Origin of the sequence: Streptomyces sp. NPDC057302 (assembly GCF_042667685.1) — a bacterium.
Lineage (GTDB): Bacteria > Actinomycetota > Actinomycetes > Streptomycetales > Streptomycetaceae > Streptomyces.
The window spans coordinates 1-55,328 of record NZ_JBHUZJ010000067.1 but is presented as its reverse complement, the minus strand read 5'-3'; the positions used below and the strand labels follow the sequence as shown (position 1 = coordinate 55,328).

The following is a 55,328-nucleotide window of genomic DNA, read 5'->3' as shown; positions in this document are numbered from 1 at the left end:
GGCCTGAGGGGAAACCCTCAGGCCACCCCTACGCCGCCCGCGCTACCGCTCTCCCCGCCGCCGAATCTTGCTCCCGAGCCAGACCAGCGGATCGTACTTCCGGTCAACCGCCCGTTCCTTCAAGGGAATCAGCGCGTTGTCCGTGATCTTGATGCCCTCCGGGCACACCTCCGTACAGCACTTCGTGATGTTGCAGTAGCCCAGCCCGTGCTCGTCCTGGGCGGTCTGCTTGCGGTCGAGGCCGCTCTCCGCCGCCGCGTCCAGCGGGTGCATGTCCAGCTCGGCGACCCGCATCAGGAAGCGCGGACCTGCGAACGCCGTCTTGTTGTCCTCGTGGTCGCGCACCACATGGCACGTGTCCTGGCACAGGAAGCACTCGATGCACTTGCGGAACTCCTGGGAGCGGTCCACGTCCGCCTGCTGCATGCGGTACTCGCCGGGCCCGAGGTCCGCCGGTGGCACGAAGGACGGCACTTCCCGTGCCTTCGTGTAGTTGAAGCCGACGTCCGTCACCAGATCCCGCACCACGGGAAAGGCCCGCAGCGGTGTCACCGTGATGACGTCCTCACGGCTGAACACCGACATCCGCGTCATGCACATCAGCCGTGGCCGGCCGTTGACCTCCGCCGAGCACGAACCGCACTTGCCCGCCTTGCAGTTCCAGCGCACCGCCAGGTCGGGGGCCTGGGTCGCCTGGAGGCGGTGGATGATGTCGAGGACGACCTCGCCCTCGTTGACCTCGACCTTGAAGTCCTCCAGATCGCCGCCCTTGACGTCCCCGCGCCAGATCCGGAACCGCGCGTCGTACGACGTACTGGAAGCACTCGGAGAACTCGGCGTAGTGGTACTCACTCGTAAAGCTCCTCTTCGGCCAGGTACTTGACCAGCTCTTCCTTCTCGAAGAGAGCAAGCAGGTCGGGACGGATGGGCTCGGTGGTGACCCGCACCAGATCGATCTGGCCGCGCACGGGATCAGTTGCCGCCAACCCGCCCGAAGGGTCGGTGAGCTGGCAGAGCAGATTCGCGCGGCGCCATTCGCGGTTCATGCCCGGATGGTCCTCGCGGGTGTGCCCGCCCCGGCTCTCCGTGCGCTCCAGTGCGGCCCGTGCCACGCACTCGCTGACGAGCAGCATGTTGCGCAGGTCCAGCGCGAGGTGCCAGCCGGGGTTGAACTGGCGGTGGCCCTCGACACCGGCCCGCCGCGCCCGCACCCGAAGCTCCGCGAGCTTCTCCAGGGCCTGCTCCATCTCCGCCTCGCGGCGGATGATGCCGACCAGGTCGTTCATCGTCTGCTGGAGTTCCTGGTGCAGGGTGTAAGGGTTCTCCGGCGTCGCCCCGTCCTCGGGGCCCTCCGCGCTGAACGGCCGCAGCGCCTCGGCCGCCGCCGTGTCCACCTGGACCTCGTCCACCAGAGGCCTGGCCCGGCCCTCGGAGAGCCCCTCGGCCCCGGACAGCCCCGGCCCCGCCCCCGCGAACCCAGCCGCGTGCCGAGCCGCATGGAGCCCCGCCCGCCGCCCGAAGACGAGCAGGTCCGAGAGCGAGTTGCCGCCGAGCCGGTTCGAGCCGTGCATGCCGCCGGCGACCTCGCCCGCCGCGTACAGCCCCGGAACGCGCTGCGCCGCCGCGGTGTCCGACTCGACCGCGATGCCGCCCATCACGTAGTGGCAGGTCGGCCCGACCTCCATCGCCTCGGCCGTGATGTCGACGTCCGCGAGCTCCTTGAACTGGTGGTACATGGACGGCAGTCGGCGCCGGATGACCTCGGCCGGCATGCGTGTCGACACGTCGAGGAAGACCCCGCCGTGCGGCGAACCGCGGCCCGCCTTCACCTCGGAGTTGATGGCGCGCGCCACTTCGTCGCGGGGCAGCAGCTCCGGAGGCCGCCGGTTGTGGTCCGGATCCTCGTACCAGCGGTCGCCCTCGTCCTCCGACTGGGCGTACTTCTCCTTGAAGACGTCCGGTACGTAGTCGAACATGAACCGCTTGCCTTCGGAGTTGCGCAGTACTCCGCCGTCGCCGCGCACCGACTCGGTGACCAGGATGCCCTTCACCGAAGGCGGCCAGACCATCCCCGTCGGGTGGAACTGCACGAACTCCATGTTGAGCAGCGGCGCCCCGGCGAGCAGCGCGAGCGCGTGGCCGTCGCCCGTGTACTCCCACGAATTCGACGTCACCTTGAAGGACTTGCCGATGCCACCGGTCGCGAGGACCACGCTCGGGGCTTCGAGCACGAAGAAGCGGCCCGACTCGCGGTCGTAGCAGAACGTGCCGCTGACCCGCTCGCCGTCCTTCAGCACGCGGGTGACCGTGCACTCCTGGAAGACCTTCAGACGCGCTTCGTAGTCACCGAATTCACGTTCGTCCTCCTGCTGGAGGGAGACGATCTTCTGCTGGAGCGTACGGATCAGTTCGAGTCCGGTCCGGTCGCCGACATGCGCCAGGCGCGGATACTCGTGCCCCCCGAAGTTGCGCTGGGAGATGCGGCCGTCTGCGGTGCGGTCGAACAGCGCTCCCCAGGTCTCCAACTCCCAGACCCGGTCGGGCGCCTCGCGCGCGTGCAGCTCGGCCATCCGCCACTGGTTGAGGAACTTGCCGCCGCGCAGGGTGTCGCGGAAGTGGACCTGCCAGTTGTCGCCGGAGTTCACGTTGCCCATGGAGGCCGCGATGCCGCCCTCGGCCATCACCGTATGGGCCTTGCCGAACAGGGACTTGCAGATCACGGCGGTACGCGCGCCCTGCTCACGTGCCTCGATCGCGGCCCGCAGGCCCGCTCCTCCGGCCCCCACCACGACAACGTCCCACTGCTGTCGCTCCACTTGAGACATCAGAAGAACCTCGGATCGTCGAAGGCGCCGGACGCGATCAGATACACGTAGAAGTCGGCGAGCGCCACACTCACCAGGGAGGCCCAGGCGAGCAGCATGTGCCGTGCGTTGAGCTTTCCGACCCACTGCCACATGCGGTACCGCACGGGATGCTTGGAGAAGTGCTTGAGCTTGCCGCCGACGATGTGCCGGCAGGAGTGGCAGGAGAGTGTGTACGCCCAGATCAGCGTGATGTTGACCAGGAAGATGAGCGTGCCGAGGCCCATGTGGCCCCACTCGTAGTGCTCGTCGCGGAACGAGAGCACGGTGTCGTACGTGAGGATGCCCGCCACCGGAACCGCCGCGTAGAAGAAGTAGCGGTGGATGTTCTGCAGGATGAGCGGGAAACGGGTCTCTCCGGAGTACTTCTTGTGCGGCTCGGCCACCGCGCAGGCGGGCGGTGAGGCCCAGAAGCCGCGGTAGTAGGCCTTGCGGTAGTAGTAGCAGGTCATGCGGAAGCCGAGCGGGAAGATCAGGATCAGCAGGGCGGGGGACAGGCCCCACCAGCTGCCGAAGATCTCCCAGTTGGGGCCCGAGCGCATCGGCTCGCAGTTCTCGGCGAGGCACGGCGAGTAGAACGGTGAGACGTAGGGCGCCGCGTAGTAGTCCGAGTTCGCGAAGGCACGCCACGTCGAGTAGACGATGAAGGCGAAGAGGCCGGCGGCGGTCGCGGCGGGCGCCAGCCACCAGCGGTCGGTCCGCAGATGGGCAGCGCTGATCGAGGCGCGCGTCGCCGCTCGTACGCCGCCGGGATCCTGACCGCTTTTCAGATGGGGTTCCGTGCCAGTGGCCAACGAGGCTCCACTCCTTTGTCCTCAGATTTGTCCTCGGATCGGCGGCCCGCTGAGGTGCGGCCCGCCGATGTGCGGTCCTCGGATCGGCGGTCCGCGCGTCGGCGGTGGTGCTCAGGGCGGGTGCGGCGCCTCAAGGGGCATGCCGGTCGCTCGCGCCGAGGCCCTCGTCGTCCGAGTCCGTCCACAGGGAGCTGTCGTACGGCGTATCGGGGATGGTGATCAGGTCGGGCCGCTTCGGCGGGGCCGCGGTGGTGCTCGGGGCCGCGGCGCGCAGCAGCGCGACGCTCTCGCGCAGATGGTCGGCGTCGGTGCGGACGCGGCGCACGTCGATTCCGGTAAGACCACCCTGGGAACCCTCGCCGATCTGCTGCTCCAGCTTGCCGACGGTGCGGACCAGGTCGTCGACGCAACGCTGAACAGCCGTCAGATCGTCCTGCAGAGCCATGACTTGCCCTCACTTCAGGGGTGCGGCGGCAACGTTCATGCGCCTGCGAGTGTCGCGCGTCACATCCCGGCTTGTGAAGGGATCTGCCGGGATTCCCGGCTCGTACGCGCTGAAATGCGCCGGGGTGCACGCCGCCGCCCGGTTGCGCTTCGGAGCGCTCGCCGATGCCTTCGTCACGCTGGGTCATGCCCGGTCGGGCTCGGTCGGGCTCGGGTCGGGCTCGGTCGGGCTCGGTCGGGCCTGGTTGGGCCGCACGAGTGGGATCTGGCGCCCCCACGCCGTGTCGCTCCCGTGAGCCGCGCCCCGTCCCCTTCAGTGGGTCGATAGATGTGATCAGCTCCATATACCGCCAAACGTGATCAAACCCGGCCCCGGTCCTGGTAGCGGGCGGCCGGGCGAGCCCCGGAGGTACCCGCCATGTCCCCAGACCGCGCCAGACTGAGATCTGCCGTGTTCCTCGCCACGGGCGTGCTAGCTCTGCCCGCCCTCGCCGCCTGCAGCTCTCAGGACGAGGCAGGCTCCCCGACCGCAGGCCAGGACGTCGCGCCCGCGGCCCGGGACCTCGTCGCCGACGGCGGGACCATGAACTGGGCCGTCGACGCGCTGCCGGAGACCCTGAACTCCTTCCAGTCGGACGCCGACGCGGGCACGTCACGGGTGGCGGGGGCGGTCCTGCCGTCGATGTTCCGCCTCGACGCGCACGGCAGGGCGCAGCAGAACACCGACTTCCTGGAGTCCGCGAAGGTCGTCGAGCACGAGCCCAAGCAGGTCGTGCTCTACAAGCTCAACCAGCAGGCGGTGTGGAGCGACGGCCGCGAGATCGGGGCCGACGACTTCGCGGCGCAGCAGCGCGCCCTGTCCGGCAAGGACAGCGCGTACTGGACGGCACGCAACGCGGGCTACGACCGCATCGAGAAGGTCGAGCGCGGCGAGAACAACCTGGAGGTGCGCGTCACCTTCAACAAGCCGTACGCGGACTGGCGCTCGCTCTTCTCGCCGCTGTACCCCAAGGAGGTCATGGGCACGCCCGACTCCTTCAACGACGGCGCCCGGCGCAAGCTCAAGGTCAGCGCGGGCCCCTTCGCGGTGCAGGACTTCGACAGCAAGGCCGACGAGGTCACGCTGGTCCGCAACCCGCGCTGGTGGGGCAGGCCCGCCAAGCTCTCCAAGCTCGTCCTGCACGAGGTGCCGCGCGACGAGCGGGCCGCCGCGCTCGCGGCGGGGAAGGTCGACCTCGCCGAGATCGACGCCCCTGAGGCGCGGCGCATCAGCAGCGCGGGCCGTGACCGGGGCGCCCAGGGTCCGCTCAGCCACGGTCCCGAGGCGCAGCTGACCCCGGCCAAGGCGCTGCGTTCCTGGGCGATCGCCAACGGCTCCGACGAGGAGGCGGCCGACAGCGAGCAGCAGGCCCGCGAGAAGACCCACAAGGCGATCAAGAAGTACGCGACCGAACAGACGGGCCTGCGGGGCTACACCGTCCGCAAGTCCCTCGAACCGGCCTACACCCAGCTCGCCCTCAACGGCACCGAGGGCCCCTTGGCCGACGACCGGGTGCGGCGCGCGGTGGCCCGCGCCCTCGACCGCGACGAGCTCGCCAAGGCGGTCCTTTCGCCGCTGGGCCTGCCCGCCGAGCCGGTCGGCAGCCACCTGGCCCTCGCCGGGCAGCAGGCGTACGCGGACAACAGCGGGGCCCTGGGCGACCAGGACACCACCGAGGCGCGGGCGCTGCTCGCCGACGCGGGGTGGACGCCGGGCGGTCCGCTGAAGGAGCCCAAGGGGAAGACGGCCGGGAGCGAGGCCGGCGCCAAGAAGGCGAAGGCGGACTCCGACTCCGACGCCGACTCCGACTCCGATTCGGACGCGGGGGAGGACTCGGGCGACGACGGCTCGTACACCGTCGGAGAGGACGACCAGAAGGCTTCAGGCGACCAGAAGCCGGGCGGCAGCGGCACCTCGGTGCTCGCCCCCGCTCCCGCGGCGGCCTACCAGCAGGCGGCGCTGACCCGCCAGGCCGCGTCCTTCACGGCGCACCGCGAGGCGGACAAGGAGAAGAAGAAGGGCCCCGACGGGCACGCCAAGAAGCACGCGGAGAAGCGCGCCGAGAAGCCCGCCGAAAAGCACTCCGACAAGCAGGCGGCCAAGGGCGGTGCGCCCGGCGCGTACGCCCCCAAGGGCACCGCCGCGCCCGCCACCCCCGCCGCGGGCGGCCCGATGGCGAAGGACGGCAAGCCGCTCACCCTCCGCTTCGTCCTGCCGTCCGGCGAGGGCTCGGAGTCGCTGCGGACGGTGGCCGACCGGATCTCGCGGATGCTGGAGAAGATCGGCGTCCGTACGGAGACGGCGAAGGTCGCCGACGACAGCTACTTCAAGGACCACATCGCGTCCGGCCAGTACGACCTCGCCCTCTACTCCTGGCCCGCGTCGGCCTTCCCGGCCACGGACGCGCGCCCGATCTTCGCCAAGCCGGTGCCGGCCGCGGACGGGTCGCTGAACGTCGAGCAGAACTACACGCGGGTCGGTACGGATCACATCGACCAGCTGTTCGACCAGGCGATGGGGGAGCTTGACGAGGACGAGAGCCGCGCCCTGGTCAAGAAGGCCGACGCCCGCATCTGGGCGGAGGCCGGTTCCATCCCCCTCTATCAGCGCCCCCAGCTGATGGCGGCCCGCACGAACCTTGCGAACGCGGGTGCTTTTGGTTTCCAGTCCCCGAACTTCGAGGACATGGGCTTCCTGAAGCCGGGCGCCAAGCCCTCGGGCAATCCGGCGGCGAAGTAGCTCCGTCGCAGGTCACGCTCAGATTCCGCTCAACTCCCTTGCCCGTCGGTACCCCCGGCGGGCAAGGTCGTTCCCACCCACTGACCCGTACATATGTCCCCGCGCACGCCCCGCACCCGCCCCGAAACCGCCCCCACCCCCTCCCCAGGCCCGCCCGAGCGGCCCGGAAGGGCCGTTTCGAAGCCCCCGAAGCGTCGAAGTTCCCCCATAACCCCAGGTCAGACCGGTCGCGAGGGCCCCGCGGAGGTTACCTCCGCGTATGGGCCGTAGACTGGGGTGAGGCCGTGGCGTGTTGTTTGCCCGGCAGGGCACGCGTACCGGACCGTACGCGCCGCCGTCCACTCTTCCCGGGAGAAGCGCAGCTCGTATGCCCACGCGCCATGACATTCGTAATGTTGCCATCGTCGCCCACGTCGACCACGGCAAGACCACCCTGGTCGACGCCATGCTCAAGCAGGCCGGCTCCTTCGCCGCGCACGCAGCCGAGTCCCTCGACGACCGCATGATGGACTCGAACGACCTGGAGCGTGAGAAGGGCATCACAATCCTGGCCAAGAACACGGCCGTCAAGTACCACCCCAAGGATGGCGGAGACGTCATCACCATCAACATCATCGACACCCCCGGCCACGCCGACTTCGGTGGTGAGGTCGAGCGCGGCCTGTCGATGGTGGACGCGGTAGTCCTCCTCGTGGACGCCTCTGAGGGCCCGCTGCCCCAGACCCGCTTCGTGCTCCGCAAGGCCCTCTCCGCCAAGATGCCGGTCATCCTGTGCATCAACAAGACGGACCGCCCGGACTCCCGGATCGCGGAGGTCGTCGACGAGACGTACGACCTCTTCCTGGACCTGGACGCGGACGAGGACCAGATCGAGTTCCCGATCGTCTACGCCTGCGCCCGTGACGGCGTCGCCTCGCTGACCAAGCCGGAGGACGGCACCGTCCCGGCCGACAGCGACAGCCTGGAGCCGTTCTTCTCCGCGATCCTGGAGACCGTCCCGGCTCCGGAGTACGACGAGGAGGCTCCGCTCCAGGCTCACGTCACGAACCTGGACGCCGACAACTTCCTCGGCCGTATCGCCCTCTGCCGTGTCGAGCAGGGCGAGCTGCGCAAGGGCCAGACCGTCACGTGGATCAAGCGCGACGGTTCGCAGTCCAACGTCCGCATCACCGAGCTGATGATGACCGAGGCGCTCACGCGCAAGCCGGCCGAGAAGGCCGGTCCCGGTGACATCTGTGCCATCGCCGGTATCCCGGAGATCATGATCGGCGAGACCCTCGCCGACCCCGAGAACCCGATCGCGCTCCCGCTGATCACGGTCGACGAGCCCGCGATCTCCATGACCATCGGCACCAACACCTCGCCGCTCGTCGGCAAGGGCGGCAAGGGCCACAAGGTCACCGCCCGCCAGGTGAAGGACCGTCTGGACAAGGAGCTCATCGGTAACGTCTCGCTCCGTGTCCTGGACACCGAGCGTCCCGACGCCTGGGAGGTCCAGGGCCGTGGTGAGCTCGCGCTCGCCATCCTGGTCGAGCAGATGCGCCGCGAGGGCTTCGAGCTCACCGTCGGCAAGCCCGAGGTCGTCACCAAGCAGGTCGACGGCAAGACGTACGAGCCGATCGAGCGCATGACGATCGACTCGCCCGAGGAGCACCTCGGCGCCATCACGCAGCTGATGGCGACCCGCAAGGGCCGCATGGAGACGATGACCAACCACGGCTCCGGCTGGATCCGCATGGAGTGGATCGTTCCGTCGCGTGGCCTCATCGGCTTCCGTACGGAGTTCCTGACCCAGACCCGCGGCACCGGCATCGCGCACTCGATCTTCGAGGGTCACGAGCCGTGGTTCGGCGACCTGCGCACCCGTCACAACGGCTCCCTGGTGGCCGACCGCGCGGGCACGGTCACGCCGTTCGCGATGGTCAACCTCCAGGAGCGCGGTGTCATCTTCACCGAGGCCACCACCGAGGTGTACGAGGGCATGATCGTCGGTGAGAACTCGCGCGCCGACGACATGGACGTGAACATCACCAAGGAGAAGAAGCTCACCAACATGCGTGCGGCTTCCGCGGACACGACCGAGAACGTCGTGCCCGCCCGCAAGCTGTCGCTCGAGCAGTCCCTGGAGTTCTGCCGCGACGACGAGTGCATCGAGGTGACCCCGGAGACCGTGCGTATCCGCAAGGTCGTCCTGGACGCCAAGCAGCGCGGCCGCTCGGCCTCGCGCGCCAAGCACGGCTAAGGCCGGAGCAAAGCCCGGCTAAATCTTTCCGCCGGGCCCGCACGGCACAACTGCCGCCGACGCTCCGCGTATTCGGCATCTGAGGCCGGTTTCCGCCCCCTTTCGAGGGAGAGGCGGAAACCGGCCTCCCGTGCGTCTGCGGGGGATACCCCGTGCGCGGCCCTCAGCGGCACTACGCTGGCCCGGACTTCGGTCGGCGGCAGGATCCCCCCACGTTCCCTCCGTCGCGACTCTCCGCGCATCTACGCGCGTCCGCCCGGCTTCCCCCGAAACCGCCGCGAGCCGCCTTCCGCCCGGACCGCCGCAACCGGTTTTCCAGGACCATCTGTCCGGAATACGGACACCGTTGACCGTTAGATGTGTAACACGTCCGTTTCGCAACCATCTATCTCGGATCGGTTTGTCCGGATTTTGGAAGTTGTACGCACCAGGTGTGATTGAACCGAGACCAAAAGAGTGTGGTCGGGCGGTACCTCATGGCTAATAGTTGACCGCGTATAGCTCGGGTCAATGGGTCACGCGCTGTGGGGAGCGCCGACTCACGAGCACACTGGGGTACTTCGATCTACGCGCCGTCAGGGGTGTCGGCGCGGATTCCTGTACCCCCTCTTGTAGTGAACCAGTGGACTCATGAGGAGGAACCCCATGCGTGGTGCCAAGAGCGCCAAGTGGGTCGCGATAGCGGGTGTCGTGGCGCTGACGGCAACGGCCTGTGGTGGCGGCGACAGCGACAGCAAGAACAGCGGCAAGGTCGACCCCAAGGGGATCGTCAGCTACGCCAACGGCGAGCCGCAGAACGCCCTGCAGCCTTCCAACACCATGGAGGCGTACGGCAGCGTCGTCATCGACTCGCTCTTCACGGGCCTGGTCCACTACGACAAGCAGGGCAACATCACCTACGAGAACGCCGAGTCGGTCACCCCCGACAAGGACTCCAAGGTGTGGACCGTCAAGCTGAAGCCGGGCTGGAAGTTCCACAACGGTGAGGCCGTTACCGCCAAGTCGTACGTGGACGCCTGGAACTGGGCCGCCGACCCGGCGAACGGTCAGCAGAACAGCGCCTGGTACCGCGACATCGTCGGGTACGACAAGGTCCACCCCGAGAAGGGGAAGGCCAAGGCGAAGGCCATGGAGGGCCTGAAGGTCGTCGATGACAACACCTTCACCATCAAGCTGAACTCGGGCATCCCGTACTACGCGTACAAGCTCGTGTACGCGCCCTTCTACCCGCTGCCCTCGGGCGCGCTGAAGGACCCGAAGGGTTACGGCGAGAAGCCGGTCGGCAACGGCCCGTACAAGTTCAAGAGCTGGGACCACAAGAAGTCGATCCAGGTCACCGCTTGGCCGCAGTACAAGGGCTCCAACAAGCCCAAGAACGGCGGCGTGAACTTCAAGGCGTACAACAAGGACACGGCCGCGTACGCCGACCTGAAGTCGGACAACGTCGACTCGATGCCGATCGTGCCGAACAGCGAGATCGCCAACTTCAAGCAGGACTTCGGCGACCGCGCCATCGAGCAGGACTTCTCGGCGATCAACACGGTCAACTTCGCCTTCTACACCAAGCAGTGGAAGGACGTCGACGTCAAGGTCCTCCAGGGCCTCTCGATGGCGATCGACCGTGACACCATCGCGAAGACGGTGTTCAACGGCACCCGTGAGTCCGCCACCGGCTGGGTCGCCAAGGGCGTCAAGGGCTACCAGAACGACGCTTGCGGCGAGTACTGCAAGTTCGACGCCAAGAAGGCCAAGCAGTCCATCAAGGACGGCGGCGGCGTTCCGGGCAACAAGATCCAGATCCAGTACAACGCCGACCAGCCGCACAAGGACTGGGTCGTCGCGGTCTGCAACTCGATCACCAACGCGACCGGCGTCAAGTGCGTCGGTGACCCGGTGACCGACTTCGCGGCGGACACGGAGATCCGTGACCAGAAGAAGGTCAAGTCGATGTACCGCTCCGGCTGGGTGCTCGACTACCCGTTCAACGGCAACTTCCTCGCCGACCTCTACGGCACGAACGTGGACGGCAACAAGGGCGGCTTCTCGGACAAGAAGTTCGACGAGCTGACCAAGAAGGCCGACGCGGCCAAGACGATCGACGAGTCCGCGAAGCTGTACGGCGAGGCTGAGAAGCAGCTCGTCAACACCTTCCCGGGCATCCCGCTCTGGTACAACAAGACGCTCTCCGCGTACTCGAACAACGTGAAGAAGATCGAGTTCGACCAGGCCGGCGACCCGATCCTCACCGAGGTCGAGGTCTTCGAGAAGTAGCAGTCGCCGGAGTTCCGATTCCGTGTAGCGACGCCCGGCGATCCCGGGCGTCGCTGCACGGACGGCTCCGCAATGGACGGAGGCACCACCATGGGGCGTTACGTCGCGAGGCGACTGCTCCAGATGATCCCGGTCTTCATCGGGACAACCCTGCTGATCTTCCTGATGGTCAACGTGCTGCCCGGTGACCCGGTAGCGGCACTCTGGGGAGACAAGCCGCCAGACCCTGCACAGGTGGCGCAGATCAAGCACGACCGCGGGCTCGATCTGCCGCTGTGGCAGCAGTATTTCCACTACATGGGCGGTTTGCTGCAGGGCGATTTCGGCAACACCATCGCCGGTAACCGGCCGATCCTCGACGAGATCACTCAGGCCTTCCCGGTCTCCGCGCGGCTCGCCGCCATGGCCTGGACGTTCGAGCTCGTCGTCGGCATCAGCCTGGGTGTGCTGGCCGGTGTGAAGCGAGGCCGCATCCTCGACAACTCGGTGACGCTCTTCACGCTCCTCGTGATCTCCGTGCCGATCTTCGTGTTCGGCCTGTTCCTCCAGCTGATCTTCGGCAACCAGCTCGGCTGGGTCACGCCGACGGTCCAGGACTCGGAGAACTTCGGCGAGCTGATCCTGCCGGCCCTCGTGCTCGGACTCGTCGGCCTCGCGTACGTGGCGCGGCTGACCCGTACCTCGATCGCCGAGAACCGGCAGGCGGACTACATCCGTACGGCTGTCGCCAAGGGCCTGCCGCGCAAGCGGATCATCAGCAGACACCTGCTGCGCAACTCGCTGATCCCGGTGGTCACCTACCTCGGCACGGACATCGGCACCCTGATGGGTGGCGCGGTCATCACCGAGGGCATCTTCAACGTGACCGGCGTCGGAAACCTGCTCTACCGCGCGTTGTTCCAGCGCGAGGGAGCCGTCATCGTCGGCGTTGTCACCGTCCTGGTGCTCGTGTACCTCCTCGCCAGCCTGCTCGTCGACCTGCTTTACGCGGTCCTGGACCCGAGGATCCGTTATGCCTGACATCACCAAGACCGCCGCCGCCGACGAACAGGCCGTCGTCGTACCCGACGGGCCCACCGTCGCCGAGGCCGGCGAGGCGCCCGGCAAGCCGCGCAGCCTCTGGGGTGACGCGTGGCGCGACCTGCGCCGCAGGCCGCTGTTCCTCATCTCGTCGGCGCTCATCGTGGTGCTGCTGTTCGTGGCGGCCTTCCCCGGCCTGTTCACCAGCGCGAGCCCGAGCTCGGGCGACCTGACGCACCACTTCCTGCAGAAGCCCAACCTCGGTCACGTCTTCCAGGCGGACTGGTTCGGCTACGACCGGCAGGGCCGCAGCATCTACGCCCGCGTGGTCTACGGAGCACGTAACTCGATCATGGTCGGCCTCGGCGTGACCATCCTGGTCACCCTCTTCGGCGGCCTGGTCGGCATGCTCGCGGGCTACTTCGGCGGCTTCTGGGACAGCCTGCTCTCCCGGCTCATCGACGTGTTCTTCGGCATTCCGTTCCTGCTCGGCGCCATGGTCGTGCTGAACGCCTTCACCGAGCGCAACGTCTGGGTGATCACCGGCGCTCTGGCCTTCCTCGGCTGGACCCAGATCGCCCGCGTCATGCGCGGTGCGGTCATCACCACGAAGCACTCGGACTATGTGGTGGCGGCACGCGCGCTCGGAGCGGACACCAAGCGGATCCTGTTCCGGCACATCCTGCCGAACGCCCTCGCTCCGGTGATCGTCATCTCGACCATCGCGCTGGGCACGTACATCGTCGCCGAGTCGACGCTGTCGTACCTGGGCCTCGGCTTCGGCGACGACGCACTCTCGTGGGGCGGCGACATCTCCGACGCCCTCGCGGACATCCGGAACAACCCGCACACACTGATCTTCCCGGCCGGGATGCTCAGCCTCACGGTGCTGGCGTTCATCATGATGGGTGACGCCGTACGCGAAGCCCTCGACCCGAAGCTGCGCTGAGGGAGGCGTAAATGACCAGCATCGACATCAAGGAAGACTCGGTTCCCGCCCCCCGCTCGGGTGAGGAAAAGAGCGGCAGGCTGCTCGACGTCAAGGACCTGCACGTCGAGTTCCGCACCGGCGAGGGTGTGGTCAAGGCGGTCAACGGAGTCAACTACAGCGTGGACGCGGGCGAGACGCTCGCCGTCCTCGGTGAATCCGGCTCCGGCAAGTCCGTGACGGCCCAGGCCATCATGGGCATCCTCGACATGCCGCCCGGCAAGATTCCGCAGGGAGAGATCCTCTTCCGCGGCCAGGACATGCTGAAGATGTCCAACGAGGAGCGCAGGAAGATCCGCGGCCGCAAGATCGCCATGATCTTCCAGGACGCGCTGTCCTCGCTGAACCCCGTGCTCTCGGTGGGCTACCAGCTCGGCGAGATGTTCCGGGTGCACGACGGCGTCAGCCGCAAGGTCGCGAAGGCCAAGGCCATCGAGCTGATGGAGCGGGTGAAGATCCCGGCCGCCAAGGAGCGGGTGAACGACTACCCGCACCAGTTCTCCGGCGGTATGCGCCAGCGCATCATGATCGCGATGGCGCTCGCCCTGGAGCCGGACCTGATCATCGCGGACGAGCCCACCACGGCGCTCGACGTGACGGTCCAGGCGCAGGTCATGGACCTGCTGGCCGACCTTCAGCGCGAGTACAACATGGGTCTGATCCTCATCACCCACGACCTGGGTGTGGTCGCGGACGTCGCCGACAAGATCGCGGTGATGTACGCGGGCCGGATCGTCGAGACGGCCCCGGTCCACGAGCTCTACAAGCGCCCCGCGCACCCGTACACGCGCGGTCTGCTCGAGTCGATTCCCCGGCTCGACCAGAAGGGCCAGGAGCTCTACGCGATCAAGGGCCTGCCGCCCAACCTGCTCCACATCCCGCCGGGTTGCGCCTTCAACCCGCGCTGCCCCAAGGCGCAGGACATCTGCCGTACGGATGTTCCGCCCCTGGTGCAGGTGGCCGAACAGGACGGCGCGGAGCTGCCGGGCCGCGGCAGCGCGTGCCACTTCTGGAAGGAGACGATCCATGGCTGAGCTCAACAAGAATGACGAGCCTCAGGACGCGACCCCGAACGTCTCCGAGGTGGAGACGGTCGACGTGGCCACCGCCGAGGAGGCCGTGGCGGCCATCGAGGCGCCGGTGGAGCGCGGCGAGCCGATCCTCCAGGTCCGCAACCTGGTCAAGCACTTCCCGCTCACGCAGGGAATCCTGATCAAGAAGCAGATCGGCGCGGTCAAGGCGGTCGACGGCATCTCCTTCGACCTCTACCAGGGCGAGACCCTCGGCATCGTGGGCGAGTCCGGCTGTGGCAAGTCCACGGTCGCCAAGCTCCTGATGACCCTGGAGCGCGCCACGGCGGGCGAGGTCTTCTACAAGGGCCAGGACATCACCAAGCTGTCCGGGCGCGCGCTGAAGGCGGTCCGCCGCAACATCCAGATGGTGTTCCAGGACCCGTACACGTCGCTCAACCCGCGTATGACGGTGGGCGACATCATCGGGGAGCCCTTCGAGATCCACCCCGAGGTGGCTCCTAAGGCCTCGCGCCGCCAGAAGGTCCAGGACCTCCTGGACGTGGTGGGCCTGAACCCGGAGTACATCAACCGCTACCCGCACCAGTTCTCGGGCGGCCAGCGCCAGCGCATCGGCATCGCCCGAGGCCTGGCCCTGAACCCCGAGATCATCATCTGCGACGAGCCGGTCTCGGCCCTGGACGTGTCCGTCCAGGCCCAGGTCATCAACCTGATGGCGAAGCTGCAGGACGAGTTCAACCTCTCGTACCTCTTCATCGCGCACGACCTGTCGATCGTCCGGCACATCTCGGACCGCGTGGGCGTGATGTACCTCGGCAAGATGGCGGAGATCGGCTCCGACGAGCAGATCTACGAGCACCCGACGCACCCGTACACGCAGGCGCTGCTCTCGGCCGTCCCGGTGCCGGACCCCGAGGCGCGCGAGGGCCGCGAGCGGATCATCCTCACCGGCGACGTCCCGTCCCCGGCGAACCCGCCCTCGGGCTGCCGCTTCCGCACCCGCTGCTGGAAGGCGGAGGCGAAGTGCGCGGAGGAGACCCCGCTGCTCGCGATCCCGCAGCAGTTCGCGGGCCAGAACACTCCGGCGGCGCACGAGTCGGCGTGCCACTTCGCGGAGGAGAAGGACGTCGTGCACGCGGCGTAAAGCCCGGAAGCCATGATTCTGCCCCGTCGGCCTTGATGGCCGGCGGGGCAGAGTCATTTCCTGCCGGGCCGACTACCGGACCTTGCCCCAGGTTGACTACGCGGCTTCTGTGCCCTTTTGAGAAAGTCTGCGCCCTTCTGGGGAAGAGGGTCGGAAAGTAGTTCGTAACGTCCGCGGCAGCCCGAGCGTGTTCAGGGCAGGAGCGGCGAGCGGGACGGGCGAGCCGTGGGAGCGACGGACGGGACGGGGGACGATGACGAGGCGCTCGACGGAGTTGGGGCACGCCGCGGAGTTCGACGCGTTCTACGCCGCCACCGCCAAGAGGCTGGTCGCCGCGGTCTATGCGATGACCGGTGATCTGGCGGAGGCGGAGGACGCGGTGCAGGAGGCGTATGTGCGGGCCTGGCAGCGGTGGGAGCGGCTGACACGGGAGGGGGATCCGTTGCCGTGGGTGCGGACGGTGGCTTCGCGGCTCGCGATCAGCACGTGGCGCAGGACACGCAACCGGCTGCGGGCGCAGCTGAGGCACGGCGCCGCTGCGGACGTACCCGAGCTGTCCGCCGACCGGGTGGCGTTGGTGGAGGCGCTGCGTGAACTGCCGTCGCAGCACCGGCAGGTGGTGGTGCTGCATCACCTGCTCGATCTCCCCGTGGAACAGGTGGCCCGGGAGACGGGCGCGTCCAACGGGGCGGTCCGCACCCGGCTGAGCCGGGCCCGCAAGGCGCTGGGGGAGCGCCTGACCGACACGACTGCTTTCACCGCGGAAGGAGCGGCCCACCATGGCTGAGGTCGAAGAGCTGCTGGACGACGTCACGGTACGGATGCCGAGCGGGGCGGAGCTGCGGGTGCGAGGGGAGCGGCGGACCATGCGGAGGCGGGCCGCCGGGGGAGCGGCTGCCGCGGCGGTGATGGCGGGGGCGCTCGTGTGGGGCGTGGCTTCCGGGGGAGGGGGCGGCGACGGCAGCGAGGTGCGGCCGGCGGCCACGCCCACGAAGAATCCGTTCATGGTGGGCGGTGTGGTGCGCCTGCTCTCTCCGGAGCTGATGCCGCAGGCCGCGAAATGGCACTGGAAGGGGCACGAGGAGCAGGAGATGCTGGACCTGCCGCTGCCGAAGGTGGGCGGCGACAACAGCTGCCCGGGGTCGAACGCCGCACGGAAGGCGCCGAACCAGGTCCAGTACGGCACGGAGTACTACAGCGACAAGGGCGCCACCAGCAGGCAGCGCGTCACCGAGTACGACAGCGCGTCCGTCGCGGCGGACGAGGTGTCCCTCCTTCGTCGGACGCTGACCGAGTGCGGACTGCGGGAGCACACGGAGGGTCGGACCCCCTACTGGTCCGGCACCACCGAGTCCTCCTCGCGGCTCCGGGTCAGCGTCGAGCGGTGGCGCGGCTGGATCTCCGTGGTGGAGGTGGAGGCGGACGAGCGTGGCTGACGGCGACGCCCTCCCGGGGGGAGGCATCCGAGGGTTTCCCGGACCTACTGGCCCCAGAAAGCCCCCATAAAGATGCGCAGCCCCCCGCATTGCGGTGTATTTGGGCCTAAGTGAGACTCAGGCCTGAAAGGGAGGCTCTCCATGCGTGGAGCCACGCACGCCAAGTGGGCCGCATGTGCGGTGACCGTCGCCCTCGCGGCGACCGCCTGTGGTGGAGGCGGGGACAGCGGCGGTGGCGGCGACGGCTCCGGGATCGTGGGCTCCTCCTGGGGGGATCCGCAGAACCCGCTGGAGCCCGCCAACACCAATGAGGTGCAGGGCGGCAAGGTGCTCGACATGCTCTTCCGGGGTCTCATGCGGTACGACCCGGAGACCGGCGAGGCCAAGAACATGGTCGCCGACAAGATCGACACCAAGGATTCGCAGAACTTCACCGTGAAGATCAAGAGCGGCTGGAAGTTCAGCAATGGCGAGAAGGTCACCGCCAAGTCCTTCGTCGACGCCTGGAATTACGGCGCCCATCTGAAGAACAACCAGAAGAACGCCTACTTCTTCGGCTATATCGAGGGCTACGACAAGGTCCACCCGGAGAAGGGTGACGCCACGGCCGACAAGCTCTCCGGGCTGAAGGTCGTCGACGACACCAGCTTCACCGTCAAGCTCACCCAGAAGTTCTCCACCTGGCCCAAGACCCTCGGCTATCCGGCCTTCGCGCCGCTGCCCAAGGCGTTCTACGACGACCACGACGCATGGCTCGCCAAGCCCGTCGGCAATGGTCCGTACACCATTGAGTCCTACGACAAGGGCTCCAAGATGGCCCTTCGCAAGTGGGACAAGTACAGCGGTGAGGACAAGGCGAAGAACGGCGGTGTGGATCTCAAGGTCTACACCGATAACAACACCGCCTATACGGATCTCATGGCGGGCAACCTCGACCTCGTCGACGACGTTCCCGCGTCGCAGCTCAAGAACGCCAAGAGCGACCTGGGTGACCGCTACATCAACACCCCCGCGGGCATCATTCAGACGCTCGCCTTTCCGTTCTACGACAGCAAGTGGTCCAAGGACGGGATGGAGAAGGTCCGTCAGGGACTCTCCATGGCGATCAACCGTGAGCAGATCACCGAGACCATCTTCCAGAAGACCCGCACCCCGGCCACCGACTGGACGTCCCCGGTGCTCGGCGAGGCCGGCGGCTACAAGTCCGGGCTCTGCGGTGACCCCTGCAAGTACGACGCCGCGAAGGCGAAGAAGCTGGTCGCGGACGGTGGCGGCATTCCCGGCGGCACGCTGAAGATCACGTACAACGCGGACACCGGCTCGCACAAGGAATGGGTCGACGCGGTCTGCAACTCCATCAACAAGGCCCTCGGGAACGACAAGGCCTGTGTCGGAAATCCCGTCGGCACCTTCGCCGACTTCCGCAGCAAGGCCTCCCAGCAGAAGCTGGACGGCGCCTGGCGCGCGGGCTGGCAGATGGATTACCCGCTGATCCAGAACTTCCTGCAGCCGCTGTACTACACGGACGCCCCGTCCAACGACGGAAAGTGGTCCGACAAGAAATTCGACGGGCTCGTCGACAAGGCCAACGCGGAGACCGACACCGGGAAGGCCGTCTCCACCTTCCAGGACGCCGAGAAGGTGCTCGCCGAACAGATGGCGGTCATCCCGCTCTGGTACCAGAACGGCAGCGCCGGCTACTCGGACAAGGTCTCCGACGTGAAGCTGAACCAGTTCAGCGTCCCGGTCTACAACGAGATCAAGGTCAACTGAGGCCCAGGGAGCGGTCGTCCGGCATGAGCGAATGCGCGCCGGACGACCGCTTCCGCTACTTCCGGAGCCCTCATGGGACGTTATGTGATCCGGCGTCTGCTGCAGATGATCCCGGTCTTCTTCGGCGCCACGCTGCTGATCTTCCTGATGGTGAACGTGATGGGCGACCCCATCGCGGGCCTCTGCGGAGACCGAAAGTGCGACCCCGCGACGGCCGCTCAGCTGAAGAAGGAGTTCGGCCTCGACAAGCCCGTGTGGCAGCAATACGCGACCTACATGGGCAATGTATTCACCGGTGACTTCGGTACCGCCTTCAACGGGCAGAAGGTCACCGAGCTGATGTCGACGGCTTTCCCGCTCACGATCCGCCTGACGCTCGTCGCGATCGTCTTCGAGATCGTCATCGGGATTTCCCTCGGCGTGGTGACCGGACTGCGGCGCGGGCGGCCCATCGACACCGTCGTCCTGCTCCTGACGCTCGTCGTCATCGCCATTCCCACCTTCGTCACCGGTCTGCTGCTCCAGCTGCTGCTCGGCGTCGAATGGGGCGTGATGAAACCCTCCGTCTCCTCGGAGGCGCCCCTGGGCGAACTCATCGTGCCGGGGCTCGTGCTCGCCTCGGTCTCCCTGGCGTACGTCACCCGCCTCACCCGGACCTCCATCGCCGAGAACCGCCGCGCCGACTACGTCCGCACGGCCATCGCGAAGGGGCTGCCCAGGCGCCGCGTCATCACCCGGCATCTGCTGCGCAATTCACTCATCCCGGTGGTCACCTTCATCGGCACGGACATCGGCGCGCTGATGGGCGGCGCGATCGTCACCGAGCGGATCTTCAACATCCACGGCGTCGGATTCCAGCTCTACCAGGGGATTCTGCGGCAGAGCACCCAGACCGTCGTCGGCTTCGTGACCGTCCTCGTCCTCGTCTTCCTGGTGGCCAACCTCATCGTCGACCTCCTGTACGCCGTACTCGACCCGAGGATCCGTTATGCCTGAACCCCGAGAGCCAGACGGAGCCATCGCCCCGACCGGTGCGGGCGGCGCGATGGACCTCGCGGCGACCGAGGGGGCGACACTGGAGAAGACGCCCGGCGGGCCCGCCGGGACCGGCCCCTCGGCCCCGGCCCGCAGCCTGTGGTCCGACGCCTGGCGCGAGCTGCGGCGGAACCCGATCTTCATCATCTCGGCCCTCATCATTCTCTTCCTCGTCGTCATCTCCCTCTGGCCGTCCGCGATCGCCTCCGGCAATCCGCTCGACTGCGACCTCGCCAACGCCCAGAAGAGCTCCACCGCCGGCCACCCCTTCGGCTTCGACGGACAGGGCTGCGACGTCTACACCCGGACCGTGTACGGGGCCCGCGCCTCGGTCACCGTCGGCGTCTGCGCCACGCTCGGCGTCGCGATCCTGGGCAGCGTGCTGGGCGGCCTCGCGGGGTTCTTCGGCGGGTTCTGGGACGCGATCCTCTCCCGGATCACCGACGTCTTCTTCGCCATCCCCGTCGTACTCGGCGGCTTGGTGCTCCTGTCGGTCGTCACCAGCAACACCGTCTGGCCGGTGATCGGCTTCATGGTCCTGCTCGGCTGGCCGCAGCTCTCGCGCATCGCCCGCGGATCCGTCATCACCGCCAAGCAGAACGACTACGTCCAGGCGGCGCGGGCCCTCGGCGCCTCCAACTCGCGGATGCTGCTGAGGCACATCGCGCCGAACGCGGTCGCTCCGGTCATCGTGGTCGCCACCATCGCGCTCGGCACGTACATCGCCCTGGAGGCGACCCTCTCGTACCTCGGCGTGGGCCTGAAGCCGCCCACCGTGAGCTGGGGCATCGACATCTCGGCCGCATCCCAGTACATCCGCAACGCCCCGCACATGCTGCTCTGGCCCGCCGGAGCCCTGGCGATCACCGTGCTCGCGTTCATCATGCTCGGCGACGCGGTGCGCGACGCCCTCGACCCCAAGCTGAGGTAGGCGCCCATGGCAACCGTGGCATCCGAGGCATCAGCGGCGCCCACCCCGGAAGCGTCCAAGCTGCTCGAAGTGCGCGATCTGCACGTGGAGTTCCGGACCAGGGACGGCGTGGCCAAGGCCGTCAACGGCGTCGACTACACCGTCAGCGAGGGTGAGACGCTCGCCGTGCTCGGCGAGTCCGGGTCCGGCAAGTCCGTGACCGCGCAGGCCATCATGGGCATCCTCGACATGCCGCCCGGAAAGATCACCGGGGGAGAGATCCTCTTCAAGGGCCAGGACCTCCTGAAGCTCAAGGCGGAGGAGCGCCGCAAGACGCGCGGCACGGGCATGGCGATGATCTTCCAGGACGCCCTGTCGTCGCTGAACCCGGTGCTCAGCGTCGGCCAGCAGCTAGGCGAGATGTACGTCGTCCACCAGGGAATGTCCCGCAAGGACGCCAAGGTCAAGGCGATCGAGCTGATGGACCGGGTGCGCATCCCGGCCGCGAAGGAACGGGTCGGGCAGTACCCGCACCAGTTCAGCGGCGGCATGCGCCAGCGCATCATGATCGCCATGGCGATGGCGCTCGAACCCTCGCTGATCATCGCCGACGAACCGACCACCGCCCTGGACGTGACCGTCCAGGCCCAGGTGATGGACCTGCTCGCCGAGCTCCAGCGCGAGCTGAACATGGGCCTGATCCTCATCACCCACGACCTGGGCGTCGTGGCGGACGTCGCCGACAACATCGCCGTCATGTACGCGGGCCGCATCGTCGAGAAGGCCCCCGTCCACGAGATCTACAAGGCCCCCGCGCACCCGTACACCCGCGGCCTCCTGGAATCCATCCCGCGCCTGGACCAGAAGGGCCAGGAGCTCTACGCGATCAAGGGCCTGCCGCCCAACCTCATGAACATCCCGCCGGGCTGCGCCTTCAACCCCCGCTGCCCGATGGCGCAGGACGTCTGCAGGACCGATGTGCCGCCGCTCGCCGACGTGACGTACGAAGGCCTGGCCGCCGACCGCAAGAGCGCCTGCCACTTCTGGAAGGAGACGCTCCATGCCTCGTGGTGAGCACATCAGCAAGAAGCAGCTCGAGGACGAGGGCGAGACCGCACGGCAGCTGATGCACAAGGCGCGGGCGGAGCAGGAGTTCGCCGCGCACGGCTCGGCCTCGGGCCACGAGCCGATCCTCCAGGTGCGCGGTCTGGTCAAGCACTACCCGCTCACCCAGGGCATCGTCATCCGCAAGCAGGTCGGCGCGGTCAAGGCAGTGGACGGCGTCGACTTCGACCTCGACCAGGGCGAGACGCTCGGCATCGTGGGGGAGTCCGGCTGCGGCAAGTCGACGGTCGCGAAGATGCTGGTGAACCTGGAGCGGCCGACGGCGGGCGAGATCCGCTACAAGGGCGAGGACATCAGCAAGCTGTCGGGACGCGCCCTGAAGGCCGTGCGCCGCAACATCCAGATGGTCTTCCAGGACCCCTACACCTCGCTGAACCCCCGGATGACGGTCGGCGACATCATCGGGGAGCCGTACGAGATCCACCCCGAGGTCGCGCCGAAGGGCTCGCGGCGGCAGAAGGTGCAGGAGCTCCTTGACGTGGTCGGGCTGAATCCCGAGTACATCAACCGCTATCCGCACCAGTTCTCCGGCGGCCAGCGCCAGCGGATCGGGATCGCGCGGGGTCTCGCGCTGCGGCCCGAGATCATCGTGGCGGACGAGCCGGTGTCGGCGCTGGACGTCTCGGTCCAGGCGCAGGTGGTGAACCTCCTGGACCAGCTGCAGAAGGACTTCGACCTGTCGTACGTGTTCATCGCCCACGACCTGTCGATCGTGCGGCACATCTCCGATCGGGTGGGTGTGATGTACCTCGGCCGGATCGTGGAGATCGGCTCCGACGAGGAGATCTACGAGCATCCGACGCATCCGTACACGCAGGCGCTGCTCTCCGCCGTGCCGGTGCCCGATCCCGAGGCGCGGGACCATCGGGAGCGGATCATCCTGAGCGGGGACGTCCCTTCGCCTGCCAATCCGCCGTCGGGCTGCCGCTTTCGTACGCGGTGCTGGAAGGCGCAGGAGCGGTGCGCGCTGGAGGTGCCGGTGCTGGCCGTTCCGGCGGAGTTCCGCGGGGTCACGGGGCCGGCGGCGCATGACTCCGCGTGCCACTTCGCGGAGGAGAAGCAGGTCGTGCCGTAGAAGAGCGTCCGCGAGCAGCCCGCTCCTGCCTTAACAAGAGGGCAATCGGGCCGTCGCGCCGGCGATATACGCCCCCGGCAGGGTGAGGAACGTACGGCCGTGCGGGTGCCGTAGACCGGCCGGGGCAAGCCATGTCGCCCCGGCCGGTCGCCGTACCGCCTAGGCGCGGGCGAGGCCCAGCGAGCGCTTCAGGAAGTCGACCTGGAGCAGCAGCAGATTCTCCGCCACCTGTTCCTGCGGGGTCATGTGCGTGACCCCGGAGAGGGGAAGGACCTCGTGCGGGCGGCCCGCGGCAAGGAGCGCCGAGGAGAGGCGCAGCGCGTGCGCCACCACCACGTTGTCGTCCGCGAGGCCGTGCACGATCATCAGCGGGCGGTGGGGCACCTCAGGGGCCACCAGGCCCTCCTCGGTGACCAGGGAGCTCAGGGCGTACGGAGCCGGGTCCTCGGCGGGGTTCCCCAGGTACCGCTCCGTGTAGTGCGTGTCGTACAGCTGCCAGTCCGTCACCGGCGCCCCCGCCACCCCCGCGTGGAAGACGTCGGGGCGGCGCAGGACCGCGAGCCCGGCGAGGTAACCGCCGTAGGACCAGCCCCGGATGGCGACCCGGTCCAGGTCCAGGGGGAAGGAAGCGGCGAGCCCCTGGAGCGCGTCCACCTGGTCGTCCAGGGTCAGGGTGAAGTCACGCCGGATCGCCTTCTCCCAGGCGGGGGAGCGGCCCGGAGTGCCCCGGCCGTCCGCGACGACCACCGCGAAGCCCTGGTCGGCGAACCACTGGGACGTCAGGTAGGGATTGTGGGCCGCGAGGACCCGCTGGCCGTGCGGCCCGCCGTACGGATCGAGGAGCACGGGCAGGGGGCCCGAACCCTCCTGGTAATCCGTGGGGAGCAGGACGGCGCACGGGATCTTGCGTGCGCCCCCCTCGGTGAGGGTCACGCGCGGCGTGAGCCCCGGATGCTGGGCGTATGAGGCGACGGTCGCCACCTGCTTGCCCTCGCGCAGTACCTGGACGCGGGAGCCCGGCTGGTCGAGGGTGGCCGACACGAGGACCGTGAGGCCGCCCGAGCGGACCGCCGAGTGCACGCCGGGTTCCGGGGAGACCCGCTCGACGCCCAGTTCGTTGACCCGGTAGACGTGCACCTCGCCGGTCTCCGGGACCGCCGCGGCCTCGCCCGCCGACGCCGAGATCAGCACGTCGTCGTCCGCCACGTCGAGCACCGCGCGGACGTGCAACTGGGGTCCGGTGAGCGGGCGTTCGCCCACCGCCAGGACGCGCGCGCCGCCCTCGTCCACGATCCGCACCAGCCTCCCGCTGGGGGACCAGGAGGGGGCGCCGGGGAAGAGTTCGAGCCACTGCGGGTCCTCTTCCGCGTGCACCATGCGGGTCGAGCCGTCGTCCGGGTCGACCGCCAGGTAGAGCTGGCTGAGCTGGTCCCGGGACTGGACCAGGAGCAGCGGCGCCCCGGCCGACGACCAGTGCACCCGCGCCAGGTACGGGTAGCGGGCGCGGTCCCACATCACCTCGGTGCGCGCGCCGTCCAGGTCGACGACGAAGAGCCGTACGTCGGCGTTGGCCGTGCCCGCCGCCGGGTACGCGACCCGCGAGGGCTCCGTCTCCGGGTGCGCGGGATCGGCGATCCACCAGCGCCGCACCGGGGCGTCGTCGGCGCGTGCGACCAGGAGGCGGTCCGATTCGGGGGACCACCAAAAGCCCCGCGAACGCTGCATCTCCTCGGCCGCGATGAACTCCGCGAGGCCGTACGTCACCGTCTCCTTCTCGACGGAGTCCGGCTCCGGCGCCACCAGGGCCCGGTCGCCCTCCCCGTCGGCGCCGGTGACCCGCAGGGCGCCCCCGGCGACGTACGCGATGTGGCGGCCGTCGGGAGAGGGGCGGGGGTCTATCACCGGCGTGGGAGTGGGCAGTTCGCGGGCCGTGCCCGCGCGCAGCTCCGCCGCGAAGAGCCGCCCGGAGAGGGCGAAGGCGGCGAGCTCCACCGCCGCGTCCGTCGCGTAGCCCACGATGCCCGCGCCGCCCTCGCGGCTGCGCTCACGGCGGGCGCGCTCCTCGGCGGAGAGGCGCTCGACCGCGCCCTTCAGGAGAGTCTGCGGATCGGCCGCGACACGCTCGGCCGCGCCGTCCGCCAGGTCCAGGACCCAGAGTTGGCTGGCCCGGTCGGTGCCGGACGACGAGCGCAGGAAGGCCACGCGCGACCCGTCCGGCGCCACCGTGAACGCGCGGGGCGCACCGAGAGTGAAACGTTGCGTGCGGGCGTGCAGGCGAGGGAAGGAGAGCCGCTGCGCCTGACTCTCGGTGTGCCCGGCGGATCCGGGCGTCTCGGTGGTCATCCTCCGAGCCTAGAGGGCATGCGCCCCCTCGTGCTGCCGTGCTCCGAGTCATGCGGCCCCACGGATAGTTATGATCCGTAGCGCTTAGTGGGTATGTACCTGCTGGCGTTCGCACTGGTGCAGGGTCTGGGACTTGGAGGTGAGCCGCCGTGGCACTCTCGATTTCGGCGGTGGTGCTACTGGCGGTCATTGTCTTCCTCCTGGTCAAGAAATCAGGGTTGAAGACGGGCCACATGATCGTCTGCGTGCTGCTCGGGTTCTATCTCGCGAGCTCTTCCATCGCACCGACGATCAATGAGCTGACGACGAACGTGGCGGGGATGATCGGCGACATCAAGTTCTGATCGGTTCGCGGCGCGTTCTGATCGGTGCGCGGGGTGCGCCGGGTGCACAGGGTGCCCGTAGGGGCCTCGTAGGGTGGTCCCATGACGGAACTGCCCGCCCGGCGTCTGCTGCTCGTGCACGCGCACCCCGACGACGAGTCGATCAACAATGGCGCGACGATGGCCAAGTACGTGGCCGACGGCGCCCATGTCACGTTGGTGACCTGCACGCTGGGCGAGGAGGGCGAGGTCATCCCGCCCGGACTCGCCCACCTGGCGGCCGACCGCGAGGACGCGCTCGGCCCGCGGCGCATCGGCGAGCTGGCCGCCGCGATGAAGGAGCTGGGCGTCACCGACCACCGGTTCCTGGGCGCCGCGGGCCGCTACCGCGACTCCGGGATGATGGGCATCGAGCAGAACCACCGGGCGGGCGCCTTCTGGTCCGCCGATCTCGATGCCGCGGCGGCGGACCTCGTCGAGGTGATCCGCGAGGTGCGTCCGCAGGTGCTCGTGACGTACGACCCGGACGGCGGATACGGCCACCCCGATCACATCCAGGCCCACCGGGTCGCGATGCGCGCCGCGGACCTCGCGGCCGAGGGAGCCTTCCGCGCGGATCTCGGCGCACCGCACACCATCGGCAAGATCTACTGGAACCGTGCGCCGCGCTCCGTCGTCGAAGAGCGGTTCCGGTGGATGGAGGGCGCCCTGCGGCACTCGCCGTTCACGACCCCCGGCGTGGTCGCGGACGTGCCCGGTGTGACGGACGACGCACGCATCACGGCGGAGATCGACGGGACCGCCTTCGCGCGGGCCAAGGCCGCGGCGATGCGCGCGCACGCCACACAGATCGAGGTACAGGGTCCGCTCTTCGTCCTGTCGAACGGGCTCGCGCAGCCGATCTTTGACGTGGAGTACTACGAGTTGGTGCGAGGAGAGGCCGGTGCGGTGGACGACGGCGGGCGAGACGACGGCGGGCGAGAGACGGATCTGTTCGCGGGGCTCGAAGACGCTGGGCGCGAAGGGGTGACGGCGCTGTGAGCAATCGTTCGCGTGCGACGTCGTCGTCGGCGTCCGGGTCACGGGCAGGCTCGTCCTCGGCGGCCGCTCCGCCGGGCGGCAGCGCACTCGCCCAGCCGCTCGATTTCGGTCGTATCGCCTCCTACGGGGGCCTCTTCGTCCTCGGCGCGGTCATCGGCGCGGCCGGCGCGCTCGTCCAAGGGGGCTGGTTCCCCGGCGGGTTGCTGCTCGCGCTCCTCGGGGCCGCGGGGCTCTTCCACGGAGGGGTGCGCGCCATCGGCACCAGAGCGGGGGCGGTGGCGCCCGCGGCGGGCTGGCTCGTCGCCGTCATGCTGCTCACGGCCAGTCGGCCCGAGGGGGACTTCCTCTTCGGCGCCGGACTCGGGTCGTACGCCTTCCTGCTGGGCGGAATGGCGGTCGCTGTGATGTGTGCCACCCTCGGTCAGCGACCGCAACCAGGCGGGCCCGCTGCCCGACTTGGCAAGTGACGTACCACTTCAGCCCGTGCCCGGCACGGGTTTGACGGCGGTCACAGGATGAGTGCCGACGGCGGCCAGTATGGTGGTGCGCGCCGCCGAGCCGCCCGAGTGAGGTCGAGACGGGCGGCGGAGCCAACCGGGAGAACCTGCCTTGAGTCGTGAAACTGACAGTTCGTCCTCCGGGCCCCAGGGGCGCGGTGGAGCCGCTTACCCCTCGGGGACGCCGCCGTACGGCTCCCCCGCGCAGGGCGCCGCGTCGGACGGCGCCCCGGACGGCGCGCAGCGGCAGGCCGCCGACGAGCGGCCCGACGAGCCCAAGACCGAGACCACGCTGACCACGCGCATCCGGATCAACATCCCCGGTTCGCGGCCCATCCCGCCGGTCGTCATGCGTACGCCGATGGCGGAGAGCGACGTGAGCGCGCCGCGCCCGCAGGACGCCGGCCGCGCGGCGGACGGGTCCGACGCCGGGGACGGCGCGGGGCGTCCGGGGTCCACGAACGGTGCCGGAGGCCCCAGTTCCGCCGGAATGTCCGCTTCGGGCTCCGCGCCCTCCGGGCCTTCGTCCGCGCCCGCGTCTCCTTCCGCCCCGGCGGAGGAGAAGACGAGCGACTGGTTCGCGCCGCGCAAGGGCGGTGCGGCCACGAACGGCGCGGGCATGAGCGGCGCGGGCACCAGCGGGAACGGCGCGAGCGGGAGCGGCGCGTCCGGACCCGCCGGTTCTGGAGCCGGCGGCTCCGGTACGGGCGCCTTCGACGTGTCCGGTGCCGTGGCGGCGGGCCCGCTCGGTACGGGTGCTCCGCAGGGCGGCGACCCGCAGCGCGGGGACCTGCCGTACTTCTCCGGGGGCCCCGCGGGCGACGGCGGCCGCGGTCCTTCGGGCCCGACCGGCGGCCCGGTGACCGGCGACGGACCGATGGCGCCGCAGCCCCTCAACCCCGCCGACCCGGCGAACCAGGCCAACCCGGCGGGCCGCGCGAACCCGATGGCTTCGCCGAACCAGGGCGGCCCCGGCAGCGCGGGCGGCCCCGGCGGCCAGAGCGGTCCCGTCAACCCGGGCAACCGCCCTAACCCCGGCAATCCCGGCAACCCGGGCAATCGCCCCAACCCAGCCAACCCGGCCAACCCGGCAGCCCGTTCAGGCGCTGGCGCAGGCGCGGGCGCCCCCGTCATGGGTGACGACACCGCCATCCTCACGCCGCAGAAGGCCGGACCGGTCCACGGCGGCCCCGGCTCCATCCCCGGCGGCCCCAGCGCCCCGTCCCCCGGCACCAACGTCTCGGGCGACACGCTGACCAGCGGCATCCCGGTCGTACCGCCCGCCCAGAACTCGCCGTTCGCCACGGGCCCGCAGCACACCGACGGACCCGTGCCGCACACCCCGCCCAAGCTGCCCGAGCCGGTGCAGCCGAACGTGCCCGTCGCCGCGGCCCCGCCCAAGAAGAAGAAGGGGCGCAACAAGCTCGTTCTCGTGGGCGCTCTCGTGGTCGTCGCGGCCTGCGGTGCTTACGGCGCCGGGTTGTTGATGAACCACGCCGACGTGCCGAAGGGCACCACCGTGCTCGGCGTCGACATCGGCGGCGGCACGCGCGACGAAGCCGTCAAGAAACTCGACGCGCAGATCGGTGAACGCGTCGCCAAGCCCCTGAAGCTGTCGGTCGACGGCGAGGCGGTCACGCTCAGGCCGGACCAGTCGGGCCTGACCCTGGACAGCCAGGCCACCGTCCGCGAGGCGGCGGGCAGCGACTACAACCCCGTATCGGTGATCGGATCGCTGTTCGGCGGCGAGCGCGTCGCCGAGCCGGTCATGCCGGTGGACGAGGAGAAGCTCGCGGCCGCCCTGGAGCGCGCCGCGGGCGGCTCCGGCTCGGCCCAGGAGGGCTCGGTCAAGTTCGTGCCCGGCAAGGCCGTCCCCGTGTACGGCAAGGAGGGCAAGGGCATCGACGTCGCCGCGTCGACGAAGGCCGTGTCCGACGGGTACAAGAAGCAGGTCGAGAGCGGCAGCGCGGGCACCGTCGACGTGCCCGTCACGACCCGCAAGCCGACCGTCGCGAACGCCGAGGTCGACAAGTTCATGACGCGCTTCGCGAAGCCCGCCATGTCCGCCAACGTCACCATCAAGGCGGGCAGCGCCTCGATCCCGTTCGGCCCGGCGAAGTCGCTGCCGAAGGTGCTCGAGACGCAGGTGCTCAAGAACGGCACGCTGCAGGTGCACTACAACACCGCCGAGCTCAAGAAGCTCTACGGCAACGTCTTCGACGGCATCCTGATCCAGCGCGGCAACGGCGACAAGACGCCGGTCCAGCCGACGGACGTGGCCGCCGCGATGAACAAGGCGCTCATCGGCAAGACGCCGGCGGAGCGGGTCGGCGTGATCGAGACGAACGCGAGCTAGCGCTTCGCTTGGTAGCGGTGCGGGGACTGCTGCGGGTCGGCCGTGGCCGGGCGCGCAGTTCCCCGCGCCCCTTCGGGCGCGTCCTCCGGCCCTCCGCATGACATCTGTCATCCCGGAGTCGGCACACACGACACTGCCGCCGTCGACCGTCCATTGGCGACGATGGATCACATGACGACGACCGCAGCACCGCCCGTCACCGCGGTGAGCTTCGAGCAGGTGACCAAGAGCTTCGGGGACGTCCGCGCCGTGGACTCCCTCACGCTCGACCTCCACCCCGGCGAGACCGTCGCCCTCCTCGGGCCGAACGGCGCGGGCAAGTCGACGACGCTCGACCTTCTCCTCGGCCTGCGGAACGCGGACAGCGGCACCGTGCGGGTCCTGGGCACCAGTCCGCGCGAGGCGATCACCGCGGGGCGGGTCGGCGCGATGCTGCAGAGCGGCGGCCTGATGAGCGAGGTCACCGTCCGCGAACTGGTGCGGCTCGCCTGCGATCTGCACCCCAGGCCGTACCGCGCGGACGACGTGCTGGCCGCCGCAGGCCTCACCCAGCTCGCGGGCCGCAAGATCGAGAAGCTCTCCGGCGGGCAGGAACAGCGCGTGCGCTTCGCACTCGCGACCGCCGGTGCGAACGACCTGATCGTCCTGGACGAGCCGACCACCGGCATGGACGTCACCGTGCGCCAGGCCTTCTGGGCCACCATGCGCGAGCAGGCCGACCAGGGCCGCACGGTCCTGTTCGCCACGCACTACCTGGAGGAGGCCGACGCGATCGCCGACCGGGTGCTCGTCCTGCACCGCGGCCGTCTCCTGGCGGACGGCACGGCCGCCGAGATCAAGGCGAAGGCGGGGGCGCGCAAGGTCTCCTTCGACCTCCCTGAGCTGGATTCCGGGCTCGACGAGAAGCTCCGGGCCCTGCCGTTCCTCACCGCCGTGGACATCTCCGGCCCCACCGTACGGCTCCAGTCGACGGACGCCGACGCCACCGTGCACGCGCTGTACGGGCTCGGTCTTTACCCCCGCAATCTTGAGGTCGCAGGTCTCGGCCTGGAGCAGGCCTTCGTGGCGATCACCGCAGCCGAGGAGGCCAAGGCATGACGCTGACCAAGCTGGAAATCACCCGCGCCCTGCGCAACAAGAAGTTCCTGTTCTTCTCGGTGATCTATCCGTCGATGCTCTTCCTGATCATCGCGGGCGGCCAGAACAGCACGGACATGGTCGGCGACACGGGGCTCGCGCTCCCCGCCTTCTTCATGGTGTCGATGGCGTCGTTCGGCGCCCTCACCGCCGTCCTCATGGGCAACAGCGAGCGCATCGCCAAGGAGCGCGAGAGCGGCTGGGTCCGCCAGCTGCGCCTGACGAGCCTGCCGGGGCGCGGCTATGTGATCGCGAAGACGGCGAGCGCCGCCGTGGTCAGCCTGCCCTCGATCATCGTGGTGTTCGTGGTCGCCGCCGCCGTCAAGGACGTACGCCTGGACGCCTGGCAGTGGCTGGCCCTGACCGGCGCGATCTGGGCGGGCAGCCTCTGCTTCGCCGCGCTCGGCGTGGCCATCGGCTACCTCGCGACCGGCGACGCCGTCCGCCCCATCACGATGATCGTGTACTTCGGGCTCTCCGTGCTCGGCGGCCTGTGGATGCCCACGGCCACCTTCCCGCAGTGGCTGAGCGAGATCGCGACCTGGCTGCCGACCCATGCGTACGCTGCCCTCGGACAGGCCATCGAACTGGGCGACGCCCCGCACGCGAAGGACATCGCGCTCCTCGTCGGGTACTTCGTCCTCTTCGCGGGCGGCGCTGCGTGGCTGTACCGGAAGGACACATCGAAGGCGTGAACGACACCGACGGCCCCGTGCCCGGCCACCCCCTGAAGAGCTTCGGCCGTCCGGTGGCGGACCGCCGCCAACTGCTCACCAAATCGCTGTGGATCGGCATCTGGCTGGTCTTCCTCGCGAGCCCGGTGCAGGACCTGCTGCGGGCGGGCCACGGCGGCGCGGCCACCGTGTTCGGCTGGGTCGGCCTCGTGGCCTTCGTGTTCTTCTACCTGTCCCTGGTCTTCCGCTACACCTCCAAGGTGTTCGACTGGCGTGTGGTGCACGTGTCGTTCGGGGCGATGCTCGCGCTGGCCGTCGCCCTCTCGTTCGCCTTCGGCACGCCATGGCTCGGACTCTTCGTGTACGTGGCCGTCTCCGCGGGCGCGGTGCTGCCGCTGCGGCACGCGATGTGGGCCATCCCGGCCGTCACCGGCGTGATGATCCTGATCGGCCTGCGCACCGACAGCGTCGCGGACCTGCTCGGCAGCCTCGCCGTCCTGACCGTCCTGGTCGGCTTCGCGATGACGGGGGTGCGGGAGCTGGTCCGTACGACGGTCGAGTTGCGCCAGGCGCGGGCCACCGTCGCCCAACTGGCCGCCAACGAGGAGCGGCTGCGGCTCGCCCGCGATCTGCACGACCTCCTGGGCCACTCGCTCTCCCTGATCACGCTGAAGAGCGAGCTGGCGGGACGGATGCTCCCGGCCCACCCCGACAAGGCCGCCCAGCAGGTCGCGGACATCGAGCAGGTCAGCCGCCAGGCCCTGGTGGACGTGCGCGAGGCGGTCTCCGGCTACCGCAGGCGCACCCTCGCCGGTGAGCTCGCGGGCGCCCGCACGGCGCTCACCGCCGCCGGTGTCGAAGCCGACGTACCGCTGGAGGCGCCCGAGGTGCTGCCCGCCGAGGAGGGCGAGACGGCGCTGGCCTGGGCGCTGCGCGAGGCGGTGACGAACGTCGTGCGGCACAGCGGCGCGCACCGCTGCACGGTGGCGTTCACCTCGCGGCACACCCTGGACGGGCAGGTCGTCGAGCTGTCGGTGGAGGACGACGGCAGGGGCGGTCCCGCGGCGGCCAAGGGCAACGGCCTGACGGGCCTGACCGAGCGCGTGGAGGCGGTGGGCGGGGTCGTCGACGTGGGCCCCGGGGCGCGCGGGGGCTTTCGGCTCACGGTGAGGGTGCCGCTTGAGTCGCGAGAGGCACAGTCGCGAGGGCCGGAGTCACAGGAGCCGGACGGGGGCGGGGGCATCGGCTCCGCTCCGGGATCTTCGGCTCTAGGATCCTCCGCATGAGTACGAACAGTGCGGGCTCCGCCGTCAGGCTGCTGCTCGCCGAGGACCAGTCGATGGTCCGCGAGGCGCTCGCCGCCCTGCTCGGCCTGGAGCCGGACATAGAGGTGGTCGCCCAGGTGGCCCGCGGCGACGAGGTCCTCGCGGCGGCGCGCGAGCACGCGGTGGACGTGGCGCTGCTCGACATCGAGATGCCGGGCATGACGGGCATCGAGGCGGCGGCCGAACTCCACGCCGAGTTCCCGGAGTTGAAGATCGTGGTGCTCACCACCTTCGGCCGCCCCGGCTATCTGCGCAGCGCCATGGAGGCGGGCGCCGACGCCTTCCTGGTCAAGGACGCCCCCGCGGCCCAGCTCGCCGAAGCGGTCCGCAAGGTCCTTGCGGGGGAGCGGGTCATCGACCCCACGCTCGCGGCGGCGGCACTGGCCGGCGGCGCGAACCCGCTGACCGACCGCGAGCGCGAGGTCCTGCGCGCGGCGGCCGACGGAGCCACCAACGCCGAACTGGCCACGGCCCTGCACCTCTCGCCGGGCACGGTCCGCAACTACCTCTCGACGGCGATCCAGAAGCTGGCCGTGCGCAACCGCGCCGAGGCGGTGAAGGTCGCCCGGGACAAGGGCTGGCTCTGAACTGCCGTAACCGGGAGCTCAGTTCAGCATCGCCCGCGCCCCGTGCGCCTCCTGGCGCAGCCGTACCGCCGCTGCCTCGTCGGTGGCGGCAAGGGCGTCGGCGTACGTCTCGATCTCCAGCGCCCCGGCCAGGAAGTCGCCGCGCTGGACCAGGAGCTGGGCTCGTTCGTAGTGCAGCCGGTCGGGGTGCGCGGGAAGCAGCAGGGAGAGTTCGACCGCCCAGAGCGCCACGTCCGAGCGCTCGGGGCGGGTCGCGGCCCACGCGCGGATGTTGTTCAGGACGCGCAGCACGATGTCGAGGGGTCCCGCGGGGCTCAGCATCGACGGCGCGAGCGGGGCGCCCGTGGCACCCGCCACCATCAACTCCGCGTCGGTGTACGACAGTACGTGCCCGCCCGCGAAGGGATTGGCGAGCACCTGCTCGTCACCCGCGCCGAAGCCGACCACGAAGTGACCGGGAAGGGCCACCCCGTGGACGGGCACGCCCGCCCGGCGCGCCACCTCGATCCACACCACGGAGAGCAGGATGGGCAGGCCTCTGCGCCGCCGCAGGACTTCGTGCAGCAGCACGGACTGGAGGCGCTGGTAGTCGCCGGGCCTGCCCTTGAATCCGTAGCGCGTGCCGAGCAGCTCGGCGAGCGCGAGCGCCCAGGACCGGGGGCCGCCGGGCTGGTCGGACCGGTCGGGCTGGTCGGGTGGCTGACCTGCGAGGCGGGCGGTCAGCTGGTCGGCAAGGCGGTCGAGGATGCGCCGCGCCGCACGCATGCCCGCCGCGTCGAGATCCGGGTCCGCCTCCGCGCCGATCAGCAGGCACAGCTGCGCGAGATCGGGCCTCGCGGACCGTGCCTGCTCGGCGAAGAGGTGTCGCCGTTCGGGGGATTGGGGGTGCATAGGTGCTTCGTGCCCTGCCGGGCCGATCGATAGCGCTCCGATCTCACCCCGCCCTTTCGCCCCCGTCGGTCAAGGGTGCATCCGGGCCCCTTTGAGGATCTTGTCGACCGCGTTGCGCGGGCCATGGACGGCGAGCCCCACCAGGTCGAGCTGATCGGTCGGCACGGCCCGCACCGCCGCCCGGTTGTCCCGGTCGTTGCCGGTGGCGAACAGGTCCGACGTGAAAACGGCCCGGGGCAGCGAACGCGACAGCACCCGGCCGTGCGCGGCGGTCAGCGTCTCCTTCGACCCCTCGAAGACCAGGACGGGCTGGCGGAACATCGACAGGTAGGGGGTGCCGTCGGCGTCCTCGTACGGCTCGCCGATCACCTCGGGCGCCGCCGTGCCGAGCCCGCTGACCAGGAACGCGGTCACGTTGAGGCGCTGCCAGGGCTCCAGGTCGTCGCGGAGCAGGACGGTGATCTTCGTGTCGAACCGGACGGGCGCCTCACCCGTGACCCCGGCGCTCTGTGTCCCGGGAATCCCGGTCCCGGGGATCTCCGCCCCGGCGGTCGCGGTCTCGGCGGTTTCGGTCTCAGCGGTGGTTCTCATGCTTCGAGACTGCCGAGTGGTCCGCCCTCGCGTCTTGTACGTTTCTTGCATGGTGGCCCGGCAGGAGATATCCGCATGGCGCCCGCCGGTCGCGGGTGTCGTGGAGGTCTTCCACGCCCATTTCACCGAGCACGCGTACCCCATGCACGTCCACGACGCGTGGACCCTGCTGATCGTGGACGACGGAGCGGTCCGCTACGACCTGGACCGCCACGCGCACGGCACGCCCGGCGACACCGTCTCGCTGCTCCCGCCCCAGGTCCCGCACAACGGCTCGCCCGCCACCCCCGCGGGCTTCCGCAAGCGCGTGCTCTACCTGGACATGACGCAGCTCGACGCAAGCTTCATCGGCCCCGCGGTGGACGGCCCCGACCTGGTCGACCCCGTCCTGCGCAGGCGCGTGGGCCAGCTGCACGCGGCCCTCGCGCGCCGGGGCGACGAGCTGGAGGCGGAGAGCCGCCTCGCCCTGATCGGCGAGCGGCTGCGCGGCCACCTGCGCCCCAAGATCGCCCCCACCGTCTCCGGCGCCACCCTTGGCACCGCATCCGGGGTCACCCCTGGCGTCGCCCAGAACCTCCGCGACCTCCTGGACGAGCGGCTGCTCGACGGGGTGACGCTCGACGAGGCCGCACGCCTGGTCCACGCCCACCCCAGCCATCTCGTACGCGCCTTCAGCGGGGCCTTCGGCATCGCGCCGCACCAGTACGTGATGTCCCGCCGCGTCGACCACGCCCGCCGTCTCCTCCTGGCGGGCCAGCCGCCGGGCGAGGCGGCGGTCGCCGCCGGTTTCTACGACCAGTCGCACCTGACCCGGCACTTCAAGCGGGTGGTGGGCATCGCACCGGGGCGCTACGCCCGCACGTCCGGGGCCGTCAGGTCCGTCAGGTCCGCCGGTTCCGCCGGTTCCGTCAGTTGAGCATGGCGCGCGCGGCCCGCGCCTGGTCCCGCACCCGGTCCGCCGTGGTCGGCTCCACCGTCGTCACCACGTCCGCGTAGGTCTCCAGCTCCGCCGCTCCCGCGAGGAAGTCACCGCGCTGCACGAGGAGTTGGGCCCGTTCGTAGCGCAGTCGCGCCGGGTGCGAGGGCAGCAGCAGGGAGAGCTCGACGGCCCACAACGCGACGTCCGAGCGCTCGGGGCGTGCGGCGGCCCACGCGCGGATGTTGTTCAGGATGCGCAGCACGATGTTCAGCGGATCGGCGGGCGTCAGCATCGAGGGGGACACCGTGCCGCCCGACGACCCGGCGACGAGCAGCTCCGCGTCCGCGCCCGAAAGAATGCGCCCCCCGGCGAACGGATCGGTGAGCACCTGCTCCTCGCGGGCGCCGAAGCCGACGATGAAGTGGCCGGGCAGCGCGACGCCGTAGACGGGCGCCCCCGCCCGGCGTGCCACCTCGATCCACACCACCGAGAGCAGGATCGGCAGCCCCCGGCGGCGCTCGAGCACCTCGTGGAGGAGGGAGGACTCCAGGCGCTGATAGTCGGCGGGCGTTCCCATGAACCCGCTGCGCGCGCCCAGGAGTTCGGCGAGCGCGGCGGCCCACTCCCGTGCCCCGCCCGGCCGGTAGGGGAGCTGCCCGGCGAGCCGGTCCAGCTCGATCTGCGCCGCGTCGATGCCGTCGTCGCCGAGTTCGGGGTCCGCCTCCGCGCTCACCAGGAGGCAGAGCAGGGACAGGTCGGGCCGCTCGGACCTGGCCTCCTCGGAGAACCGCCGCCGGGACGCGGCAGTCCTTGACTCCTCGTGCATGCGTGCCTCGTGCCTTACTTACCGAGCCGACCGGTAGAAGCTACCGAGCCGACGGGTATCGATAGTGGTGGTACGTGTGGTGCGCGGCGAAGCCCAGACCGCCGTACAGCTTCCGCGCACCCTCGTTGTCGTCCTCGACCTGCAGCCAGGCCGCCGAAGCGCCTTCGGCGAGCGCCTGCCGGGACAGTGCGGCCATCACCGCGGTCGCGAGTCCCTGCCTGCGGTGCGCCGGATCCACCTCGACCGCCATGAATCCCGCCCAGCGCCCGTCCACGACGCAGCGGCCGATCGCCGCGGGCCCCGTGTCGCGAGAGGCCCCGGGCACGGAAGCGAACCACACCGAGGGGCCGCCCGCCAGCACCTTGCGCACATGAGGTCCCGGCACCTCGAACCGCTTGTAGCGGCGCAGCCACGCCTCGTCGAAGGAGCGTTCGAGAACCACCTGATCCACGGCTGCGTCGGGCAGTTGCGGATCGCCGAGCGGGGCGAGAGCGCCGACATGCAGCTCCGCGCTCACCTCACGTTCCCAGCCCCGCTCCGCCAGCTCCGCGCAGAGCAACTCCTGGGTGCCTTCGGCCCCCGTCGCGGTCTGGACGTACGCGGGCAGCTCCCGTTCCTCGTACCAACGGCGTACGTACGCGAGGGCCTCGTCCAGCGGTCGTCCCGGATCGCCCGTCGGCAGCACCGAGTTGGCCCGCCGGGTGAATCCGGCGGCAGCCCGCAGCTCCCACTCGCCGAGCGGTTCGCTCTCGACCGGCTGCCAGGCGCGCGCGGTCACCCGGGCCAGCTCCGCGTACGACGCGGCGGGGCCGCGCCTGCGGGCCGGGGCGTCGGGAACGACCTTGCCCGCGACCAGGGCGCTCTCCGCGATGCGGACACGCTCACCGTCGCGACGTGTGATCAGTACCACACCGTCGTTCCACGATGTGAGAACACCCACCGTGTCAGTGAACTTGCCACCCGTCCCAGTCCCTTCGTACAGGCGCCGAACGGAGACCCGTTTACCCACGTCAGCAGGGGTGATGCGGACCTCAAGCCGTCCGCCCGCAGTGAATTCCACAGCTCTGTACGCCCCTCCTGTTCGGATCATGCCCGGGAACGGAGATACTAGGGGCGGGCATCGACGACGCCGCGCTCCCGCGCGCCAGGCGAGCGGAGCCTGAAGACGGCCCGCCAACGCCCGTATCGAGGAGGAACGACAGCGTGACCTACGTCATCGCGCAGCCTTGTGTCGACGTCAAGGACAAGGCGTGCATCGAGGAGTGCCCGGTCGACTGCATTTACGAGGGCTCCCGGTCCTTGTACATCCACCCGGACGAATGCGTCGACTGCGGAGCCTGCGAACCGGTCTGCCCGGTCGAGGCGATCTTCTACGAGGACGACACTCCTGAGGAGTGGAAGGACTACTACAAGGCGAACGTCGAGTTCTTCGACGAGCTCGGATCGCCCGGTGGTGCCAGCAAGCTCGGCCTGATCGAGCGCGACCACGCCTTCATCGCCGCATTGCCGCCGCAGAACCAGTAACGGCTGCTTGAAGCGCCGCCCCGGTCCCGTACGGCACAAGTCGCCGTACGGGACCGAGGCATTTGCCCACCCACGCATTACGGGAGTCAGCACGTGTCCGTAGTCTCCGGTCTCTCCGGCCGCCTTCCCGCCTTCCCCTGGGACAAGCTCGAGCCGTACAAGGCCACGGCGGCCGCCCACCCCGGCGGCATCGTCGACCTGTCGGTGGGCACCCCGGTCGACCCGGTCCCGGAGCTGATCCAGAAAGCGCTGATCGCGGCGGCGGACTCGCCGGGCTACCCGACGGTCTGGGGCACGCCCGAGCTGCGTGACGCGATCACCGGCTGGTGCGAGCGGCGCCTGGGCGCCCGCGACGTCACCCACCGGAACGTACTGCCGGTCGTGGGCTCCAAGGAGCTGGTGGCCTGGCTCCCGACGCAGCTGGGCCTGGGCCCGGGTGACGTCGTCGCCTACCCGCGCCTGGCGTACCCGACGTACGAGGTGGGCGCGCGTCTGGCCCGCGCGGAGTACGTCTCGTACGACGAGCCGACGGACCTGGATCCCCGCAACCTCAAGCTGCTCTGGCTCAACTCGCCCTCGAACCCCACCGGTCGCGTCCTGTCCAAGGACGAGCTGACCCGCACGGTCGCCTGGGCGCGCGAGCACGGCGTGCTCCTCGTGAGCGACGAGTGCTACCTGGAGCTCGGCTGGGAGGCGGAGCCCGTCTCGGTGCTCCACCCGGACGTGTGCGGTGGTTCGTACGAGGGAATCGTCGCCGTCCACTCGCTCTCCAAGCGGTCGAACCTCGCGGGCTACCGCGCGGCGTTCGTCGCCGGCGACGCGGAGGTCCTCGGCGGCCTGCTCCAGATCCGCAAGCACGGCGGCATGATGACGTCCGCGCCGACGCAGGCGGCGGTCGTCGCGGCGCTCGGCGACGACCAGCACGTCCAGGAACAGCGCGACCGCTACCTGGCCCGCCGCACGGCCCTGCGCGAAGCCCTCCTGAAGCACGGCTTCCGCATCGAACACAGCGAGGCGAGCCTCTACCTCTGGGCGACCCGCGACGAATCCTGCTGGGACACGGTCGGCCACCTCGCGGACCGCGGCATCCTCGTGGCCCCCGGCGACTTCTACGGCCCGGCGGGCGACCGCTTCGTACGCGTCGCCCTGACGGCCACGGACGAGCGCGTGTCGGCGGCGGTCGATCGGCTGGCGTGAGCCGCTGACCGAAGGCCTGGCGCGAGGACGAGCGTGACGGCGACGGACGCCATGGCCAGCGCGGCCATGGCGACCGGAGCCGAGGTCAGCTGGGCCACGCCGCCCGCCAGCGCGGCGCCCACGCCCTGCATCGTGAGCATCCCGGACGCGTGCAGGCCAAGGGCGTGCCCGCTCGTCCCGGCAGGCGTCAGGGCCATCAACTGCTCCTGCAGCAGCAGGCTCGCCGAGAACCCGACGGATGCGAGCGTTACCGCCGCAAGGGCGAAGGGCAGACCCGGCCGCAGCGCGAACACCAGGTACGGGACGGCGAGCAGCAGACGCAGGGGCGCGGCGAGGCGCTCCCGCCACCGGGGCGGAAGCAGCCGCCCCGTCAGTACGTCCCCGACGAGCATCCCGAACGCGGCGAAGGCGAAGAGCAGCCCCGCGTGCCCGGGGGCGTACGGCACGAAGAGGGACTCGCAGCCCACGATCAGGCCGTTGGGCACCCAGAGCGCGAGATACACCGTGCGGCGGTGCCCGCAGGACCACAGCAGGGCATTCGTGCGCCAGGTCTCGGCGACCGAGGGGCGGCCCGTGGCACGCGGCTCCCTGCGGCGGAGCCCGCAGCGCGCGACGACCGCTGCCGCGAGGTAGAGCCCGGCGCCCGCGAGCAGCGTGCCGCGCGGCGAGAGCGCGGCGACCAGGATGCCGCCGAGCCCGAAGCCGCAGATCTGCATCGTGCCGCCGGACATGTTCAGCACGGAGCGGCCGAGCAGATAGCCCTCCCTGGAGAGGATCTCGTCGAGCAGCCCGTAGCGCACGCCGCCGCCCAGCGCGGCCAGCGTCCCCAGGAGCAGGAGCAGCGCGAAGGCGGCCCACAGCGGCAGCCCCGGCAGGGCCTGTGCCGCGGTGGCAACGCCGAAGACCAGCGCGAGGCCCGCCGTCGCGGCGCGCGGCGGCAGCCGGTCCGCTGCCGACAGCAGGGCGGTCGCGCCCACGACCTGGGCCAGCGAGGGGCCGAACATGCCGAGGGCGGAGAGCAGCGGCGAACCGGTCCTGTCGTAGATCAGCGTGCCGAGGGCCAGGCCGCTCACCGTCTGGGCGGCCACCTGGAAGGAGGAGGTCAGGAAGAACGGCGTGAACTCCGGGGTGGCGAAGAGCTCGCGGTAGGTGCGCATGGCCGGAGTCTCGGGGCCCCCGGGATGGGGGCGTTAACGTTTCGCACAGCGGCGAAAGGCCGTCGCGGAACGGGGGTGGCGGTGTGGGCTGGTGGCAGGTCAACGCGGACACCCTCGCGGGCAGCCGCTTCGTCGTCTCGCCGCTGGCCGAGACGACCGCGAGCCTCTTCTCCCTGGAGCGGCGGACGGCGACGCATCCGGGGGAGCGGGCCTGGCTCGACGCCCATCTGCCCGCCTACCGCGAGCGGTTGGCCGCCGACCCCGGCCTGGGAGGGCTGGTGCGGGCGGCGCTCGGTGACCGGACCCGCTGGATCGCGGACTTCCTCACCCCGACGCCCACGGGCGAGGGCGACTCCTCCGTCGCCGCGTTCGCCGAAGAGCTGGCGCGGATCCGCGAGACCCCCGACGCGACCGCACGCGCCCACCTGACGGTGTCCTTCGGTGGCCCGCTCCCGGCGGAACTGCTGCGCCCCGGCGGCGTCCCGGACCGGCTGGCCGACCTCCTGGAGTGGGTGTGGACCCGGACGGTGCTGCCGCGCTGGCCCCGCATCCGTACGGTCATCGAGGCGGATGTCATCGCCCGTACCGCCCAGTTGAGCGAGGGCGGCTGGGCCGCGGCTCTGAACGGCATGCGGCCCGGGATGCGCTGGCTGGGGGAGAGCAGGCTCCAGGTCAACGCCCATGACTACCCGCCGCGCGAGATCTCCGGGGCGCTCCTGCTCTTCGTGCCCGTGACGCCGTGGCAGGGCTGGGTCTCGTGGGACGCGGCGGACCGGTACGCGGTGGTGTACCCGTGCTCGGGGGTGCTCGCGGACACGGACAGGACGGCGCCGGTGCCGGAACCGCTCGGCAGGCTGCTCGGCCCCGCGCGGGCGGGCGTCCTGATGCTGCTCGCGGCGCCGAAGAGCACCTCGCAACTGGTCGTGCTGACGGGGCAGGGGCTCGGCTCGGTGGGCCGCCACCTGAGAGTGCTGCTCGACGCGGGGCTCGTGCGCAGGCGGCGAACGGGGCGTTCGGTGCTGTATTTCCGTACGCCGGCGGGGGAGGTCCTCGTCGAGGCGCAGGGGGACGGGTGAGGCGGGGCGGCCCGGTGCGCGAGAAGGGCCCGGAGCCGGTGGTGGCTTCGGGCCCTTCTTGTGGGGTGGGGTGATCAGCCGAGCGGCAGGCTCTTGACCGGCAGCTGGTCGGTGGGGAGGCCGCCCTTGGTGACCGAGTCGGTGGGCAGGCCCTCGCCGACGGCGTCGGTGGGCAGGCCGCCCTTGGTGGCGGTGCCCGCGGTCTCGCCGACCACGTCACCGGCGTTGCCCGCGAGGTCGCCCGCGGCCTTCTGCGCCACGGGGGTCGTGGTCTTTGCGCCCGAGCCGACGACCTTGCCCGCGGTCGGGACGCCCTTCTTCACGGCCTTGCTGCCGGTCTCACCCGCGAGACCGGTGGTGTTCTGAGCGGCGCCGTCGACGGTGTTGCCCAGACCGGCACCGTCCAGGGCGGTCACACCGCCCAGGTCGGGGGTGGCCGGAAGCTCGGCGGCGCTTGCGGAGCCGGCCGCACCGACCACGGGAGCTGCCCCGGCTGCGATGAGCAGCGCGACGCGGGCGATCCGACGGGTCAGGGGGAGGGACATGATGCTCCTTCAGACGGGAGAGAACGTTGGTGTGTCCGGCCGGATGGGGCCCGGCGCTTGGACGCAGTGACTACCGCTCGAAGCCCTCGAAGGTTGCGGTGGGCCAACGTAAAGAGTTGGCAATGCATCGCATAATCAGCTGTGGATAAAAACGGGCAAAGGGATCACTCGATGGGGGCCCGCCGAATCGTCAATGCCCAGTGTTCGCAAGGGGTGTGGCGGGGCGGGGGAGGGGTGCGCGAATGTCTGGGCGGCACTTCGCCCGTGAGTGATCAGCGTGCCCCGATCGGGTGACCCGCCGTACTACTGCCCCATCTACTGCCCCATGACGATGCGGACCGCGTCCGAGCCGGTCGCCCCGCCGGAACGCTGCCCGTCCGTGCCGGTCGCGCCCGCCTTGCCCGGCTTGCGCCATTCCTTCCCGGGATCCCCGGCGCTCCACTCACTGCCGCCGTACGTCACGCGCTCGATGCCCAGCGCGGACGCCTGGGCCACCGCCCAGTGCGCGAGCTCCCAGCCCCGCTGCCCGGCGCCGCCCTCCGCGCTCCCCGCCGTGGCGTTCACCGGCACGGTGAGCGTGCGGCCCCGGCCGCCCCGCGGTGCCACGTCGCGGCCGAAGTCCCGGGCCAGGGCGGCCCGCAGCTTCGCCGGGTCGCCCGGCTCGTCGGCCGTACGGCCCTCGCAGGTGAGGGTGGCGGGGGCGCGGCCGGTCAGCGCCGCGGCCAGCAGCGCGGCGTCCGGCTCGTGCTTCGCGTACGCCTGGGGGTAGCCGCTGCGCTGCACGCGCTGCGCGGCGACGGTCAGGGGAAGCCGTGAATAGCCCGGGACGTCGTTCAGATGGGCGTAGAAGCGCGCCGCCGAGTACGCGGGGTCCATGATCTGTTTCTCGTTGCCCCAGCCCTGTGAGGGCCGCTGCTGGAAGAGGCCGAGCGAGTCCCGGTCGCCGTGGCCGATGTTGCGCAGGCCGGACTCCTGGAGGGCCGTCGCCAGGGCGATCGTGATCGCCCGCTCCGGCATGCCGCGTGACGTGCCCACGGCGGCGACCGTCGCCGCGTTCGCGGCCTGCTCGACCTCGAATTCGTACGACGCCCCGTCGCCGTTGCCCGAGACGACCTGGCAGCGTGGAGCGGCCTTGCCCCCGAAGACGTACACCACATAGCCGACGAGCCCGACGAGGACCGCGACGGCGGCCCCGATACGGAGGAGGCGGCCGCGCCGGACGAGGGTGGGGGGCTCAGGCACGCGACCAAGGTACTGGAGGCCACCGACAAGGCGGCGCGCCGAGGGGCGTTAGGGTCGAAGCCATGGCCCAGACCTCACACGACACGCCGCTCGACCTCACGCTCGACGCCGCCGCGCTCACCGCTCAGCTGGTCGATTTCCCGTCGCCGAGCGGCGCGGAGAAGGCGCTCGCGGACGCGATCGAGACGGCCCTGCGCGGCCTGCCGCACCTCACGGTGGACCGGCACGGCAACAACGTGGTGGCGCGCACGAACCTGGGCCGGGCCGAGCGCGTCATCCTCGCCGGGCACATCGACACGGTCCCGATCGCGGACAACGTGCCCTCCCGCCTCGACGAGGACGGCGTCCTGTGGGGCTGCGGCACCTGCGACATGAAGTCGGGCGTCGCCGTCCAGCTGCGCATCGCGCAGACCGTCACCGAGCCGAACCGCGACCTCACCTTCGTCTTCTACGACAACGAAGAGGTCGCCGCCCACCTGAACGGCCTCGGCCACGTCGCCGAGGCCCACCCCGACTGGCTCGCGGGTGACTTCGCGATCCTCCTGGAGCCGACCGACAACCAGGTCGAGGGCGGCTGCCAGGGCACCCTGCGGGTCTTCCTGAAGACGAAGGGCACGCGGGCGCACTCCGCGCGCGCGTGGATGGGCTCGAACGCCATCCACAAGGCCGCGCCGATCCTGGCGAAGCTCGCCGCGTACGAGCCGCGCACGCCGGTGGTCGACGGCCTCCGGTTCCACGAGGGCCTCAACGCCGTACGTGTCGAGGGCGGCGTCGCCACCAACGTGATCCCCGACGAGTGCACCGTCGTCGTCAACTTCCGGTACGCACCGGACCGCTCCGAGGACGAGGCGCTCGCCTTCGTGCGCGACTACTTCGCCGACTGCGAGATCGACGAGTTCATCGTCGACGACCACACGGGCGCCGCGCGCCCCGGCCTCGACCACCCGGCCGCCGCGGCCTTCATGGCGGCGGTCGGCGGCGAGGCGAAGCCCAAGTTCGGCTGGACCGACGTCTCCCGCTTCAGCGCGCTCGGCGTGCCCGCCGTGAACTACAGCCCGGGCAATCCGCTGCTCGCCCACAAGGTCGACGAGCGCGTGCTGGCCTCGCTGATCCCGGAGGCCGAGAAGCGGCTGAGTGCCTGGCTGACATCCTGATTTCCCGTAAGGGTCCGTCGCCTGTAACGCCCGTAGACCTACGCTGAAGCAGCACGTCGAGCAAGACCGTCAGCGGAAGGGGACGTTCATGGGTAGTCCAGAAGGGCAGGGCCCGCCGGAGGAGCAGCACTTGGGGCCTGTGGTGCGGCGGCGTGAGCAGATCACCCCGGGCACGACGGACCAGCGGCTCCTCGACACCGACGCCGAGGGCGAGTCCGAGTGGGTGCACACCGACCCCTGGCGGGTCATGCGCATCCAGTCGGAGTTCGTGGAAGGCTTCGGAGCGCTCGCCGAACTCCCCAGCGCCATCAGCGTCTTCGGATCGGCGCGCACACCGGTCGGCTCGCCCGAATACGAGGCGGGCATCCGCATCGGCAAGGCGCTGGTCGACGCGGGCTTCGCGGTGATCACCGGGGGCGGCCCCGGGGCCATGGAAGCGGCCAACAAGGGCGCGCGCGAGGCCAAGGGCGTCTCCGTCGGCCTCGGCATCGAGCTGCCGTTCGAGCAGGGCCTGAACGAGCACGTCGACATCGGAGTGAACTTCCGCTACTTCTTCGTACGGAAGACGATGTTCGTGAAGTACGCCCAGGGCTTCGTGGTCCTGCCCGGCGGCCTCGGCACCCTGGACGAGCTCTTCGAGGCCCTCACCCTCGTCCAGACCCGCAAGGTGACCCGCTTCCCGATCGTCCTCTTCGGCTCCGCGTACTGGGGCGGACTCGTCGACTGGCTGCGCGACACGGTGGTGGCGGGCGGCAAGGCCTCCGAGCACGACCTGCACCTCTTCCACATCACGGACGACGTGGACGAGGCGGTCACCCTGGTGACCAAGGAAGTCGGCCGCTAGCCGGCCGGGCCCCGCCGGGCGGGCCTCCGCGCCGCCCGCCCGGCGGCCGTTCCCGCTGCTACGCGAGGCCTCGCCTGGCGACGGCCGGATCGCGGTGACCGGCGATGGTCGCGACCATGTCGAGCACCTGCCGCGTCTCGGCGACCTCGTGCACGCGGTACACCTGCGCGCCCAGCCACGCCGACACCGCGGTGGTGGCCAGCGTCCCCACCACGCGCTCCTTGACCGGCTTGTCGAGCGTCTCCCCGACGAAGTCCTTGTTGGACAGGGAGACGAGGACGGGCCACCCGGTCTCCACCATCTCCCCGAGCCGCCGCGTCGCCTCCAGGGAGTGCCGCGTGTTCTTGCCGAAGTCGTGCCCGGGGTCGATCATCACGGACTCACGCGGCACCCCGAGCGCGACCGCGCGCTCGGCCAGGCCCAGGGTGACCGAGAGGATGTCGGCCATGACGTCCTCGTACGTCACCCGGTGCGGCCTGGTCCGCGGCTCGGCGCCACCCGCGTGCGTGCACACCAGGCCCGCTCCGTGGCGCGCGGCCACCTCGGCGAGCCGGGGGTCGACCCCGCCCCACGCGTCGTTCAGGACGTCGGCCCCGGCCTCGCAGACCGCCTCGCCGACGTCGTGCCGCCACGTGTCGACGCTGATCACGACATCGGGGAAGCGCCTGCGCACCTCGGCGACGAAGCCGACGGTCCGCCGCGCCTCCTCCTCGGCCGTGACGTCCTCACCGGGACCGGCCTTGACCCCGCCGATGTCGATGATGGCGGCGCCCTCCGACACCGCCTGCTCCACGCGCGCGAGCGCGGGTTCGTCGCGGAACGTGGCGCCCTGGTCGTAGAAGGAGTCGGGGGTCCGGTTCACGATCGCCATGATCACCGGCTCGTGCGCGTCGAATTCACGCTTGCCAAGCCTGAGCATCCCCGGTGAGCCTCCTCTGTCGGTGCCGTGGTCCGGCCGCCTGCGACCTTAACTGTCACAGGCTCATGGCACGATCAGACCCTGACAGTTTGAGCACGGCAGTCGAGCGTGGGGGCCTGAAGAGATGGTCTTGTTCTTGTTCCTGGTCATCGCCCTCGTCGTGGTGGTCGGCGCGGTCACGCTGGCCGTGGTGGGCGGCGGGGAGCGCGCCGCGCTGCCCGACGTGGCGGCCGAGCGGTTCACCGACCCGCTGCCGCCCGACCGCGCCCTGCGCCGCTCGGACGTGGAGGCACTGCGCTTCCCGCTGACCCTGCGGGGCTACCGCATGGCGGACGTGGACGAGGCCCTCGGCCGGCTCGCCGCCGAACTGGCCGAGCGCGACGCCCACATCGCGGAGCTTGAGGCGGCGCTGGCCGGCGCCCAGGCCGCCGCGGTCAGCGGCCCCGGCCTCTTCAAGACGCACGCCCCGGCGTCGCTGACCGAGGACAGGGCGGGCCAGGACCAGGACCCGAGCCAGGACCGGGAAACCCCGAAGGACGCTGTCGAAGAGGAGAACGGCCAGTGAGCGGCGACGCGATGGCGGGCCCGGACGGAAGACTGCGCTGTCCTTGGGGCCTGTCGACCGAGGACTACGTGGCGTACCACGACGAGGAGTGGGGCCGCCCGGTCCACGGGGACGACGCCCTGTACGAACGGCTCTGCCTGGAGGCCTTCCAGTCGGGCCTCTCCTGGATCACGATCCTGCGCCGCCGCGAGGGCTTCCGCGCCGCCTTCGCCGGTTTCCGGATCGACGAGGTGGCCCGGTTCACGGACGCCGACCGGGAGCGGCTCCTCGCCGACCCCGGCATCATCCGCAACCGCGCCAAGGTCGACGCGACCCTCGCCAACGCGCGCGTGCTCGCCGGCTGGGCCGACGGCGAGCTCGACGAGCTCATCTGGTCGCACGCGCCGGACCCGGCCTCCCGCAAGGCCCCGAGCGCGCTGGCCGACGTACCGGCGATCACGCCCGAGTCCACGGCCCTGTCCAAGGACCTGAAGAAGCGCGGCATCCGATTCGTCGGCCCCACCACGGCGTACGCCCTGATGCAGGCCTGCGGCCTGGTCAACGACCACCTGGAGGACTGCGTGATCCGCGTCCCCCAGGACCGTCGCTAGGACCGCTAGGGCCGTCGCTAGGGCCTAGCGGCCCAGGTACTTGGGCTTCGACTTGTCCAGGAAGGCCTGGACGGCGATCGCGTGGTCCTCGGACGCGCCCGCCTTCGCCTGGAGTTCGTCCTCCTTCTCCAGGGACTCCTCCAGGGTGTGGCCCGCCGCGTAGGCGAGCGACTCCTTGAGAGCCCCGTAGGCGAGGGTGGGGCCCTCGGCCAGGGTGCGGGCCAGCTTCAGGGCCTCGGCGGCCAACTCGGCCTCGGGGACGACCTTGTTGGCGATGCCCAGGTCGTACGCCTCCTGGGCGCCGATGTTGCGCGGGAAGAGCAGCAGATCGGCGGCGCGGCCCGGACCGATCACACGCTGGAGCGTCCAGGAGACGCCCGAGTCGGCGGTCAGCGCGACCCCGGCGAAGGACGTGTTGAAACGCGCGGTGTCCGCGACGATGCGGTAGTCGGCGGCGAGCGCGAAGCCGAGTCCGGCGCCTGCCGTGACGCCGTTGACGCCCGCGACGACCGGCTTGGCCATGCCGGTCAGGGCGCGCAGGACGGGGTTGTAGTGCTCCCGCACGGTGCTCATGGTCTGCCCGGTGCCCGCCGCGCGGTCGGCCATCAGCGAACCCACGTGCTCTTTCAGGTCCTGCCCCACACAGAAGGCGCGCCCGGTCGCGGTGAGCAGTACGGCACGGACCGCGGGGTCCGACTCGGCCGACCGCACAGCCTCCCGCAGAGCGACCTTGGCTTCGGTGTTCATCGCGTTCATCGCCTCGGGGCGGTTGAGCGTGATGGTCGCGAGCCCGTCGCTCACCTCGTAGAGCACGGTGTCGGCCATGGTGAATCCCCTCCAGTGGTCCTGCGCCGGTCATCTTTGTCCGAGCCCAGCATGACGGAGATCATCGGGCTCCGACATGAGGGGAGATATGTGACCTGCGTCAAAGAATTCCTGGCCCTGGAGGCATGAGAGGCGGCGCAGTATCGCAGCCACATCGCCGAATTGAGTGGTTTTGCGGGCGCGCGTTGCGCAAGCGATGCAGACCGATGTTGGTCATCGGGTCCTGCCATGCGGGATAATGGCCTGGAAGCAATATGTTCGATGCCGGTGACACCTGGGTTGTCGGCTGCGATGAGCTGGTTTCAGGAAGGGGAACGAGCATGGCGGCCATGAAGCCGCGGACGGGCGACGGCCCGCTCGAGGTGACCAAGGAGGGGCGGGGCATCGTCATGCGCGTTCCGCTCGAAGGCGGCGGACGACTTGTCGTCGAACTGACTCCGGACGAAGCCGATGCACTCGGCGACGCCCTGAAGAAGGTCGTCGGCTGACGCGGAAGCGCCCACACTTTTTCACTGCCCCGGCATCGTAAAGACATGCCGGGGCAGTGCTATGTCCGGGGCGCCGCAGGGCCCCGAAGGGGCGCGGGGCTGTGACATGTGCGGCTCCGCCGCGTGGGCGCGCCCAGCCGCGACGTGCCCGCCGACGAAACGTGCCGGCCCCGCGGAGGGTCAGCGCTTGACGGCGCAGAGGAGCCCGTCGCCCACCGGGAGCAACGCAGGCATCAGGTCCTGGCTCTCGCGCACGGTCCGCAGCAGCTCGCGGATGCGCAGCACTTCGGCGGGCTGCGGACCGGAGTCCACCGTCCGGCCGTCGGAGAAGGCGCCCTCGAAGCAGACGAGCCCGCCGGGCCGCAGCAGGCGCAACGATTCAGCGAGGTAGTCGAGGTACTCCGTGCGGTCGCCGTCACAGAACACGAGGTCGTAGCCGCCGTCGGCGAGCCGCGGCAGTACGTCGAGCGCGCGGCCGGGGATGAACCGCGCGCGGTTGCCGGCGAACCCGGCGGCGCGGAAGGCCTCGCGCGCGAACTGCTGGCGGTCGGGCTCGGGGTCGACGGTGGTCAGGACGCCGTCGGGCCGCATGCCGTGCAGCAGGTGGAGCCCGGACACGCCCGTGCCCGTGCCGATCTCCGCGACGGACTTGGCGTCCGCCGTGGCGGCCAGCATGCGCAGCGCGGCGCCGGTACCGGGAGACACCGAGGGCAGCCCTGCTTCCTGGGCCCGGTCACGGGCCCAGCGCGCTGCCTCGTCCTCGGCGACAAAGGCGTCGGCGAACGCCCAGCTCGTCTGCCGGTTGCCGGTAATGGCCCTCTCCTGTCCCCGTGGATGCCTGGCCGTGACTGTATCCGTAAGGGGTGGGAACCCGCAGATGGGACCGGGCGTTTAGTAGGGGTAGGCGGACGCCGGGGGTAACGAATGGATCAAGACTGGCTGCGGGCCCTGAGACCAGGCAGGACACCTGGCAGGAAGCCCGTACCAAATTCCAGTAAAAACGCTTATCCGGAGCTAACGGGCGAGGTGGTTATGGTAGGGGCTCCACTGGACACCACCAGAGCCGACAGGGGAGGTGCGGCTGCGTCCGCGGATCGGGGAGGAGCGCTGAGGCGCTTTCTCGGGTTGGCGGGTGAGCCGAAATCCGTGACCGACACCGCTGACCGATTCCACACCGCCAGTTCCGCTCAGACCGCGACCTTTGCCGCTGATGCGGAATCGCAGGCGTGGACTCCCCCCACCTGGGAGGAGATCGTCAGCACGCACAGCGGACGGGTCTATCGCCTGGCGTACCGCCTGACCGGCAATCAGCACGACGCCGAGGATCTCACGCAAGAGGTCTTCGTCCGTGTCTTCCGGTCCCTGTCGACGTACACGCCCGGTACGTTCGAGGGCTGGCTGCACCGCATCACCACGAACCTCTTCCTGGACATGGTGCGCCGCAAGCAGCGCATCCGCTTCGACGCCCTCGGGGACGACGCGGCGGAGCGCCTCCCCAGCCGTGAGCCCTCGCCGCAGCAGGTCTTCAACGACACGCACTTCGACGCGGACGTGCAGCAGGCGCTCGACACCCTGGCTCCCGAGTTCCGTGCCGCAGTGGTCCTGTGCGACATCGAAGGTCTTTCGTATGAGGAGATCGCCGCGACCCTGGGCGTCAAGCTGGGCACGGTCCGCAGCCGTATCCACCGTGGCCGCTCGCAACTGCGCAAGGCCCTTCAGCACCGGTCGCCCGAAGCCCGCGCCGAGCGTCGCTCGCTCGCAGGAGCCGTGGCGCTGGGAGGAGGGGGCGCGACCGCGTGAGTGGATCACGGTCGAATCCTGTTGAGCGGCATCTGGCCGAGCAGCATCTGGGGGACCGGCTCGCAGCCCTGGTGGACGGCGAGTTGGGCCATGACGCGCGTGAGCGAGTTCTCGCTCATCTCGCGACCTGTCCGAAGTGCAAAACCGAGGCCGACTCTCAGCGCCGGCTCAAGAGTGTTTTCGCGGAGGTGGCACCGCCACCCCCGTCCGAGAGTTTTCTGGCGCGCCTTCAAGGCCTTCCCGGCGGAGGCAGCGAGCCGCCCTCCGGTCCCCGGACCCCCGGAGGCGGAAGCTTCGCCACCGCGGACACCGACGCGGGACTGCCCCCCACCGGAATCTTCGGCGTGAGGCCCGCGACCTTCGGCTATGCGCCGTCGGGCAGTCATGCGGGGGTGCTGCCGAGCATGGGGCGCGGTTTCCGCATCCATGACGTCGACCGCCATGACGTCGGCCGGCACGAGGCCGAGCGGTCGCTGTGGCGCGGGCGGAGGTTCGCCTTCGCCGCCGCCGGTGCGGTGTCGCTGGCCGCGATAGCGCTGGGCGGCGTCACGACGGGCATTCCCGCCGACCCGGGTGAGCCGCGTGCGGGCTCGGGCAGCAGCAACAGTTCGGGCACGGGCGGCAACAGCAGCAATAGCGGGAACAGCAATGCGTCGCCGCTGCGTTCGCCGGGGACGGGTGCCACCACGGCTCCCGAGTCCGTCCGTCGCCGTGGCAGCGGTCCGCTGTCGGTGCACGGCCAGCGTCCTGGGGTCCTGGCGGCGCCGGTCGCGCCGACGCAGGCGACCGGTCCTCTGCTGCCCGGACTGCCCGGGGAGCCGGTGCGAGGTCCTCGTCTCCAGCGGCCCGAGACGCTGTCCGCCCGGCACGAGGTCACGGGACCGATGCTGGCCGGTGCGGCGATCATGTCTCCCCTGATACGTCCGGTGGCTCCCGTGGCGCCGGGCGGCGTGTCCGCTGTCGGCGCCCTGCCGACTCCGGGCGGGGCCGCTTCGGCCGACGGGGCGGATCCCACGCGTACCGCGGCGTCCTTGCCCGTCGAGGGCACACTGCGGGGCTCTTCGCAGATCCGCTGACGTGCTCTGCGCTTCGGCGCGGGAACCTGGTTGAATCCTCGGTGGGCCGTGCCTGCCCGAGGTTGGTGGCGGGCGCGGAGTTGAGCACGTGATCGGCGTCCGCCGTAGGCCAGGTGTGGGGAGAGCATGGACGAGGGCAAGCCCACAAAGGCGAAGTGGTGGAGCCGCCCCAGGTCGGCCTCCGCGCCTGACGGCACGGAGGCGGAGCGGGGCGGCCCCGACGGGGAGATAGGCCCCACCGCACCCACGGAGGACGCCTCCGGCGACTTCACACTGGCCGCGGCGAACAGGCCTGCGGCCGAGCCAGACCCCGCGACTGGCCCCCGGGCCGACACGCCGCCCCAGGCCGACACGCCTCCCGGCGGCTCTGCCCCGCACGCTTCCGTGCCCGCAGCGCCCCGGCAGCCTGGACTGCCCCAGGCCGACGCGCCGCCCGCCGACGTAACCCCGGCCGGTACGGCCCCTGGCGGCTCTGCCCCGCACGCTTCCGTGCCCGCAGCGCCCCGGCAGTCTGGACCGCCCCAGGCCGACGCGCCTCCCGCCGACGTAACCCCGTCCGGTACGGCCCCCGGCGGCTCTGCCCCGCACGCCCCCGTGCCCGCAGCGCACCCGCAGCCTGGACCGCCCCAGGCCGACACCGCCCCCGGCAACCGCCCCCGCCCGCTGCACGACCCCGATCCGTACAGCACCCCGCCTTACGGCGAGCCAGGTCCCTGGGCCCCCGCCCCGCCCGTACAGCACCCGGCGGCGACCCCCACGCACGGCACGCAGCACCCGGCGGCGACTCCCACGCACGGCACGCAGCTCCCGGCGGCGACTCCCACGCACGGCACGCAGCTCCCGGCGACCCCCCACAAGGGAACCCCGCCCCACGGAGCCCCCGCCCCGGCGGCGCCCCACGGAGCCCCCGCCCCAGCTGCTGCGTCCCGCAGCGGAACCCCGCCTCACGGAGCCCCCGCCCCGGCGACCCCCCACGGAGCCCCCGCCCCAGCGGCGACGCCCCCCAGCGGAACCCCGCCCCACGGCACCCCCACCCCGCCCTCGGCCCAAGGCGCCCCACAGCCGCAGGCCCCTCAGCCGCACCCCCAGCCCCAGCCGCACCCCCAGCAACCCCTCCAGCCCCAGCCGCACCCCCAGCAACCCCTCCAGCCCCAGCCGCACCCCTCATCCCCCACCCCACCCCGCCAGCCCTACGACCCCTGGAACGCCCCCCTCCAGCAGAGTGGTGCCGTTCCTGTTGATGAGGTGCGGGAGAAGAAGCGGGGGCGGCGGATCGTTCTGGTGGGGATTGCTGTCATCGCGCTCGTGGCCGGTGGTATCGGTGGGGCCGTCGGGGCCTACTTCGAGCGCAATGGCGGTGGCTCGGACATCGAGTTGCCGCAGGCGAAGTCGCAGGACAAGGCGCGGGCCAAGGACAGCGTCGCCGGGATCGCGGCGAGCTCGCTGCCCGGCGTCGTGACCCTGCACGTCAGCGGCGACGACGCACAGGGCACCGGCACCGGCTTCGTGCTCGACGGCAAGGGCCACATCCTCACCAACAACCACGTGGTCGAACCCGCGGGGACCGGCGGCGAGATATCGGTGACCTTCAGCGGCGGCGAGACCGCCAAGGCGGAGGTCATCGGCCGCGACTCCGGGTACGACCTCGCCGTGGTCAAGGTCTCCGGCGTGCGCGGGCTGCGGCCCCTGCCCCTCGGCAACTCCGAGAACGTCCAGGTGGGCGACCCCGTGGTGGCCATCGGCGCCCCCTTCGACCTGGAGAACACCGTCACCTCCGGCATCATCAGCGCCAAGGAGCGCCCCATCACGGCCGGCGGCGAGAAGGGCGACGGCAGCGACATCAGCTACGTCGACGCGCTCCAGACCGACGCGCCCATCAACCCCGGCAACTCCGGCGGCCCGCTGGTCGACGCCCAGGCGCACGTCATCGGCATCAACAGCGCCATCCGCTCCGCCGACGACAGCGCGGAGCCCGGCGCCGGCCAGTCGGGTTCCATCGGCCTCGGCTTCGCCATCCCCATCAACCAGGGCAAGCGGGTAGCCGAAGAGCTGATCAACACCGGTAAGGCCACGCACCCTGTGATCGGTGTCACGCTCGACATGGAGTACACGGGTGACGGCGCCCGCGTCGGCGAGAAGGGCAAGGACGGCGGCCCCGCCGTGAACAAGGGCGGACCCGGCGACCGTGCGGGCATCGAGGCGGGCGACGTCATCACCGAAGTGGACGGCCAGCGCATCCATTCCGGCGACGAACTCATCGTCAAGATCCGCGCCCACCGCCCGAAGGACAGCCTCGAATTGACGGTCCAGCGCGCGGGAAAGGACCGGAAAGTGACGCTCGTGCTCGGCGCCTCGGGCGGCAACTGATCCACGTCTGTCGCCCAGCGGCTACCCGACGGACAGGAACGCCGGGTACCGTGGACCCGGTCCGGATGGCAAGGAGCTCAAGGTGTTCTCAGACATTGGCCCGCTCGAGGTAGTGGCGCTGATCATCCTCGCTGTGCTCGTTTTCGGCCCGGACAAGCTGCCCAAGCTGATTCAGGACGTGACGCGGACCGTCCGCAAGATCCGGGAATTCTCGGACAGTGCCAAGGCGGACATACGCAGTGAACTCGGCCCGGAATTCAAGGACTTCGAGTTCGAGGACCTGAATCCGAAGACCTTCATCCGCAAGCAGCTCGACAACGACGAGCTCGGCCTGAAGGAAATCCGCAACGGCTTCGACCTCAAGAAGGAGATGGCCGAGGTCACGGACGCCGTGCACGGGCGAGAGAGTGAATCGTCCGACGGCGAAGGCGCGGACGGCGCGTCCGGCACCGCTTCGGGCGGCCGCATCGACATGGCCAAGAACGACGGCCGTATCGACATGGACAAGAAGCCCGAGAAGTCCGAGAAGGCAGCTCCCGCCGACCATCCGCCGTTCGACGCGGACGCCACCTGACCTCCCCGAGGCACCCCCGGAAAGCCTCCGGCACGCCCCCGACGAGCCCCTGAGCGCGCCGCTGAACGCGCCCCGGGGCGCTCTCTTTTAGACACCCTTCCGCCTACCGGTGTCCCAGCTTCCGGAACGGGTGTGGCTATCCTGCCTTGTTGTCCGGCTGAGGACGCCCGAGGGGGGCGGGCCCTGCGGACCGATGAGAACGAGGAGGCGGCCGGGTACATGGAGACGACAAGTCGCGTAGGCGCACAGGCGCCGGCCGCGGACGGCAGCGCGCAAGCGATGCCCTCCGCCCGGCGCACGGTCGACAGCTATCTGCTGGCGCCCTTCCCCTGGTACGGCCTCGACGAGGCCTTCACGGGCGAGCGCTGGCTGATGCAGGTCGGCACCGCCGCGGACGGCGCGGTGGAGCACGGCTCCATCGGGCACGGCGATGAGCCGTCGGTACGGAGTGACGGACCCTTCGGGAACAGCGACAAGGAGCGCTTCGCGGTCGTGGTGACCGTCGCGGCCAACCCGGTGCGGCGCAGCCCGGACGGCACGGGCCTGCTGGAGGCGACGTCGGTGTCGTCCGCGGCCTGGCTCGCCGGAGTGGGGCTGCTGTCCTTCACCTGGCCCCAGCAGATGGACCACACCCTGCGTGACGACTGGCTGGACCAGCAGACCGAGACGGCCTGGGTCCTCGCGGACGATCTGCAGGGCGAGGACTGGTCGACGCTCTCGCTCCCGGTGGACGGGGTGCCGACCTCGTTCCACTACCGAGAGTCCGAGTTCGGCTGGGTGCTGGCCGGGTCCACCCAGGAGGGCGTGCCCCTGGGCGCCTACGGGCGCGGCATGAGCGCGTACGGCCTGGGCTTCTCGGTAGTCAAGGACATCCACGAGTACGCGGCCTAGCGGCCTAGAGGAACAGCAGTACGACCCGGCCGCCGCACACACACGCCGATGGG

The 55,328-nt window shown here is 70.3% G+C and carries 50 protein-coding genes and 1 pseudogene; 36 read left to right on the top strand and 15 right to left on the bottom strand.

Annotation, left to right across the window (positions count from 1 at the left end):
- Nucleotides 1-42: 42 nt before the first annotated feature.
- The 4 genes from ACFUPX_RS33405 to ACFUPX_RS33390 form a co-directional block, all read right to left on the bottom strand.
- Entirely contained in the window at nt 43-852 is an 810-nt protein-coding gene (locus ACFUPX_RS33405; RefSeq protein ID WP_383331324.1) for a succinate dehydrogenase/fumarate reductase iron-sulfur subunit, read from the bottom strand.
- A complete protein-coding gene (locus tag ACFUPX_RS33400) occupies nt 849-2,825 on the bottom strand; it encodes a fumarate reductase/succinate dehydrogenase flavoprotein subunit (RefSeq protein WP_383331321.1) in 1,977 nt (658 codons plus the stop codon). Before ACFUPX_RS33400 ends, ACFUPX_RS33405 begins: the two co-directional genes overlap by 4 nt.
- Nucleotides 2,825-3,658: a hypothetical protein gene (locus tag ACFUPX_RS33395; protein WP_383331318.1), complete on the bottom strand. Its 834-nt coding sequence runs from the start codon at nt 3,656-3,658 to the stop codon at nt 2,825-2,827. Before ACFUPX_RS33395 ends, ACFUPX_RS33400 begins: the two co-directional genes overlap by 1 nt.
- Before the next feature lie 130 nt (nt 3,659-3,788).
- Nucleotides 3,789-4,103, bottom strand: a complete 315-nt coding sequence (locus tag ACFUPX_RS33390; RefSeq protein ID WP_383331315.1) for a hypothetical protein — start codon at nt 4,101-4,103, stop codon at nt 3,789-3,791.
- A gap of 417 nt (nt 4,104-4,520) precedes the next feature.
- Between ACFUPX_RS33390 and ACFUPX_RS33385 the strand changes: the two genes are divergently transcribed.
- The 14 genes and pseudogenes from ACFUPX_RS33385 to ACFUPX_RS33320 all read left to right on the top strand — a co-directional run.
- Nucleotides 4,521-6,881, top strand: a complete 2,361-nt coding sequence (locus ACFUPX_RS33385; protein WP_383331312.1) for an ABC transporter family substrate-binding protein — start codon at nt 4,521-4,523, stop codon at nt 6,879-6,881.
- A gap of 367 nt (nt 6,882-7,248) precedes the next feature.
- Nucleotides 7,249-9,123, top strand: a complete 1,875-nt coding sequence (gene typA / locus ACFUPX_RS33380) for a translational GTPase TypA (RefSeq protein WP_383331309.1) — start codon at nt 7,249-7,251, stop codon at nt 9,121-9,123.
- 645 nt (nt 9,124-9,768) lie between these two features.
- The gene (locus ACFUPX_RS33375; RefSeq protein WP_383331306.1) at nt 9,769-11,394 is read left to right on the top strand and encodes an ABC transporter substrate-binding protein; all 1,626 of its coding nucleotides are present in this window, start codon (nt 9,769-9,771) and stop codon (nt 11,392-11,394) included.
- Between the two features lie 90 nt (nt 11,395-11,484).
- Nucleotides 11,485-12,414, top strand: a complete 930-nt coding sequence (locus ACFUPX_RS33370) for an ABC transporter permease (RefSeq protein WP_383331303.1) — start codon at nt 11,485-11,487, stop codon at nt 12,412-12,414.
- Nucleotides 12,407-13,363, top strand: a complete 957-nt coding sequence (locus tag ACFUPX_RS33365) for an ABC transporter permease (RefSeq protein WP_383331300.1) — start codon at nt 12,407-12,409, stop codon at nt 13,361-13,363. The genes ACFUPX_RS33370 and ACFUPX_RS33365 overlap by 8 nt, the downstream gene beginning before the upstream one ends.
- Before the next feature lie 11 nt (nt 13,364-13,374).
- Nucleotides 13,375-14,436 (top strand): ABC transporter ATP-binding protein, encoded by a 1,062-nt coding sequence (locus ACFUPX_RS33360; RefSeq protein ID WP_383331297.1) that lies wholly within the window; start codon nt 13,375-13,377, stop codon nt 14,434-14,436.
- The gene (locus ACFUPX_RS33355; RefSeq protein ID WP_383331294.1) at nt 14,429-15,577 is read left to right on the top strand and encodes an ABC transporter ATP-binding protein; all 1,149 of its coding nucleotides are present in this window, start codon (nt 14,429-14,431) and stop codon (nt 15,575-15,577) included. Before ACFUPX_RS33360 ends, ACFUPX_RS33355 begins: the two co-directional genes overlap by 8 nt.
- Before the next feature lie 253 nt (nt 15,578-15,830).
- A complete protein-coding gene (locus ACFUPX_RS33350) occupies nt 15,831-16,364 on the top strand; it encodes a SigE family RNA polymerase sigma factor (protein ID WP_383331291.1) in 534 nt (177 codons plus the stop codon).
- The gene (locus tag ACFUPX_RS33345) at nt 16,357-17,013 is read left to right on the top strand and encodes a hypothetical protein (RefSeq protein ID WP_383331288.1); all 657 of its coding nucleotides are present in this window, start codon (nt 16,357-16,359) and stop codon (nt 17,011-17,013) included. Before ACFUPX_RS33350 ends, ACFUPX_RS33345 begins: the two co-directional genes overlap by 8 nt.
- A 141-nt stretch (nt 17,014-17,154) precedes the next feature.
- A complete protein-coding gene (locus ACFUPX_RS33340; RefSeq protein ID WP_383331285.1) occupies nt 17,155-18,786 on the top strand; it encodes an ABC transporter substrate-binding protein in 1,632 nt (543 codons plus the stop codon).
- Between the two features lie 72 nt (nt 18,787-18,858).
- The gene (locus tag ACFUPX_RS33335; protein WP_383331282.1) at nt 18,859-19,782 is read left to right on the top strand and encodes an ABC transporter permease; all 924 of its coding nucleotides are present in this window, start codon (nt 18,859-18,861) and stop codon (nt 19,780-19,782) included.
- Entirely contained in the window at nt 19,775-20,752 is a 978-nt protein-coding gene (locus ACFUPX_RS33330) for an ABC transporter permease (RefSeq protein WP_383331279.1), read from the top strand. Before ACFUPX_RS33335 ends, ACFUPX_RS33330 begins: the two co-directional genes overlap by 8 nt.
- Before the next feature lie 6 nt (nt 20,753-20,758).
- Complete coding sequence (locus tag ACFUPX_RS33325) at nt 20,759-21,805, top strand: ABC transporter ATP-binding protein (protein WP_383331276.1); 1,047 nt, start codon at nt 20,759-20,761, stop codon at nt 21,803-21,805.
- Between the two features lie 52 nt (nt 21,806-21,857).
- Nucleotides 21,858-22,928 (top strand): annotated as a pseudogene (locus ACFUPX_RS33320) (ABC transporter ATP-binding protein); the annotation flags it as partial.
- A 162-nt stretch (nt 22,929-23,090) separates the two neighbouring features.
- On the opposite strand, the gene ACFUPX_RS33315 reads toward ACFUPX_RS33320, so the two are convergent.
- Nucleotides 23,091-25,274, bottom strand: a complete 2,184-nt coding sequence (locus ACFUPX_RS33315) for a prolyl oligopeptidase family serine peptidase (protein ID WP_383331273.1) — start codon at nt 25,272-25,274, stop codon at nt 23,091-23,093.
- A 149-nt stretch (nt 25,275-25,423) separates the two neighbouring features.
- Here ACFUPX_RS33315 and ACFUPX_RS33310 point away from each other — a divergent pair, with 149 nt between their 5' ends.
- The 8 genes from ACFUPX_RS33310 to ACFUPX_RS33275 all read left to right on the top strand — a co-directional run bounded on the left by ACFUPX_RS33310 (nt 25,424) and on the right by ACFUPX_RS33275 (nt 33,214).
- Nucleotides 25,424-25,618, top strand: a complete 195-nt coding sequence (locus tag ACFUPX_RS33310) for a hypothetical protein (protein WP_383331271.1) — start codon at nt 25,424-25,426, stop codon at nt 25,616-25,618.
- Between the two features lie 81 nt (nt 25,619-25,699).
- Nucleotides 25,700-26,638, top strand: a complete 939-nt coding sequence (gene mshB, locus ACFUPX_RS33305) for an N-acetyl-1-D-myo-inositol-2-amino-2-deoxy-alpha-D-glucopyranoside deacetylase (protein ID WP_383331269.1) — start codon at nt 25,700-25,702, stop codon at nt 26,636-26,638.
- Complete coding sequence (locus ACFUPX_RS33300; RefSeq protein WP_383331266.1) at nt 26,635-27,105, top strand: DUF6113 family protein; 471 nt, start codon at nt 26,635-26,637, stop codon at nt 27,103-27,105. Before mshB ends, ACFUPX_RS33300 begins: the two co-directional genes overlap by 4 nt.
- A 142-nt stretch (nt 27,106-27,247) precedes the next feature.
- Nucleotides 27,248-29,491 carry a hypothetical protein gene (locus ACFUPX_RS33295; RefSeq protein WP_383331263.1) on the top strand — a complete coding sequence of 748 codons (2,244 nt, stop codon included), beginning with the start codon at nt 27,248-27,250 and terminating at the stop codon, nt 29,489-29,491.
- 171 nt (nt 29,492-29,662) lie between these two features.
- The gene (locus ACFUPX_RS33290; protein WP_383331260.1) at nt 29,663-30,589 is read left to right on the top strand and encodes an ABC transporter ATP-binding protein; all 927 of its coding nucleotides are present in this window, start codon (nt 29,663-29,665) and stop codon (nt 30,587-30,589) included.
- A complete protein-coding gene (locus tag ACFUPX_RS33285) occupies nt 30,586-31,323 on the top strand; it encodes an ABC transporter permease (protein WP_383331257.1) in 738 nt (245 codons plus the stop codon). Before ACFUPX_RS33290 ends, ACFUPX_RS33285 begins: the two co-directional genes overlap by 4 nt.
- On the top strand, nt 31,311-32,588 hold the full coding sequence (locus ACFUPX_RS33280; protein ID WP_383331336.1) for a sensor histidine kinase: 1,278 nt from the start codon (nt 31,311-31,313) through the stop codon (nt 32,586-32,588). The genes ACFUPX_RS33285 and ACFUPX_RS33280 overlap by 13 nt, the downstream gene beginning before the upstream one ends.
- Complete coding sequence (locus ACFUPX_RS33275) at nt 32,585-33,214, top strand: response regulator transcription factor (RefSeq protein ID WP_383331254.1); 630 nt, start codon at nt 32,585-32,587, stop codon at nt 33,212-33,214. Before ACFUPX_RS33280 ends, ACFUPX_RS33275 begins: the two co-directional genes overlap by 4 nt.
- A gap of 18 nt (nt 33,215-33,232) precedes the next feature.
- Here ACFUPX_RS33275 and ACFUPX_RS33270 read toward each other — a convergent pair whose 3' ends face one another.
- Nucleotides 33,233-34,105: a transglutaminase family protein gene (locus tag ACFUPX_RS33270; RefSeq protein WP_383331251.1), complete on the bottom strand. Its 873-nt coding sequence runs from the start codon at nt 34,103-34,105 to the stop codon at nt 33,233-33,235.
- A gap of 69 nt (nt 34,106-34,174) precedes the next feature.
- Nucleotides 34,175-34,696 carry a DUF2000 family protein gene (locus ACFUPX_RS33265; RefSeq protein ID WP_383331248.1) on the bottom strand — a complete coding sequence of 174 codons (522 nt, stop codon included), beginning with the start codon at nt 34,694-34,696 and terminating at the stop codon, nt 34,175-34,177.
- 49 nt (nt 34,697-34,745) lie between these two features.
- Here ACFUPX_RS33265 and ACFUPX_RS33260 point away from each other — a divergent pair, with 49 nt between their 5' ends.
- The gene (locus tag ACFUPX_RS33260; RefSeq protein WP_383331245.1) at nt 34,746-35,612 is read left to right on the top strand and encodes an AraC family transcriptional regulator; all 867 of its coding nucleotides are present in this window, start codon (nt 34,746-34,748) and stop codon (nt 35,610-35,612) included.
- On the opposite strand, the gene ACFUPX_RS33255 is transcribed toward ACFUPX_RS33260, so the two are convergent.
- Entirely contained in the window at nt 35,605-36,441 is an 837-nt protein-coding gene (locus tag ACFUPX_RS33255) for a tetratricopeptide repeat protein (protein WP_383331242.1), read from the bottom strand. The two genes, ACFUPX_RS33260 and ACFUPX_RS33255, sit on opposite strands and share 8 nt — an antisense overlap.
- Before the next feature lie 40 nt (nt 36,442-36,481).
- On the bottom strand, nt 36,482-37,501 hold the full coding sequence (locus ACFUPX_RS33250) for a GNAT family N-acetyltransferase (RefSeq protein WP_383331239.1): 1,020 nt from the start codon (nt 37,499-37,501) through the stop codon (nt 36,482-36,484).
- Between the two features lie 143 nt (nt 37,502-37,644).
- On the opposite strand from ACFUPX_RS33250, the gene fdxA reads away from it, so the two are divergent.
- Both fdxA and ACFUPX_RS33240 read left to right on the top strand, forming a co-directional pair.
- Nucleotides 37,645-37,965, top strand: coding sequence for a ferredoxin (gene fdxA / locus ACFUPX_RS33245; RefSeq protein WP_030573070.1), 321 nt, complete (start codon nt 37,645-37,647; stop codon nt 37,963-37,965).
- A gap of 93 nt (nt 37,966-38,058) precedes the next feature.
- A complete protein-coding gene (locus ACFUPX_RS33240; protein ID WP_383331236.1) occupies nt 38,059-39,162 on the top strand; it encodes a bifunctional succinyldiaminopimelate transaminase/glutamate-prephenate aminotransferase in 1,104 nt (367 codons plus the stop codon).
- Here the strand turns inward: ACFUPX_RS33240 and ACFUPX_RS33235 are convergent.
- Nucleotides 39,075-40,319 (bottom strand): MFS transporter, encoded by a 1,245-nt coding sequence (locus ACFUPX_RS33235; protein WP_383331233.1) that lies wholly within the window; start codon nt 40,317-40,319, stop codon nt 39,075-39,077. The two genes, ACFUPX_RS33240 and ACFUPX_RS33235, sit on opposite strands and share 88 nt — an antisense overlap.
- An 83-nt stretch (nt 40,320-40,402) precedes the next feature.
- Here ACFUPX_RS33235 and ACFUPX_RS33230 point away from each other — a divergent pair, with 83 nt between their 5' ends.
- On the top strand, nt 40,403-41,395 hold the full coding sequence (locus tag ACFUPX_RS33230; protein ID WP_383331230.1) for an ArsR/SmtB family transcription factor: 993 nt from the start codon (nt 40,403-40,405) through the stop codon (nt 41,393-41,395).
- Between the two features lie 74 nt (nt 41,396-41,469).
- Here ACFUPX_RS33230 and ACFUPX_RS33225 read toward each other — a convergent pair whose 3' ends face one another.
- Nucleotides 41,470-41,940: an ATP-binding protein gene (locus tag ACFUPX_RS33225; protein WP_383331227.1), complete on the bottom strand. Its 471-nt coding sequence runs from the start codon at nt 41,938-41,940 to the stop codon at nt 41,470-41,472.
- 315 nt (nt 41,941-42,255) lie between these two features.
- On the bottom strand, nt 42,256-43,182 hold the full coding sequence (locus tag ACFUPX_RS33220) for a heavy metal transporter (protein WP_383331224.1): 927 nt from the start codon (nt 43,180-43,182) through the stop codon (nt 42,256-42,258).
- Between the two features lie 62 nt (nt 43,183-43,244).
- Here ACFUPX_RS33220 and dapE point away from each other — a divergent pair, with 62 nt between their 5' ends.
- Both dapE and ACFUPX_RS33210 read left to right on the top strand, forming a co-directional pair.
- Complete coding sequence (gene dapE / locus ACFUPX_RS33215; RefSeq protein ID WP_383331221.1) at nt 43,245-44,336, top strand: succinyl-diaminopimelate desuccinylase; 1,092 nt, start codon at nt 43,245-43,247, stop codon at nt 44,334-44,336.
- Between the two features lie 88 nt (nt 44,337-44,424).
- Nucleotides 44,425-45,180, top strand: coding sequence for a TIGR00730 family Rossman fold protein (locus ACFUPX_RS33210; protein WP_361050516.1), 756 nt, complete (start codon nt 44,425-44,427; stop codon nt 45,178-45,180).
- 58 nt (nt 45,181-45,238) lie between these two features.
- Here the strand turns inward: ACFUPX_RS33210 and folP are convergent, their stop codons facing one another.
- The gene (folP, locus tag ACFUPX_RS33205; RefSeq protein ID WP_383331217.1) at nt 45,239-46,099 is read right to left on the bottom strand and encodes a dihydropteroate synthase; all 861 of its coding nucleotides are present in this window, start codon (nt 46,097-46,099) and stop codon (nt 45,239-45,241) included.
- A gap of 124 nt (nt 46,100-46,223) precedes the next feature.
- Between folP and ACFUPX_RS33200 the strand changes: the two genes are divergently transcribed.
- Both ACFUPX_RS33200 and ACFUPX_RS33195 read left to right on the top strand, forming a co-directional pair.
- Nucleotides 46,224-46,664, top strand: coding sequence for a DivIVA domain-containing protein (locus tag ACFUPX_RS33200; protein WP_383331214.1), 441 nt, complete (start codon nt 46,224-46,226; stop codon nt 46,662-46,664).
- On the top strand, nt 46,661-47,254 hold the full coding sequence (locus ACFUPX_RS33195) for a DNA-3-methyladenine glycosylase I (protein ID WP_383331211.1): 594 nt from the start codon (nt 46,661-46,663) through the stop codon (nt 47,252-47,254). Before ACFUPX_RS33200 ends, ACFUPX_RS33195 begins: the two co-directional genes overlap by 4 nt.
- Nucleotides 47,255-47,278: 24 nt before the next feature.
- Here the strand turns inward: ACFUPX_RS33195 and ACFUPX_RS33190 are convergent, their stop codons facing one another.
- Entirely contained in the window at nt 47,279-48,079 is an 801-nt protein-coding gene (locus ACFUPX_RS33190; protein ID WP_383331208.1) for an enoyl-CoA hydratase/isomerase family protein, read from the bottom strand.
- A 320-nt stretch (nt 48,080-48,399) separates the two neighbouring features.
- Between ACFUPX_RS33190 and ACFUPX_RS33185 the strand changes: the two genes are divergently transcribed.
- Complete coding sequence (locus ACFUPX_RS33185; protein ID WP_003966491.1) at nt 48,400-48,567, top strand: DUF3117 domain-containing protein; 168 nt, start codon at nt 48,400-48,402, stop codon at nt 48,565-48,567.
- 180 nt (nt 48,568-48,747) lie between these two features.
- On the opposite strand, the gene ACFUPX_RS33180 is transcribed toward ACFUPX_RS33185, so the two are convergent.
- Entirely contained in the window at nt 48,748-49,446 is a 699-nt protein-coding gene (locus ACFUPX_RS33180) for an O-methyltransferase (protein ID WP_383331333.1), read from the bottom strand.
- Between the two features lie 153 nt (nt 49,447-49,599).
- Between ACFUPX_RS33180 and sigE the strand changes: the two genes are divergently transcribed.
- The 5 genes from sigE to ACFUPX_RS33155 all read left to right on the top strand — a co-directional run bounded on the left by sigE (nt 49,600) and on the right by ACFUPX_RS33155 (nt 55,275).
- The gene (gene sigE / locus ACFUPX_RS33175; RefSeq protein WP_249587925.1) at nt 49,600-50,367 is read left to right on the top strand and encodes an RNA polymerase sigma factor SigE; all 768 of its coding nucleotides are present in this window, start codon (nt 49,600-49,602) and stop codon (nt 50,365-50,367) included.
- A 71-nt stretch (nt 50,368-50,438) separates the two neighbouring features.
- Nucleotides 50,439-51,443: an anti-sigma factor family protein gene (locus ACFUPX_RS33170; protein ID WP_383331330.1), complete on the top strand. Its 1,005-nt coding sequence runs from the start codon at nt 50,439-50,441 to the stop codon at nt 51,441-51,443.
- Between the two features lie 273 nt (nt 51,444-51,716).
- Entirely contained in the window at nt 51,717-53,810 is a 2,094-nt protein-coding gene (locus tag ACFUPX_RS33165) for a trypsin-like peptidase domain-containing protein (protein WP_383331327.1), read from the top strand.
- Nucleotides 53,811-53,892: 82 nt separating this feature from the next.
- Nucleotides 53,893-54,384 carry a sec-independent translocase gene (locus ACFUPX_RS33160; RefSeq protein WP_383331204.1) on the top strand — a complete coding sequence of 164 codons (492 nt, stop codon included), beginning with the start codon at nt 53,893-53,895 and terminating at the stop codon, nt 54,382-54,384.
- Between the two features lie 219 nt (nt 54,385-54,603).
- Nucleotides 54,604-55,275, top strand: a complete 672-nt coding sequence (locus ACFUPX_RS33155) for a hypothetical protein (protein WP_383331201.1) — start codon at nt 54,604-54,606, stop codon at nt 55,273-55,275.
- The last annotated feature ends 53 nt before the right edge of the window (nt 55,276-55,328 follow it).

Coding starts and splice junctions, on each gene's coding strand:
- ACFUPX_RS33400 (WP_383331321.1), bottom strand. CDS start 2,825: ATGTCTCAAGTGGAGCGACAGCAGTGGGACGTTGTCGTGGTGGGGGCC.
- ACFUPX_RS33390 (WP_383331315.1), bottom strand. CDS start 4,103: ATGGCTCTGCAGGACGATCTGACGGCTGTTCAGCGTTGCGTCGACGAC.
- ACFUPX_RS33385 (WP_383331312.1), top strand. CDS start 4,521: ATGTCCCCAGACCGCGCCAGACTGAGATCTGCCGTGTTCCTCGCCACG.
- typA (WP_383331309.1), top strand. CDS start 7,249: ATGCCCACGCGCCATGACATTCGTAATGTTGCCATCGTCGCCCACGTC.
- ACFUPX_RS33375 (WP_383331306.1), top strand. CDS start 9,769: ATGCGTGGTGCCAAGAGCGCCAAGTGGGTCGCGATAGCGGGTGTCGTG.
- ACFUPX_RS33370 (WP_383331303.1), top strand. CDS start 11,485: ATGGGGCGTTACGTCGCGAGGCGACTGCTCCAGATGATCCCGGTCTTC.
- ACFUPX_RS33365 (WP_383331300.1), top strand. CDS start 12,407: ATGCCTGACATCACCAAGACCGCCGCCGCCGACGAACAGGCCGTCGTC.
- ACFUPX_RS33360 (WP_383331297.1), top strand. CDS start 13,375: ATGACCAGCATCGACATCAAGGAAGACTCGGTTCCCGCCCCCCGCTCG.
- ACFUPX_RS33355 (WP_383331294.1), top strand. CDS start 14,429: ATGGCTGAGCTCAACAAGAATGACGAGCCTCAGGACGCGACCCCGAAC.
- ACFUPX_RS33350 (WP_383331291.1), top strand. CDS start 15,831: ATGACGAGGCGCTCGACGGAGTTGGGGCACGCCGCGGAGTTCGACGCG.
- ACFUPX_RS33345 (WP_383331288.1), top strand. CDS start 16,357: ATGGCTGAGGTCGAAGAGCTGCTGGACGACGTCACGGTACGGATGCCG.
- ACFUPX_RS33340 (WP_383331285.1), top strand. CDS start 17,155: ATGCGTGGAGCCACGCACGCCAAGTGGGCCGCATGTGCGGTGACCGTC.
- ACFUPX_RS33335 (WP_383331282.1), top strand. CDS start 18,859: ATGGGACGTTATGTGATCCGGCGTCTGCTGCAGATGATCCCGGTCTTC.
- ACFUPX_RS33330 (WP_383331279.1), top strand. CDS start 19,775: ATGCCTGAACCCCGAGAGCCAGACGGAGCCATCGCCCCGACCGGTGCG.
- ACFUPX_RS33325 (WP_383331276.1), top strand. CDS start 20,759: ATGGCAACCGTGGCATCCGAGGCATCAGCGGCGCCCACCCCGGAAGCG.
- ACFUPX_RS33315 (WP_383331273.1), bottom strand. CDS start 25,274: ATGACCACCGAGACGCCCGGATCCGCCGGGCACACCGAGAGTCAGGCG.
- mshB (WP_383331269.1), top strand. CDS start 25,700: ATGACGGAACTGCCCGCCCGGCGTCTGCTGCTCGTGCACGCGCACCCC.
- ACFUPX_RS33290 (WP_383331260.1), top strand. CDS start 29,663: ATGACGACGACCGCAGCACCGCCCGTCACCGCGGTGAGCTTCGAGCAG.
- ACFUPX_RS33285 (WP_383331257.1), top strand. CDS start 30,586: ATGACGCTGACCAAGCTGGAAATCACCCGCGCCCTGCGCAACAAGAAG.
- ACFUPX_RS33275 (WP_383331254.1), top strand. CDS start 32,585: ATGAGTACGAACAGTGCGGGCTCCGCCGTCAGGCTGCTGCTCGCCGAG.
- ACFUPX_RS33270 (WP_383331251.1), bottom strand. CDS start 34,105: ATGCACCCCCAATCCCCCGAACGGCGACACCTCTTCGCCGAGCAGGCA.
- ACFUPX_RS33265 (WP_383331248.1), bottom strand. CDS start 34,696: ATGAGAACCACCGCTGAGACCGAAACCGCCGAGACCGCGACCGCCGGG.
- ACFUPX_RS33260 (WP_383331245.1), top strand. CDS start 34,746: ATGGTGGCCCGGCAGGAGATATCCGCATGGCGCCCGCCGGTCGCGGGT.
- ACFUPX_RS33255 (WP_383331242.1), bottom strand. CDS start 36,441: ATGCACGAGGAGTCAAGGACTGCCGCGTCCCGGCGGCGGTTCTCCGAG.
- ACFUPX_RS33235 (WP_383331233.1), bottom strand. CDS start 40,319: ATGCGCACCTACCGCGAGCTCTTCGCCACCCCGGAGTTCACGCCGTTC.
- ACFUPX_RS33225 (WP_383331227.1), bottom strand. CDS start 41,940: ATGTCCCTCCCCCTGACCCGTCGGATCGCCCGCGTCGCGCTGCTCATC.
- dapE (WP_383331221.1), top strand. CDS start 43,245: ATGGCCCAGACCTCACACGACACGCCGCTCGACCTCACGCTCGACGCC.
- ACFUPX_RS33210 (WP_361050516.1), top strand. CDS start 44,425: ATGGGTAGTCCAGAAGGGCAGGGCCCGCCGGAGGAGCAGCACTTGGGG.
- folP (WP_383331217.1), bottom strand. CDS start 46,099: ATGCTCAGGCTTGGCAAGCGTGAATTCGACGCGCACGAGCCGGTGATC.
- ACFUPX_RS33200 (WP_383331214.1), top strand. CDS start 46,224: ATGGTCTTGTTCTTGTTCCTGGTCATCGCCCTCGTCGTGGTGGTCGGC.
- ACFUPX_RS33190 (WP_383331208.1), bottom strand. CDS start 48,079: ATGGCCGACACCGTGCTCTACGAGGTGAGCGACGGGCTCGCGACCATC.
- ACFUPX_RS33185 (WP_003966491.1), top strand. CDS start 48,400: ATGGCGGCCATGAAGCCGCGGACGGGCGACGGCCCGCTCGAGGTGACC.
- sigE (WP_249587925.1), top strand. CDS start 49,600: ATGGTAGGGGCTCCACTGGACACCACCAGAGCCGACAGGGGAGGTGCG.
- ACFUPX_RS33155 (WP_383331201.1), top strand. CDS start 54,604: ATGGAGACGACAAGTCGCGTAGGCGCACAGGCGCCGGCCGCGGACGGC.